At 43.1% G+C, this 57,671-nt stretch carries 49 protein-coding genes (2 of these 49 cut by a window edge); 15 read left to right on the forward strand and 34 right to left on the reverse strand.

The window, feature by feature from the left end; genetic code table 11:
• Positions 1–142, forward strand: partial view of an aminoglycoside 6-adenylyltransferase gene (locus H171_RS15530; protein WP_100305961.1) — the final stretch only. Its footprint begins 722 nt before the window's first position; only the last 142 of its 864 coding nucleotides appear in the window; its start codon lies off the left edge, out of view; the stop codon is at positions 140–142.
• A gap of 12 nt (positions 143–154) precedes the next feature.
• Here the strand turns inward: H171_RS15530 and H171_RS15535 are convergent, their stop codons facing one another.
• On the reverse strand, positions 155–772 hold the full coding sequence (locus tag H171_RS15535; RefSeq protein ID WP_330404253.1) for an NUDIX hydrolase N-terminal domain-containing protein: 618 nt from the start codon (positions 770–772) through the stop codon (positions 155–157).
• Between the two features lie 160 nt (positions 773–932).
• Here H171_RS15535 and H171_RS15540 point away from each other — a divergent pair, with 160 nt between their 5' ends.
• The 3 genes from H171_RS15540 to H171_RS15550 all read left to right on the forward strand — a co-directional run bounded on the left by H171_RS15540 (position 933) and on the right by H171_RS15550 (position 3,624).
• Positions 933–1,451, forward strand: a complete 519-nt coding sequence (locus tag H171_RS15540; protein ID WP_100305963.1) for a 2'-5' RNA ligase family protein — start codon at positions 933–935, stop codon at positions 1,449–1,451.
• Between the two features lie 169 nt (positions 1,452–1,620).
• On the forward strand, positions 1,621–3,291 hold the full coding sequence (locus tag H171_RS15545) for a S8 family peptidase (protein WP_100305964.1): 1,671 nt from the start codon (positions 1,621–1,623) through the stop codon (positions 3,289–3,291).
• A 150-nt stretch (positions 3,292–3,441) separates the two neighbouring features.
• Entirely contained in the window at positions 3,442–3,624 is a 183-nt protein-coding gene (locus tag H171_RS15550) for a hypothetical protein (RefSeq protein WP_100305965.1), read from the forward strand.
• Between the two features lie 94 nt (positions 3,625–3,718).
• Here H171_RS15550 and H171_RS15555 read toward each other — a convergent pair whose 3' ends face one another.
• The 6 genes from H171_RS15555 to H171_RS15580 all read right to left on the reverse strand — a co-directional run bounded on the left by H171_RS15555 (position 3,719) and on the right by H171_RS15580 (position 13,914).
• Entirely contained in the window at positions 3,719–4,012 is a 294-nt protein-coding gene (locus H171_RS15555; protein WP_186802637.1) for a phage holin family protein, read from the reverse strand.
• 202 nt (positions 4,013–4,214) lie between these two features.
• The gene (locus H171_RS15560; protein WP_100305966.1) at positions 4,215–5,888 is read right to left on the reverse strand and encodes a S8 family peptidase; all 1,674 of its coding nucleotides are present in this window, start codon (positions 5,886–5,888) and stop codon (positions 4,215–4,217) included.
• 504 nt (positions 5,889–6,392) lie between these two features.
• Complete coding sequence (locus tag H171_RS15565) at positions 6,393–10,568, reverse strand: hemoblobin-interacting domain-containing protein (protein ID WP_100305967.1); 4,176 nt, start codon at positions 10,566–10,568, stop codon at positions 6,393–6,395.
• Between the two features lie 179 nt (positions 10,569–10,747).
• Positions 10,748–11,602, reverse strand: coding sequence for a carbohydrate ABC transporter permease (locus H171_RS15570; RefSeq protein WP_100305968.1), 855 nt, complete (start codon positions 11,600–11,602; stop codon positions 10,748–10,750).
• A 6-nt stretch (positions 11,603–11,608) separates the two neighbouring features.
• A complete protein-coding gene (locus H171_RS15575; protein ID WP_100305969.1) occupies positions 11,609–12,538 on the reverse strand; it encodes a carbohydrate ABC transporter permease in 930 nt (309 codons plus the stop codon).
• A gap of 26 nt (positions 12,539–12,564) precedes the next feature.
• A complete protein-coding gene (locus tag H171_RS15580) occupies positions 12,565–13,914 on the reverse strand; it encodes an ABC transporter substrate-binding protein (protein ID WP_100305970.1) in 1,350 nt (449 codons plus the stop codon).
• A 185-nt stretch (positions 13,915–14,099) separates the two neighbouring features.
• Between H171_RS15580 and H171_RS15585 the strand changes: the two genes are divergently transcribed.
• From H171_RS15585 to H171_RS15595, 3 genes are read left to right on the forward strand one after another with little or no spacing between them, the layout of a single operon-like run.
• Complete coding sequence (locus H171_RS15585) at positions 14,100–15,860, forward strand: sensor histidine kinase (RefSeq protein ID WP_157803172.1); 1,761 nt, start codon at positions 14,100–14,102, stop codon at positions 15,858–15,860.
• A 1-nt stretch (position 15,861) separates the two neighbouring features.
• The gene (locus tag H171_RS15590; protein ID WP_100305972.1) at positions 15,862–17,400 is read left to right on the forward strand and encodes a response regulator transcription factor; all 1,539 of its coding nucleotides are present in this window, start codon (positions 15,862–15,864) and stop codon (positions 17,398–17,400) included.
• Positions 17,401–17,402: 2 nt separating this feature from the next.
• A complete protein-coding gene (locus H171_RS15595) occupies positions 17,403–18,524 on the forward strand; it encodes a glycoside hydrolase family 88/105 protein (RefSeq protein WP_100305973.1) in 1,122 nt (373 codons plus the stop codon).
• A 111-nt stretch (positions 18,525–18,635) separates the two neighbouring features.
• On the opposite strand, the gene H171_RS15600 is transcribed toward H171_RS15595, so the two are convergent.
• Complete coding sequence (locus H171_RS15600) at positions 18,636–19,493, reverse strand: AraC family transcriptional regulator (RefSeq protein WP_100305974.1); 858 nt, start codon at positions 19,491–19,493, stop codon at positions 18,636–18,638.
• A gap of 163 nt (positions 19,494–19,656) precedes the next feature.
• On the opposite strand from H171_RS15600, the gene H171_RS15605 reads away from it, so the two are divergent.
• Entirely contained in the window at positions 19,657–21,054 is a 1,398-nt protein-coding gene (locus H171_RS15605) for a family 4 glycosyl hydrolase (RefSeq protein WP_100305975.1), read from the forward strand.
• A gap of 153 nt (positions 21,055–21,207) precedes the next feature.
• On the opposite strand, the gene H171_RS15610 is transcribed toward H171_RS15605, so the two are convergent.
• From H171_RS15610 to H171_RS15665, 12 genes are all read right to left on the reverse strand, one after another.
• Positions 21,208–21,699, reverse strand: a complete 492-nt coding sequence (locus H171_RS15610; protein WP_100305976.1) for a metallophosphoesterase family protein — start codon at positions 21,697–21,699, stop codon at positions 21,208–21,210.
• Positions 21,699–22,313: an RdgB/HAM1 family non-canonical purine NTP pyrophosphatase gene (rdgB, locus tag H171_RS15615; protein WP_100305977.1), complete on the reverse strand. Its 615-nt coding sequence runs from the start codon at positions 22,311–22,313 to the stop codon at positions 21,699–21,701. The genes H171_RS15610 and rdgB overlap by 1 nt, the downstream gene beginning before the upstream one ends.
• 25 nt (positions 22,314–22,338) lie before the next feature.
• On the reverse strand, positions 22,339–23,721 hold the full coding sequence (locus tag H171_RS15620; protein WP_100305978.1) for a lectin like domain-containing protein: 1,383 nt from the start codon (positions 23,719–23,721) through the stop codon (positions 22,339–22,341).
• A gap of 42 nt (positions 23,722–23,763) precedes the next feature.
• On the reverse strand, positions 23,764–24,912 hold the full coding sequence (locus tag H171_RS15625) for a THUMP domain-containing class I SAM-dependent RNA methyltransferase (protein WP_330398850.1): 1,149 nt from the start codon (positions 24,910–24,912) through the stop codon (positions 23,764–23,766).
• A 1-nt stretch (position 24,913) separates the two neighbouring features.
• A complete protein-coding gene (gene yfcE, locus H171_RS15630; protein WP_100305979.1) occupies positions 24,914–25,462 on the reverse strand; it encodes a phosphodiesterase in 549 nt (182 codons plus the stop codon).
• A 72-nt stretch (positions 25,463–25,534) separates the two neighbouring features.
• The gene (locus tag H171_RS15635; RefSeq protein ID WP_100305980.1) at positions 25,535–25,843 is read right to left on the reverse strand and encodes a rhodanese-like domain-containing protein; all 309 of its coding nucleotides are present in this window, start codon (positions 25,841–25,843) and stop codon (positions 25,535–25,537) included.
• Between the two features lie 157 nt (positions 25,844–26,000).
• Positions 26,001–26,243, reverse strand: a complete 243-nt coding sequence (locus H171_RS15640) for a hypothetical protein (RefSeq protein WP_207655198.1) — start codon at positions 26,241–26,243, stop codon at positions 26,001–26,003.
• 350 nt (positions 26,244–26,593) lie between these two features.
• Positions 26,594–27,331, reverse strand: a complete 738-nt coding sequence (locus H171_RS15645; RefSeq protein ID WP_100305982.1) for a C40 family peptidase — start codon at positions 27,329–27,331, stop codon at positions 26,594–26,596.
• Positions 27,332–27,463: 132 nt separating this feature from the next.
• Positions 27,464–28,156, reverse strand: coding sequence for a C40 family peptidase (locus tag H171_RS15650; RefSeq protein ID WP_100305983.1), 693 nt, complete (start codon positions 28,154–28,156; stop codon positions 27,464–27,466).
• A gap of 195 nt (positions 28,157–28,351) precedes the next feature.
• Entirely contained in the window at positions 28,352–28,825 is a 474-nt protein-coding gene (locus tag H171_RS15655; RefSeq protein WP_100305984.1) for a DUF1700 domain-containing protein, read from the reverse strand.
• Positions 28,826–28,944: 119 nt separating this feature from the next.
• Positions 28,945–30,882 carry a fructose-1,6-bisphosphatase gene (locus H171_RS15660; RefSeq protein ID WP_100305985.1) on the reverse strand — a complete coding sequence of 646 codons (1,938 nt, stop codon included), beginning with the start codon at positions 30,880–30,882 and terminating at the stop codon, positions 28,945–28,947.
• A 313-nt stretch (positions 30,883–31,195) separates the two neighbouring features.
• Positions 31,196–31,624 carry a pyridoxamine 5'-phosphate oxidase family protein gene (locus tag H171_RS15665; RefSeq protein WP_242976971.1) on the reverse strand — a complete coding sequence of 143 codons (429 nt, stop codon included), beginning with the start codon at positions 31,622–31,624 and terminating at the stop codon, positions 31,196–31,198.
• 275 nt (positions 31,625–31,899) lie between these two features.
• On the opposite strand from H171_RS15665, the gene H171_RS15670 reads away from it, so the two are divergent.
• The 4 genes from H171_RS15670 (at position 31,900) to H171_RS15685 (ending at position 34,924) form a co-directional block, all read left to right on the forward strand.
• On the forward strand, positions 31,900–32,457 hold the full coding sequence (locus tag H171_RS15670) for an SOS response-associated peptidase (protein WP_100305987.1): 558 nt from the start codon (positions 31,900–31,902) through the stop codon (positions 32,455–32,457).
• A gap of 83 nt (positions 32,458–32,540) precedes the next feature.
• A complete protein-coding gene (locus H171_RS15675; protein WP_100305988.1) occupies positions 32,541–33,122 on the forward strand; it encodes a hypothetical protein in 582 nt (193 codons plus the stop codon).
• A 219-nt stretch (positions 33,123–33,341) separates the two neighbouring features.
• A complete protein-coding gene (locus tag H171_RS15680) occupies positions 33,342–34,604 on the forward strand; it encodes a Y-family DNA polymerase (protein ID WP_100305989.1) in 1,263 nt (420 codons plus the stop codon).
• Between the two features lie 8 nt (positions 34,605–34,612).
• Positions 34,613–34,924: a hypothetical protein gene (locus tag H171_RS15685; protein ID WP_100305990.1), complete on the forward strand. Its 312-nt coding sequence runs from the start codon at positions 34,613–34,615 to the stop codon at positions 34,922–34,924.
• A gap of 350 nt (positions 34,925–35,274) precedes the next feature.
• Here H171_RS15685 and H171_RS15695 read toward each other — a convergent pair whose 3' ends face one another.
• The 6 genes from H171_RS15695 to H171_RS15720 form a co-directional block, all read right to left on the reverse strand.
• A complete protein-coding gene (locus H171_RS15695) occupies positions 35,275–37,299 on the reverse strand; it encodes an alginate lyase family protein (RefSeq protein ID WP_100305992.1) in 2,025 nt (674 codons plus the stop codon).
• 13 nt (positions 37,300–37,312) lie between these two features.
• On the reverse strand, positions 37,313–38,491 hold the full coding sequence (locus H171_RS15700; RefSeq protein WP_100305993.1) for a glycoside hydrolase family 88 protein: 1,179 nt from the start codon (positions 38,489–38,491) through the stop codon (positions 37,313–37,315).
• A gap of 38 nt (positions 38,492–38,529) precedes the next feature.
• Positions 38,530–39,408 (reverse strand): carbohydrate ABC transporter permease, encoded by an 879-nt coding sequence (locus tag H171_RS15705; protein WP_100305994.1) that lies wholly within the window; start codon positions 39,406–39,408, stop codon positions 38,530–38,532.
• A gap of 12 nt (positions 39,409–39,420) precedes the next feature.
• Positions 39,421–40,341, reverse strand: coding sequence for an ABC transporter permease (locus tag H171_RS15710; RefSeq protein WP_100307551.1), 921 nt, complete (start codon positions 40,339–40,341; stop codon positions 39,421–39,423).
• 114 nt (positions 40,342–40,455) lie between these two features.
• On the reverse strand, positions 40,456–42,126 hold the full coding sequence (locus H171_RS15715) for a type 2 periplasmic-binding domain-containing protein (RefSeq protein ID WP_100305995.1): 1,671 nt from the start codon (positions 42,124–42,126) through the stop codon (positions 40,456–40,458).
• 165 nt (positions 42,127–42,291) lie between these two features.
• Positions 42,292–44,577, reverse strand: a complete 2,286-nt coding sequence (locus H171_RS15720; RefSeq protein ID WP_157803173.1) for a helix-turn-helix domain-containing protein — start codon at positions 44,575–44,577, stop codon at positions 42,292–42,294.
• Positions 44,578–45,021: 444 nt separating this feature from the next.
• Between H171_RS15720 and H171_RS15725 the strand changes: the two genes are divergently transcribed.
• Positions 45,022–45,318 (forward strand): hypothetical protein, encoded by a 297-nt coding sequence (locus H171_RS15725; RefSeq protein ID WP_025231402.1) that lies wholly within the window; start codon positions 45,022–45,024, stop codon positions 45,316–45,318.
• A gap of 198 nt (positions 45,319–45,516) precedes the next feature.
• Here the strand turns inward: H171_RS15725 and H171_RS15730 are convergent, their stop codons facing one another.
• Entirely contained in the window at positions 45,517–46,704 is a 1,188-nt protein-coding gene (locus H171_RS15730; RefSeq protein WP_100305997.1) for an iron-containing alcohol dehydrogenase, read from the reverse strand.
• A 304-nt stretch (positions 46,705–47,008) separates the two neighbouring features.
• Between H171_RS15730 and H171_RS15735 the strand changes: the two genes are divergently transcribed.
• On the forward strand, positions 47,009–48,175 hold the full coding sequence (locus tag H171_RS15735) for a M23 family metallopeptidase (protein WP_100305998.1): 1,167 nt from the start codon (positions 47,009–47,011) through the stop codon (positions 48,173–48,175).
• Between the two features lie 84 nt (positions 48,176–48,259).
• On the opposite strand, the gene aguA is transcribed toward H171_RS15735, so the two are convergent.
• From aguA to arcC, 4 genes are read right to left on the reverse strand one after another with little or no spacing between them, the layout of a single operon-like run.
• Positions 48,260–49,360, reverse strand: a complete 1,101-nt coding sequence (gene aguA, locus H171_RS15740; RefSeq protein ID WP_100305999.1) for an agmatine deiminase — start codon at positions 49,358–49,360, stop codon at positions 48,260–48,262.
• 19 nt (positions 49,361–49,379) lie between these two features.
• Positions 49,380–50,741 carry an APC family permease gene (locus tag H171_RS15745; RefSeq protein ID WP_100306000.1) on the reverse strand — a complete coding sequence of 454 codons (1,362 nt, stop codon included), beginning with the start codon at positions 50,739–50,741 and terminating at the stop codon, positions 49,380–49,382.
• A 10-nt stretch (positions 50,742–50,751) separates the two neighbouring features.
• Positions 50,752–51,780: a putrescine carbamoyltransferase gene (gene ptcA, locus H171_RS15750; RefSeq protein ID WP_100306001.1), complete on the reverse strand. Its 1,029-nt coding sequence runs from the start codon at positions 51,778–51,780 to the stop codon at positions 50,752–50,754.
• Positions 51,781–51,814: 34 nt separating this feature from the next.
• Positions 51,815–52,759, reverse strand: coding sequence for a carbamate kinase (gene arcC, locus H171_RS15755; RefSeq protein ID WP_100306002.1), 945 nt, complete (start codon positions 52,757–52,759; stop codon positions 51,815–51,817).
• Between the two features lie 275 nt (positions 52,760–53,034).
• On the opposite strand from arcC, the gene H171_RS15760 reads away from it, so the two are divergent.
• Complete coding sequence (locus H171_RS15760; protein WP_100306003.1) at positions 53,035–54,051, forward strand: helix-turn-helix domain-containing protein; 1,017 nt, start codon at positions 53,035–53,037, stop codon at positions 54,049–54,051.
• A 27-nt stretch (positions 54,052–54,078) separates the two neighbouring features.
• Here H171_RS15760 and H171_RS15765 read toward each other — a convergent pair whose 3' ends face one another.
• The 3 genes from H171_RS15765 to serC form a co-directional block, all read right to left on the reverse strand.
• A complete protein-coding gene (locus tag H171_RS15765; RefSeq protein WP_100306004.1) occupies positions 54,079–55,317 on the reverse strand; it encodes a DUF1015 domain-containing protein in 1,239 nt (412 codons plus the stop codon).
• A gap of 199 nt (positions 55,318–55,516) precedes the next feature.
• Positions 55,517–56,680, reverse strand: a complete 1,164-nt coding sequence (locus tag H171_RS15770) for a phosphoglycerate dehydrogenase (protein WP_100307552.1) — start codon at positions 56,678–56,680, stop codon at positions 55,517–55,519.
• 25 nt (positions 56,681–56,705) lie between these two features.
• Positions 56,706–57,671 carry the 3' portion of a 3-phosphoserine/phosphohydroxythreonine transaminase gene (gene serC / locus H171_RS15775; protein WP_100306005.1) on the reverse strand. The gene runs 120 nt beyond the window's last position, so 966 of the gene's 1,086 nt are visible here — the last part of the coding sequence; its start codon lies off the right edge, out of view; it ends in the stop codon at positions 56,706–56,708.

The following is a 57,671-nucleotide window of genomic DNA, read 5'->3' on the forward strand; positions in this document are numbered from 1 at the left end:
TTGGAATGCTGTTTTCTCAGCTTGTGATCTGTTTCGTTTTCTTGCACTTCAGGTTTCCGGCCATTTGGGCTACACCTACTGCGTACAAGACGATGAGAATATGATCAAATATATCACTTCAATAAAATATGCTGATCATTGATCAACCGGAGTTCTATTCCAGGATTGTTTTCCAGGCTTGCTCAGAATAAGCCTGAAAACACATTTTTATCTGTTCTGCATTGCTCTTTTCCGTTGCAAGTGGCGGCAATTCTTCCATTGAGAAATAACGGCTGTCAGTGGTTTCATTATTTGCTTTAAATGAACCGCCAATAACGGAACACTGTATAAAAATTTTACAAATTTTGTAGGCATAGATCGGAAGATTATGTTTTTCTCTATCCTGCACGGCAATGACCTTGTCGACCTCGACATCAAGGCCTGCCTCTTCCCTGACTTCTTTTATTATATTTTCTTTTACTGATAAATCTACATCGACCCAGCCTCCAGGCAATGACCATCTCCCATCGGATTCTTTAACCAGAAGAATCCTGTTGTTCTTAAAAATGGCGGCCCTGGTATCTATCTTGGGGGTTTGGTATCCTGTTTCGCAGCAGAATAAATCTTTGACCTTTTCGACAGGCATTTCTGATTGTCTGCTGATTATTTCAGCCGAAATCTCCCGGATCCTTTCAAATCGTTCCTGGTCAAAGCAATCCTTCGTATAATATAGCCCTGCCTGTGCGATTGCCTGCAATTCAACCGCCCATTCAAGCCATTTTTTATTCTCCATAATGCTATCCTTCCTTACTCCATACTAAGTAGTATATTATCTCACATACCCATTACTATCAAGTTTATCTTTTAAGATTTCTATGGTATTACTGTGATTATGGACCGCAGGCAATTGGAAAAATGCAGCAAACAACGTTAATTTAGAAAGGAGAGTCAATATGGATACTAGGACAATCATGATATTTCCAGAATTTCATAACATGGATGTAATTCATTTCTATAGGAATCAATACGATCCGTTATCTGCTCTTGTTAAACCGCATATTACTTTAGTTTTCCCCTTTCAATGCAATATGGGGAATGATAGATTGAACAAGCATATAAGTGATAAGCTTATGAATATCAAAACTTTTGAAATTACTCTGAATGGAGTTTCAAAGCAGCCTGGTGAATTAGGGAATTATTTATTTTTAAATATTGTAGAAGGAAAGGAACATATTCATGAAATCCATGATCAGCTATATTCCGATCTATTAAAGGAGAATAAAAAAGGATACCCTTATACTCCTCATTTAACCCTTGGAAATTTAGACTCCATAGAAAAACTGGAAAGGGCCTATTTAGATGCTTCTAAATGCAATGAAACATTTAGGGCTGTGATAAACACAATTTCAGTTGAAGTGATAGGTGCATTGGGCGAGTCAATTATAATAAGCGAACACAGACTGCAGGAATAAACGTCGGAATAACAGTCAATCCATCTCTCATATTTCTTCATCTTCTGCCATATCATTTAACATGCATAACGGCCCGGCAGTGCTGCCGGGACATCCCAATTTTAGACAGCTACTCTCATTTAGCATATTGCATGATTGCTGCTGTCAGCATCGGCAAGGAGACTTAACTGTGAAAAAAATATTGGATAACAATTATTTTGATTTAATCATTACAAACCCAATTACTTCAGCCCCCAATGCTGATAACATTACCTATCTGAACAACCGGCATTCCTTACTACATATCCCGGCTGCCAACATCACTCTTTGTGATATGGTAAAATATCCAGTCCACACCTTTCCCGGTATATATACGCTCACATCTACGGTCAGCCTTGAACAGTCCGGCATAGGAACGGTTCAGCGGAATCCTGCCTTAGCCCTGTTTGGAAAGGGTGTAATCATTGTAGTCATTGATACGGGTATTGATTACCAGCATCCTGCCTTCCGCAACAGTGACGGCTCGACACGTATTCTCTCCATATGGGACCAGACCCAGCAGGAAGGAACCCCTCCTGAGACCTTTACCTTTGGTACGGAATACAGCCAGGAGACAATCAATGCCGCATTAAATTCTGCTGATCCCCTGTCTGTTGTACCATCTACAGACACAAACGGACATGGAACATCTATTGCAAGCGTTATTGCCGGCACTCCCAGCTTACTGGAATCCTTTAGCGGTGTAGTCCCTCAATCTGATCTGGTGATCGTAAAGCTTAAGGAAGCAAAAGAAAATCTAAAAGAATTTTATTTTATTCCAAGTAATGCTTTATGCTTCCAGGAATCGGATCTTATGCTTGGCTTCCGTTATTCCCTTACCATTTCGGAAAAGTATAACCGCCCTGTGGTCACCTGCTTTGCTGTAGGAAGCAGCCAGGGAGGTCATGACGGAAGAGGCGCTCTAAGCGGTTACCTAAATGACCTGGTACTGCAGCCCAGTATCGGCATATCCGTTTCTGCCGGTAACGAGGGAAACAGTCAAAGACACTATTTTAATTCTACCCAATCAGAGCCTTATTACAATGATTTTGAATTAAGAATAGGGGAAAATGATAAGATGTTTGCTATGGAAATCTGGTCAAGTTCCCTTGGACGGCTTTCCATTGATATTTCCTCACCAAACAGAGAATCCACCCAGCAGGTATATCCTGCACTCGGCGATTGCAGAGTCTTTAACTTTGTATTCACCCCTACTACCCTTTATATCAACAATTATCTTTTTGAAGAGGAAACCGGAGACCAGATGATCCTGGTGCGTTTTCAGAACACCACTCCCGGAGTCTGGCGCATTCGGGTCAGGAGCGTTGAAAATGAACCTTTGTCCTTCCATGCCTGGCTCCCTTCAAACGGTCTCATATCCAACAAGACCTTTTTTCTTAATTCCTCTCCGGATACCACCATCACTTCACCGGGAAACGGCAGGCGCCAGCTGACTGTGACTGCCTATAATCAGATGAATAACTCAATTCTTGGTGAATCAAGCAGGGGCTATACAAGAACCGGCCTTGTTAAACCTGATATTGCCGCTCCTGGTTACCAAATCACCTGTGCGGTTCCCGGAAATGGATATGGTTCTGTTACAGGAACAGGGGCTGCTGCTGCCCACGTAGCCGGGATCATTGCCATGGTCTTTGAGTGGACCATTGTAAAAGGAAATTATAAAACAATGAATGGGGTCGATGTCAGCCGGCTTATGATGAGGGGTGCAGTGCGGGCAAGCTCATACATCTATCCAAATAACATATGGGGATTTGGCCAGGTGAACGTGAACAATATGTTCATGCAGCTAACCAGTATTTAACCTCACCAAGCAGGATTGCGGTTTGTGAATATCCGATTGACTGGAATGGGAACAATTATTATCTTAAAAACAGTATTTCAGTCATAAGTCCAGAACATTATATAAAAGGAGCTTTACAACTGTTATATAATTTTCTGGGAGGTGATTCATATGAGACACTGGAATAAAAAACTCGAAAAAAGCTTGGAGGAAGAATTCAACCGGTTAGAGGCTGCCAGCAGGGACGTAATCCCCCCTTCTGCTCCTCCCGGAGAATTTGAAAACATCATGGCTGAAATGGAACGCAGGGGGATTGAACCCAGGATCAGAAAAGAATTAAGAAAAAGGAAATAGGCGGGCTGGGTTTTTGAAAACCCGCCATTTTTGTTCTAGCGTCATATGATAAGGGCCCGGGAAAATCCCAGACCCCTGTCACTACGGCTTCTCATTATTCTTTTTTACCTGATTGTTTAATTAGCTGGTTAACGTACGTACTCAGTCCGGCGACCAGGATCCCCTGGGTAATTGCTGTAAATGCTGCTGTGGCGATCTGTTGGATGGTGTGTACATCACTCATGGACATTACGTAAACACCGCACAAAACAATGCCCGCTGCTCCGTTAATCATTGGGATGTATTTATCTTTAATCGTCTGGCTTTGTTTGATCCACTGCCCCAGCAGGTAAAGGACCACTGCTACTACGACAAGTTCTGGTTTTACATAATTTATGATCTCTCCCATAATCATCAATTCCTATCCCCTTTCCCAATTCTCATCCTTAAACCCTTCAGTCTGGTTTAACCGCCTGATTTAATTGATGCTTTCTTTTCCTTAAACGTTCCTACCTAACCCAGATACGCGGCAGTTCCATACATGGTAACATCACTACAAAAAAACCTCCAGGCTGCCGTAGAAAACTCTATCCAGCCTGAAGGTTCTGATCTTAAATTGTTGTCAGCTGCCTGAACATATTTGCTGCATCCAACTGCCCGTACCCCCATATATTGTTGGGATAAATATTCGCAGGGTTCCGTCTTGCCCCGCGTATCAACAAGCGGTTGATCTGATATCCGGTAACTGACGTATAGTTACCCTTATTGTAAGCCCATTCCATGACCATGGCCGCGACCCCAGCCGCATGGGCAGCTGCAGCTCCGGTACCGGTAGCATTTCCATATCGAAAGTCTGGAAGCGCACAGGGAAGCTGGTAGCCGGGGGCACCCAAATCAGGTTTTACAAGCCCCAGTCTGGTATATCCTCTGCTTGATTCATTCAGAATATTTCCTTCCAGCTGGTTATAGGCCGTAACTGTCAGAGGATGTATGGCATCTCCCTGGGAAGTTATGGTTGTATCAGGACTGGAGTTTAAGAAAAAGGTCTCATTTGATATGAGATTACCGGAGGGCAGCCAGGCATGATAGGAAAAACCTTCATTTTCAGTGCTGCCTACCCTGATATTCCAGGTTCCTGCAACTACGTTTTGAAAACGCACCAGAATCAGCTGATCACCGGTTTCCTCTTCAAAAATAATATTGTTCACCCAGACAATGCTTTCCACAGTTTGAAAGATAATTTTTTTGCAATCTGAAAAGGAAGGATAAATAATCTGGGAGGACTCCCCGGTTGGAGCGGTGATCTCTATAAAAAGCCTGGAAGGTATGTAAGGCCATATCTCCATGGCAAATTCTTTATCATTGATTCCTACGTTTAACTGGAAGGTGTCTATATAAGGAGGGGTTTGAGTGCTGTTAAAGAAATGTCTTCCATTATTGCCTTCGTTTCCGGCAGCAATGGTCACACCGATTCTTGGCCGCTGTACCAGATAATCCAGATAAGCGGAGGAGGCACCTCGCCCGTCGTGCCCTCCCTGACTGCTTCCAAGGGCAATGCATATGACTAGAGGCCGGTTCAGCCTTTGAGCGGTGGTAACCAAATACCGGATTCCAAGGATGATGTCTGATTCCTGATAGCACAAGGCATTATCCGGAACAAAGAACAGTTTCTTTAAGTTATCCTTTGCTGTTTTAAGTTTTACTACCAAAAGATCTGCTTCAGGAACAACACCGCTGAAGTTATAATCATCATTAGGCCTTCCGGCAATGATGCTAGCAATGGCAGTTCCATGACGTATGGTATCTACTGTGGGGACAATCGAAAGAGGATTTTCAGAAATTAATGCAAAATTAATCAGCTCTTTGGTATATTCAGCACCAAAAGTAAACCCTCTTGGAGGTGTGCTTCCCACCTGGGTCTGATCCCATATAGACAGGATTCTGGTTGTTCTGTCATTATACTTAAAGGCAGGATGGCGGTAATCAATACCAGTATCCACAATGCCAACAATTACCCCTCTCCCAATCATGCCAAGGCCAGGAGTTCTCTGAACAGATCCTATACCGGATTTCTCGATGCTGACCGATGACTCAAGGGTATATAAAGCCGGAAACAAATGATAGGGATTTAACCCAAGGTCACAGGGCTCCATCTGATCCTTTGGTATATGCAGTAAGGAATTCATATCATTCAGCGTGGTAATATTATCACCCGTATTATAAGATGGAACCATGGCATTACTTATGATAAGATCATAATACCGATTATCCAGTATTTTTTCCATATTGCGGCCTCCTGCCTGTTTCAAATGAAGCATATGATATATTTTATGCAGAAGAGGTTCCAATATGAGCAGAAGAATATGCCACAATCCAGGGAATAAAATGGCAATAGCAGAGTAATGTGTGTATTTATATTATATATTACAATTAATGATGTATTTACAAAATATTAACGGATTATCTATAAAAATTTACTTATTTCCCTTTACTAAACTGATTTTTTGCGCTATAATTTATATAACTCTTCTTTGGAGTGCCGTATTTCCCCAATCCTGCGGTGCTCCATTTTTATTTTATTCTCTCCTTTCACAGGATCTTCACATTTCCATCAAATTCTCAACACATCTCCAACATATATTAATACCTGTAAACAGGCCAAAGAGACCTTTCATATACATATTTTCATACTCAGCCGACAGGATTCCCCCTCCTGTCGGCTTCCTCCATTTTTAAGTATAAAACAAGATTATTCTATGAAACCATTGGACTCCTATTCGGCAGCATTTTTACCGCCCATTTTCCGGCAGCTGGTGCCAGTTATTTTTTTCTATGACCGCACCATTTTGTTCCTGGTCACCATCCGGCTCCGTTTCCTCAGCCAAGGGTTCTTCTGTCAGATTTTTATCCGGATTCTTTTCTTCCGAGCTTTCCTCTGCTGGGCCTTCCTCTGTTGGATTTTCTTCTCCCGTATTTTCTTCTCCCGTATTTTCTTCTCCCGTATTTACTTCTTCCGTATTTTCTTCTTTCGTATTTTCTTCTTTCGTATTTTCTTCTTTCGTATTTTCTTCTTCCGTATTTTCTTCTCCTGTATCTACTTCCTCCTCATTTTCTTCCGTATTTTCTTCTGCAGGCTCATTTCCTTCCTTTATCTCAGGTTTCTCTACCGACTCTGCAACTGGTTCTTCCATGTTTAATTTCCTTGCTTCCATAATCATATCATTTTGATTTTCCGGAACTGTTACAGTTATTTCATAAGGTGCATAATTATTATATTCTGATAATATCCGTATCTCATGTTCCTCTGAGGTGAAATTTTTAGCTAATATAGTTAAATTGTACGGCTTTGTTCTCGTATTCAAGCTATAATCTGTGCCACTGGTCAGCTTTTCGCCGTCCAGATAAACAGTGTTGTAGGAGCTGTAAAAATAGTAAGATGTATTAGTAGAGAATTGCAAATCTCCGTTTTCCAGCCACTCATCTGTTATATCCGGCAGTTTCTGGTACGGTGTGAAGGTAACATTACAGGAACGGTATCCCGGCACTGAGATTGAAACGTTATAGCCATAATAATAAGACAATGTACCGCTTAGCGTAATCGAAAGCTGTTCTTCATCAGCGTTTTTGCTAAATCCTGTAATCGTCTGACTGGAGGAAGAACGCTTTACGGATACGTGGGACTGGATCAGAGAATCCCACCATTCCTGGTTCCCATCCGCTACATGCAGGACAATTGTATTTTCTCCGCTTAAGGAGGTTCCGTTTTCTACTTCCAGCTTTGGCGCCGGTTCATAGGCAATATACTGCCCAAAGCTCATTTCCATCTTTTGATATGCTTCATTATATAAGACCAGAAGGTTTTCTTCCTCTGTAAGCAGTGCAGCCGGAATGTAAATTGTGCTGTATCCGCTGGTCGTATATCCGGCCCCCTTCTTCAGTTCGGCTCCATTCAAGAATACCGTTACTTTATCATAGAAATAGGAATCTTCCGCTGTCAGTTCCAGTCGTTCTTCGTCATAATTAATCACACCTTTCACACTAACTGAATTTAAGATTCTGACCTCTGCCTGAGCGGCCCGGTATCCCTTTGCATATATCGTGACCGTATAAATACCAGGACTGTAGGAGCTGACAGATGGCAAAATAAGTCCATTTTCATTTTTTGTATAAGTGACAGCTGCGGAAGAGTAAGAATCCGATATTGTCACAGAACTGATATTATTCAGCCAATCATTTGCTTCTCCTGACACCATCTCCACAGTTACAGTACCTTTCTGCACAACAGCTTCTGATTTCAGCAACGGAGCTTCTAATGGAGACACCAAATCTGCCGGAGCAGTCCCTTCTAATACCGTTATTCCATAGCCGGAGGCATAAAGCTCAATTCTATATGGCGATCCGGCGGTAAAGTTATGAGGGAAGATTTCAATTCCTTTGCTGTAGGAAGCGGTATAATCAGCAGCTTCTCCCTTCTTCCGTTCTGTTCCGTTTAAAACTACATTTGTTACATAGGAGCTTAAATAAGAGGCATTGCCGGTAAGCATTAAGCTGTAATTTTCCTGGTTCCACTGCTGGGTTATGGCAGGCGGTGCTTTTACGGGAGTGAACGCTATCGTTACTGCTTCATACCCCGGTATGGCAATTTTCATGGTATACGTGTAATAAGAAGACATTGTAGTCTTATTCGCAGTGACCGTAAAACTGTTCCCGTCTTTTTCAAGAGAAAGGCCGGAAACACTGCTATAAGAATATGTCAGAGTAAGATAATCAGCCTCTAAAGCCTGGAACCATTCCATCTCTTCACTGTCTTCCTGAAATGCTCCGATATCAAATACCACAGAAGAACCTTCTATCACTTCCCTTACGGTAACAGACGGCGCTTTCTTAGGTGTAACAAACGCTTCCGGGGATTCCACCTCAAGGCTGGTATCTTCATAACCCTTTGCCTGAATTTCAATCATATTTTTTCCGTTTACCAGATAGCGGTAGGAAATATACAAATTATTGTAATCACTTGTAAAGCTTCCGGATTCCAACCGGATTCCATTGACCGTAATTGCCGTTATCTGATCGGTATAATATGTAAAGCCCGCTCTTAATTTCAACTGGCTGTTAGCGTCATCCCAGGTAGATGTAAAGGATGGAGCCTTATCTACAACAGAAAGAGAACCTTTTACCTCCCCGAACCCAAAGGAATGGATCGTAACCTCATAATCCCCGGCATAATTCATAGGCCCGCTGATCGCATCTACTCCCAGGGTAATGGTTTTCCCGTCTGCAGACAAGGTATTGTTTTCCTGATAGTAGTGGGTTTTGGTTTCACTGTAAGGAATCTCTATTTCAGTAATGGAACGGTACCAAGATTCATTTTCCTCACTGAGCTGTATGACTATGCTCTTTCCTTTTAAAGATGGGGTAATGGTCAGCTCAGGCGGATTGGTATTGTCTGCTTTTCCCGTTAAAAGTTCTACTTTTGTTCCGTAGCCGCCTTTATCTGTTAAATATTTGACATATCTGGGCAGGTCCTCTGCTTTTTTCCAACTTCTGGTCTTTAAGTCTTTTGCATCTGTACTCAAGGTCAGGTCTTCATTTAACGCGGATAATTTCTCAGAAGGTTCCCATTTAGACAGAAAGGCCTCTACAGAAGATGTTCCAATTCCCAGATTATCTGCAATTATGTTATTTGCTGCCAAATCAAACAATACAGCAATTGTAGCCGTCTTTTCCTTTCCCTCCAGACTGGCAGGAGGTGCGGCAGTCGCACTTGAGACCGCATCCGAAGCAAAGCTCTTAAGACCGGCCGCGGTCCGGTTATCTTCCTCTATCAGGATATCGTTTTCTTTCTCTTCCTGGCTATTGCTCTGCGCTTCCTCCTGACCTTGGAGCTGCATGGTATCTACCGTAGTTTCCAAAGGTTTTATGAAGAGGGAATCTCCCTGTCTGATAAATTTCACATACTGGGTCAAGGGAATGGTTGCCTTAGTAAGCACCACATAGGGGATATCCGATGGAAGGGAAAGGTTCGTTTCAACAAGCTCTTTCTCTGCCGCAGTACTCTTTCCCGGTTCTCTCAGTGCAATAACCGATACAGTCCATTTCCCGGAGGTTATGGCCAGTGTACGGGTATTTTCATCCGGCAAAGGTATTTTTACCGTCCTGCCTGAAGTTGTCACAGGAGTAACGGACGATGTGGCATCTTTCCCTGCTATGGAATAACGGAACTCTTCAAGTCCCTCTGCCTCATCGGAAAAGGATATTACGGCATAGGGAAGTCCCTGAACAGATACGATTCCAGTTTGTTCCAGAACAACAGGACTTATGCCTTCCCATGGATTTTCGCCGCCCTCCGTTCCATTATTTCCGGTATTCCCATTTTCGCTGTTTCCTCCTCCGGGTTGATTGTTTCCTCCCCCTGGTTGACTGTTTCCTCCTCCCGTTTGATTGCTTCCGTTCCCCCCTGTATTGTTGGAGGTCTTGCTGCCAGAGCTGCTGCCATTGTAAGAATTCCGGGATGACTTTCCGTTCCAGGCCCCGCCGCTGTCCACATAGTATCCATCGGGCGTGTAACCATTTACCAGAGCTTCTCCTGACTGCTTGTCAAGATAATACCACTTCCCATCGATCTCCTTCCAGCCGGTAGCCATGGAACCGTCCCTATCCATGTAATACCACTTTCCACGAATCTCTTTCCAGCCGGTAGCCATGGAACCGTCTGGCTCCAGATAATACCACTTCTGATCCGTGTCCTGGTACCATCCCGTTCTCATATTTCCGTTCTCATCAAAGTGATACCAATTGCCGTCATCGGTTTTCAGCCATGAATTCCTCTTTTCCCGGCCATCTTCCAGAATATAGCGCCACTTATCTTCATCTTGCCTCCACTCCCCTGCAATCGGCTGGATTGTAAATACCAGGTTCATGACAGTCAGAACCGCCAGAAATTTAACTTTATCTCTACTCCTCATAGATTCCTCCTTGCATATAATTTTAGTTAGTTTTGACTAACCAATGTATTATAAAATATTCCCAATCTTTGGGCAAGCGGATAAACGAGAAAATTCTTCAACTGATGTCCAGTGATAATTTATCACCATTAAAATAAGCAGGAAAACCACTAAGCGGTTTTCCTGCCTGAAAATCTGTTTTAACCCTTGATTCCTGTAGAGGCAATTCCTTCCACCAGATATTTCTGCATGGTCAGGAAAATCAGAAAAATAGGAATCAGGGAAAAGGTTGCCATTGCAAACATCGCGCCCCAGTCTGAGCCAGCCGTTGGGTCGGAAAACATCTTTAATGCATAGCTGACCGGGTATTTCATAGGATCGCTTAAGAAAAGCAGAGCCGTCATAAAATCATCCCATCTCCACATAAAGGAGAAAATAGCGCTAGTCACCAAAGAAGGTTTCACAAGAGGAAGGATGATTCTTATGAATATGGAGTATATGGTGCATCCATCCATTCTGGCAGCTTCATCTAAATCAATGGGGATTCCCTTTATAAACTGTACATTTAAGAAAATGAAAAAGCCCTGGCCAAAAAATTGAGGTACAATGATGGGAAGATAGCTTCCCACCCATCCCATTTTGTTAAAAATGATATACTGGGGAATCATGATGATCTGGAACGGAAGCATCATGGCAAGCAGCATACATGCGAACCAGAAGTTTTTAAACTTAAAATCAATACGGGCAAAGCCATAGCCTACAATGGCGGAAGAAACGACCGCCCCGACCGTGGAAAGACCTGCAATGATAAAAGAGTTCTTAAAAAACGTGCTGAAACCATAGCCCGCAAAGCCCTGCCAACCTATACGGTAGTTTTCAAGTGAAAATTTATCTGGCAGCAGTTTAGCAGCTGTCCGGAATATTTCATTGGAGTTCTTAAAGGAACTCATCACCATCCACACAAGGGGATATATCATAACACATGCCAGCAAAAAGGTGAACACATGATAAACCACTGTGGTGGCTATTCTTCTTTCTCTATATCCTGTTTTCATATCTTATCACCCTTCTGATTCATAATATACCCATTTCTTCTGTGTCTTGAAAAGTATCAGGGTCAAAAGCCCGACTACAAACACCATGAACCATGCCATTGCACAGCCATAGCCCAGCTTATTATACGTAAAGGAATTCTGGTACATGTATACCGTATAAAACAGTGTGCTGTCCTTTGGTTTTCCCTGAGTAATAATATAGCTTTGGGTAAATGCCATAAAACCGTTGATCAGCTGGTTAATCAGGTTAAAGAAAATCGTTGGTGTCAGCATTGGAATCGTGATCTTAAAGAAACGCTGAATGCCATTTGCACCATCTACGGTAGCTGCCTCATAAAGACTTATGGGAATCTGTTTTAACCCGGATAAAAATATGAGCATGGAAGAACCAAACTGCCAGACAGCAAGGATAATCAGGGTCCAGATAGCGGTATCCGCTCTTCCCAGCCATGCAATGTCGGATGGTAGTCCAAAAATACCTAGAATTGCATTTATTACACCGTCACTGGCAAACATCCGCTTCCAGAGAATTGCTACAGCCACGCTGGAGCCAATAATGGAAGGAAGATAATAAACAGCTCTGTAAAAACCGGACATTTTAGTGCTTTTTACAAGCAGCATGGCTACAAGCAGAGCCATGAGAAGCCGGAGGGGAACCGAAAACAGAACATAGTACATGGTCACGCCAAATACCTTCCAAAACTTTGGATCCGCTGTAAACATGGCCTTGTAATTTTCCAGACCTATAAAAACCGGTGATTTTAAAATATTGTATCTGGTAAACGAAAACCCTAAAGAAAAAATCATTGGTACGGCCAGAAATGCAAGAAAGCCTATAATGAAGGGCAGGATAAATACATATCCTGCAACCTTCGGTGTGTTCATTACCTGGGAAAATGTTTTTTTTCTTTTGGGGGTCATTTGATTGTTCTTCATCTAATTCCCTCCAGACTATTCTGTCACTATTTCGCTGCTTCTTCCAAAATCTTTTTCGCTTCAGGTACAAAGCTTGCTGCTGCTTCATCAGCGGATGTATCACCATAGCGGATTGCTTCTACTACGCTCTTGGTCAACGCCTCAACTTCACCCTTGCCTGCTGGATCTGGAGCATCAATCGGTACCGCAATTTCAGAAACCTTTGCAACATAGTCAAATACCTTTTGTGCAACAGCATCTACCTTTGGCTTAATGGCATCAGCTACCTCAGTATTAACCGGGATTCCTCTTTCTGCCATAAGGATATCATTACATTCTACGCTGTTAGTGAACCAGTCAATAAACTTTGCAGCTTCCTCTTTGTTCTTGGAAGTTTCAGCAATGGAGAAGAACTGGCTTGGCTTTAAATACATATTCTGTGTATCTTTGTTCATAACCGGATTCATCGTTACTTCTAACTCTCTTCCGGCTGCATTGGAAAGACTGATAAACTGATTGGAATATGGAAAATCATTCCATGTGGTCTCATCTACAATCGGTTTTGTTTCAATGTTATCCGGATTCTTTTCAACAAGAATATCTGGTGCGATGGAGAATTCTGCCTTTTGGAATTTCTCAACATTGGCGAAATGTATCTTCGTAGAATCTTCCTTACCCGCAATTAACTCATCGAATATATGAGAACCATTGGCTCTTGCTGTCATCTGCAGCATATTGATCCAGCCGTCATAAGCGGTCTTTACTCCTGTTTTCTCGTATATGGTTTTGGAAATGTCATATAATTCATCATAGGTCATCTGCTCAGGAATGGTCACTCCTGCTTTTTCTACAATGGCCTTATCATAAACCATCATAGGAGCGTTGCTTCCAAGGCTGAGAGCATAGCAGTTTCCATCGATAGAACCACTCTCAATGATACTTGAAGGAATCTTTGAAGTATCAATAACACCTGAGGAAATGAATTCTGATAAATTAGCAAGCTGTCCGCTCTTCTGGTACTGGTTTAAGTAGGAATAGTCCATCTGGATGATATCCGGTAAGTTACCGCCAGCTGCCATTGCAGAAAGCTTATCCCAGTAACCGCCCCAGTCAGTAAACTCAACCTTGATATCCACATTTGGATTTTTACTCATGTATAAATCCGCTGCTTTTTTTGTTACGTCATTTCTGGTCTGATTGCCCCACCAGCAAATGTTTAAAGTTACCTTATCTCCTGATGCTGTCTTTGCACCGTCATCTGCCTTTGCAGTTGACGCCTCTGTTGCAGCAGCCGCTGTCGTCCCGGAATCCACTTTCTCTGTCTTGGAACCACAACCGGCTAAAGATGTCGCTGCAATTAATGCAGCAAGTGATGTTGCTAGTAATCTCTTTCTCACTTGTAAAACCTCCCTCTAAGTTATTTGTGATATCCACATTTTATGGCAAATATGCACAATGGTAAAGTTAAAATGTGGCTTTTTATGATTAAAAAAACGGCTTTATGTAATTTTTGGCGGTTTTACAATTCCTTTTTTTATCTTTTTACTATATAATACGATTACTTGGGAAAGGATATATGATTATGAAACGATGTACGTTCTGGTTTAATAACCTGTCTTTATACAAAAAAATACTGACCATTTTTCTGCTGGCCCTGCTGGCGGTTTGTATTACCTTCCTTATCAGCATCAGGATACTCACCTCCCGCTATAATGAAGAGCTGTACCGCACCAATGCCAATTCCTTAAATCATGTGACCACTTATCTGGAATCGGAAATACAGCTGATCCAGAGTATATCATACAGCATGATCGGTGACCCCGTCCTTCAGGATAATCTGGTGTTTTTAGCTGAGAAACCTTATAGCAACCGAAGAGCCCAGGCCCGCCAGGAAATTTATCAACAGCTTTATTCCTATGTCTACCGCAGCAAATATATAAAATCCATTAATATTATCCTGACTGACGGAACGAATATCTGTATGGGAAGTTCTGATGAAATCCTTAAATTCGACCTTAGGGAGCTTGATAAAACAACCAGCGACTTAAAGGGACAAGCCATCTGGGCTCCTGGCATAGAACCGGGAAACGATACGGTATGCTCCAGGCAGATATTAAAGCTGAAATACTTAAGCTTAAAAAAGCTGGCCGGGCTATACATTACGGTCAATATGGAGCGGATGATTGAGGACGGTTTAAAAAGTTCCGGGAGCCTTGTGGAAAACTCTAATTTCATTCTGATGTCAGGGGATAAGAGGATTTACCCTGCAACTGCCTTTCACGATGCGTACTGCGCAGAAATCATTGCAGGCAGCAAACAGCAGGAGAATGCCTATCTCATTTCCACATTGGACAATAAAAAGGAATTTATCATTTCCGGTCATATTCCCTATGTAGGCTGGGATTATATTTATTTCAGGGATTATGATCCGCTTTTTTACAGAATTCAGCTTATGAGCCTTCAGATCATTATCTTTACCGTCTTTATCATATTTATCACCGCAACCTATGTTAACCTGATTTTCCGCCATATCTTCCGTCACCTGGATTATTTGATAGAAAAGATCCAGAAGTTCGGCAGCGGGGAGTCCCTGGCCTGTGATGTGAAATGCTATGACTATGAAACCCGACAGGACGAAATCGGCCAGCTTCACCGGAGTTTTGATGAAATGACCCACAGCGTAAAGGTCCTGCGGGATGAAAATTATGACAAACAGCTTCTGCTTAGGGATTCCACCATTAAGATGCTCCAGCAGCAGATCAATCCTCACTTTTTATATAATACCCTGGATACGATCAACTGGATGGCGCAGAAATACGGGGCCGAAGATATCTCGGTTATGGTTCGTTCCCTAGGAAACCTGTTTCGGGCCTCCATTGCCGGGCAAAAAGACATCATCCCACTCGAAGATGAGCTGGAGGTGCTGGATAATTACATCCGCATTCAGGAAATACGTTTTAAGGACAGGCTTCACTTTGAGCTTAAGACCCCGGAGAACATTACCCATATATTCGTTCCAAAGTTCTGCATTCAGCCCCTGGTTGAAAACGCCTTAAAACACGCCATGGAGGATACGGATGAGATGTGCAGGATACAGGTCATCGTAGAGGAAATGGAGAATGATTATGAGATCCGGGTGTCCAACACCGGTTCCCGGTTTGAATCGGACCTTTTAGAAAAGATCAGGCACAAAGAGATCAAGCCCCAAGGTTCCGGTGTGGGCCTGACCAACATTCATTCCCGGTTAAAGCTGCTCTATGGAGATCATTATGGCCTTAAATTTTATAACGAAAAAGATATGGCAGTGGTAATGCTGTCCATTCCTAAGGAAAAGGAGATTTGATATGTTGAGACTGATGATTGTAGATGATGAACAGATTATAAGAGAAGCCCTTTCCCAAATGATCGACTATAAATCCATCGGCTATGAACTCATCGCCACTGCCAAAAACGGAATGGAGGCATACGATATCATTTGTGACGATTATCCGGATGTGGTGATTACGGATATCCGAATGCCTATCTTAAACGGCCTGGACCTTATTGAACGTTCCATAAAATCAGATTCCCATATTACCTTTATTCTCCTTTCCGGATACAATGATTTTGAATATGCCAAACAAGCTATGAAATATGGGGTTCGTTATTATCTTTTAAAGCCAACAGATAAAAACGAATTAATCGAATCACTGGTTTCCATAAGAAAGGAACGCCTTCAGGAGGGAGAAAGCAGGAAGATGCAGCAGCAGGATTTCTTAAGAAGCCTTCATTTTCCCTTAGAGCAGAGCTTTATTATGGAGGCCCTGGAGCACCAGGATTCCTTTCCGGCCGTATTCCGTAAATACCAGGGTCTTTTATCCCTTCCGAAGAACTGCATTTATGCCTGTATCTGTTCCTTTGTGGAAGAAAACTATATAAAAAGCTTTATCTGTGACGTTAAAAAGCTTTTAGATGCTTCCAAGGTTCCCCTACAGTTCTCCATCATTTATGTAAAAAACACTGCGGTCCTCATATTCCCTGCATTTACTCTGGCAATACAGGAACGGATGGAAAGTGCCATAACCGGCCTCCGGTATCCCGGTCAGTCCGTTACTTTTGAGGCAGAATTCCTTCACAGGAATTCATCTGAAAAGCTTTTTCAGGAAATCATTCAGAAGGTTTCCCGCTTTGAACGGATCCTTCTCTTCAGTGAAGGAGGGGATGTCCATGAAATCAGGAACCATATTGCTTCCCCCTGGATGATCAGCAGGATTGAGAACTCTATCACCTCTGCAGAGGATATGGTGCAAGCTGAGGAGCTCCTTGACTCCGTTTTTATGGACTCCATCCCTTTATCTACCGCCAGAAACCTTGCATTAGGATTATTCCTTCAGATAGGGCCGGAACGGGAAAAGCTTCCTGTAGACGCTGCCTGTGATTTTTTCCGGCGTCTCTACTCCTGTGATACGGTGTCCGGGATCCGGGAGCTTCTTCGTGTGGTATTAGTCCGGAAAGACACCGTATGCGGAACTCATAAGGCCAGCTCCAACATTGCCCTTTTAAAAGCCTACATCAGAGAACACTTATATTCTGAAAATCTCTCCTTAAAGTGGCTGGCTGAGAATTATCTTTTCGTAAGCATAGGATATTTAAGCAAGCAGTTTGTAAAGGAAGAGGGGATGCGTTCTTCCGATTACTTAAACAAAGAACGGATGGAGGAAGCCATCCGGCTGATGACCTATTATCAGAATGATAACATAAAGCACATTGCCCGCCAGGTAGGATTCGGCAGCAATCCCCAGTACTTCAGTCAGGTATTTAAGCGGTATACCGGCTACCCGCCGACCGAATATATAGAAAAGCTGAAAAAAGCATTAATCAAGCATGGAAAAGGAGAAGAATAATCATGACAAACGAACAGCTACTTGAAAAAATCCATTTGGTTGTTGAAAAGCTGATGAATCTTGGAGGATATGACTATGACAAAGACAAGAGCGTCAGCAGCACTGATACAAAAAAGGGGCTTATCCAAAGAGATTTTGGCATAGAGGAATGGGACTGGCCCCAGGGAGTAGGACTGTATGGCTTATATAAACTCCAGGAATTTTACGGAGACAGCCGGTATCTCCCATTCTTTGAGAGATGGTACAGCGGCCATCAGAAAAAGGGGCTTCCTTCTAAAAACATCAATACCACCGCTCCATTTCTACCCCTGTCCTTTTTATTCCAAGGCCTTGATAATCCGGAGGAATATTACGATCTGTGCGTTCAAAGGGCGGACTGGCTCATCAACGAACTTCCAAAAACTCCGGATAACGGATTCCAGCATGTGACAAGCGCCATCGGAGACCGGGATGGCGTTAGTTTAAACAACGGACAGATCTGGGTTGACACGCTGTTCATGTCCGTACTTTTCTTAAACAGGATGGGATACATATCTGAGAACGCCCTTTGGAAAGACGAAGCTCTTCATCAGTTCCTGGTCCATATCAAATATCTCTTTGATAAACAGACCGGCCTCTTCCACCACGGCTTCAGCTTTGAACGCATGGATAATTTCGGGGGCATCTTCTGGTGCAGAGGGAACTCCTGGTTTACTTACGGAATCATGGAATATCTAGATACCTGCGGAGACGGCTTAGACAAAGGGGTGAAAGCTTTCCTGACCGATACCTTTAAATCCCAGGCCTCCGCCCTTTTACGCCTTCAGTCCTCATCCGGTCTGTGGAATACCGTTCTCACCGATGATTCCAGCTACGGCGAAGTCTCCGGCTCTGCCGCCATTGCAGCCGGACTTTTAAGAGGTGTGAAAGCAGGAATACTTAACGGCTCGTATAAGGCAGCAGCTGACCGGGCAATTGAAGCCATTTGTGCTAATATTTCTGAAGATGGAACTGTGTTAAATGTATCGGCAGGAACAGGAATCGGCATGGACTCCGGCCATTATAAGAACATCGCTATCATGCCCATGGCTTATGGACAGGCTCTTGCCCTGACCGCTCTGTGCGAGGCTCTGGAAAAGGAATAACCCTACGGCAATGCTGCATGGAAAGAAAAGAAGGAACTTGGCTGTACTCTTGCCAAGTTCCTTCTTTTTGTGTTTTTATACTTTTTTATAACCTTTGTCATTCTTATATCTCTAGGCTTCCCCCCCATCCTTTCTGTATTTTAACGGCGTCACATCCGTATGCTTTTTAAATACCCGTTCAAAATAGGTAATGCTTTCAAATCCAAGGATTTCTGATATTTCCGTAATAGAATACCCACTGTTTGCCAGTAATTCTTTCGCCTTTCTCACTCTGGCCAGGTTCCTGTATTCATTTACTGAAAACCCGGTAACCTCCCGGAAGATTCTGCTTAAATAGGATTTGCTGATAAAAAAGACCTCAGCCAGCTCCTCTAAGCTCTCACCTGTCTCGCAGTGAAGTGTTAAATATTCCGCTACCTCATGTACCTTTCCATGCTTTGCAGTCTGAACTGTCGGAGGCATCTCTTTAAGTACGGTCTTCTTCCTGCTGCGGTAGACCATCATTAATATCTGGGATAGTTTCAGCCTTACCATTATCTCATACCGCTCTCTCCGGTGAATCAGTTCCTCCGAAATCCCCAGCAACAACCCCTTCATTTCTTCCCATTCCACCTGGGAAAGCCTGGCCACTCCATAATAATCTCCAAACAGCTTCTCAAGGGAAGAGACCCCTGCCTGCTTAAGCCATGGCTCCAGAACTCTTCCGCTTAGCTGGAGAAGGATCCTGTCATGCCTCCTGCTTCCAGCCTGGCTCGTCTTATGGACCTGTTCCCGGTTTACCAAAACTACATCCCCTGTTTTCACATAATAGGTTTCTTTTTCGATGAAATAGTAACGTTCCCCTTCCAGAAGAAAATAGAGTTCGTAGGTATCATGAAAATGTTTCATTGTCATGGAATATTCCTGGTCCCGGACCACCTCATCAATGGTGATTCCCTCCATGCTTTCCGAAAATATGGTTTTTTCCATCCCTGCCTCCAAAATAGTAGCCAAAAGTATGATTTTATTAAAAAAAGACCCAATTATATAAGATTTTTAATACTATAATCCATTATAATGGTACTAATATGAACTTGCAACAACAACCAAGAAACTTTTTACAGAATTATTCTTTTAACAGGAGGAAACCCTTATGAAATATGCAAACAACAAAGTCAGCGATATTAATATCGCCTATATCGGAGGCGGCTCCAGAGGCTGGGCCTGGACCTTTATGACGGATCTGTCCATGGACGATTCCTTGAGCGGAACGATCCGTTTATATGACATCGATGAGACAGCCGCAAAAAACAATGAAATCATCGGCAACAAACTGACAAACAGAGAGGATACCACTGGAAAATGGAATTACGTCACCGCCTCCTCCTTAAAGGAAGCTTTAGCGGGCTGTGACTTTGCAGTTATCTCCATTCTCCCCGGAACCTTTGATGAGATGGATTCGGACGTTCATCTTCCTGAAAGGCTTGGCATCTACCAGTCCGTAGGTGATACCGCCGGTCCTGGAGGAATGGTTCGTGCCCTCCGCACCATCCCGATGTTTGTGACCATTGCTGAAGCAGTAAAAAAATATTCACCAAATGCCTGGATCATCAACTACACGAATCCAATGTCCCTTTGCGTAAAGACTCTCTATCATGTATTCCCTGAGATCAAGGCTTTCGGCTGCTGCCATGAGGTATTCGGAACCCAGAAGGTTTTAAAGGGAATCTGCGAAGAAACCTTCGGCTTTGAAAACGTTGACCGCCGGGACATCAATGTTAATGTTTTGGGAATCAATCATTTCACCTGGTTTGACCAGGCTTCCTACAAGGGAATCGACTTATTCCCTGTTTACCGTGATTATATTGACGCTCACTACGAGGAAGGCTACAACGAACCGGATAAGAACTGGGCAAACAACAGCTTTGAATGCGCTCACAGGGTGAAGTTTGATCTTTTCCGCCGTTATGGCCTGATCGCTGCTGCCGGTGACCGCCACCTTGCAGAATTCATGCCCGGAAACGATTACCTAAAAGACCCGGAAACCGTAAAGAGCTGGAAATTCGGCCTCACTACCGTTGCCTGGAGAAAAGAGGATTTAAAGAACCGTTTAGCTAAGAGCCACCGTCTTGCAGGGGGCGAAGAGGAAATTGAACTGAAAGCATCAGGAGAAGAAGGAATCCTTCTAATCAAAGCCTTATGCGGGCTTGAAAAAACTGTGAGCAATGTCAATATCCCCAATTCCTTCTTGCAAATTCCTAACCTGCCTGCAGAAGCCGTTGTTGAAACCAACGCTCTGTTTAGCCGGGACAGCATTAAACCGGTGGTAGCTGGCGCCATTCCGGAGAATGTCCTTGAACTGATCGAGCCACATGTTGCGAACCATCAGCGGATCCTTAAAGCCGCGCTCACTTATGACCGCTCCCTGGTATACGAAGCCTACTTAAACGATCCCCTGGTAAAAGACCGGGCAGGAGAAGAAGAAATCAAAAAGCTGGCAGACGATATGATCGAAAATACCCTGGCTAATCTGCCGGAGGGCTGGAAATAGTATTATAAAAATAAAGAGCTTCTGCAAAAAGCGAATCAAACATCAGATACTATATCTGATACAGATTCTTATTTTTGCAGCAGCTCCTTCTTCTATTCTGAGCCATTGCCCCAATTGGTCTGGAGTAACCCGGCTTTTTACTTAAATAGGCGTTTATTTCTCCAGAAATTTCAGGGTAAAATGTGCCTCCCCCTGCTCATCGATCTCCATAATCATGTAGGATGGCTTTCTCCCTTCCTGTCTGGGATAAGAAAGGCTGCCCGGGTTTAAGATCGTGATCCCGTTATGTACCTCATAAAAAGGCCTGTGGGTATGACCGTACATGGCAATATCAATTCCTCTATCCGCCGCTTCCTGCTCCAGGCGCTCAACCCCAAGGGATACATTATAGTAATGACCATGGGTCAGCAAAGCCCGGTATTTCCCTATTACCACTTCCCTCTCCCGGTCCAAATCTGAGAAAAAATCATTGTTGCCAAGAATCATCTGAAGCTCACAGCCTGCGGGAATCCAGCCCGCTATTTTATCTTCGCTGCCTTCTGAGTCCCCCAGGTGGATCAGCATGTCCAGCGATTCGGTTTCTGCAATGATCTTATGTAAACTCTCATCTTTGCGGTGCGTATCACTGACAATCAGTATTTTCATTATTCTCTCCCTCCTGTAAAAGTTTCTTTAAGCCGGCCTTTCATGGCCTCCAGAGCCTTTCCGCGGTGGCTGATCTTATTCTTTTGTTCCATGGTAAGCTGGGCGCTGGTTACTCCGAATTCCGGTATATAGAGGATGGGATCATAGCCAAAGCCTTCCTTTCCGGCAGGCTGGTCAGCCAGAAGCCCTTCCATGGATTCTTCCGTATGGAGCACCGTTCCATCAGGCAGCACTGCAGCGATATTGCAGACAAAACGGGCACTTCTTTCTTCCCCCTTTGCATGGGCAGCTCTGTCGAGGATATTCTGATTTTTGATCTCATAGGAAGTGTCCTCTCCCATATATCTGGCAGAAAGGATCCCAGGCTCTCCATTTAAGCAGTCCACTACCAGGCCGGAATCATCGGCAAGCACGATTCCTCCGGTTCTTTTCCACACTGCCCTGGCCTTTATCTCCGCGTTTTCCCCAAAAGTAGCTCCATCTTCCACAATATCAAGGCTTGCACCGGCCTCTTTCATGGAGAGGATCTCCATTCCTAAGTCTTTTAGGATCTCCCTGATCTCCCGCATTTTGCCTTCATTTCCTGTAGCAAATACGATCTTTTTATCGTTCATCTATTCCGTCCTCCATAAAACGTTTTCACCGGTCTTTTGTGTATGCCTTTAAGCACAGGTTACACCTTTTCTCTTCCGCCCGTTCCCATGTTATGCCATCAGCACTGATATAGCCTTCTCCGTCTGCGACATTGACAAAGGTACGTCCATCCCCCGCGTCATACTCAATGGCAGCAGGATGAACAGCATCCGGAGTAGTAATCTTTACGATAACCGCAAAACGTTCCCCTGGGGAAAGCTCTAAGTCTTCCCCATGATTTCCCATAAGGGGCACCGTATAGTATCCTCCATAGTCAAAGCTTCCCCTGGAAAGAAGAACTTTACGGTCAAAATCCTGACCTTCCAAAATATCGGATTCTGTCCCCGCATGACGAACTATATAAACCTCATAGGAAGTGTGGGGACCTGTAGCATAGAAGCCTGCCGCTAAAAGGCTCTGGGAGGTTCCGGACTCGTAAACATTAGAAAACCACATGGTATCTTCTCCATATCCCAGCTGGCCGACCCAGCCCCGGAGATCCGACTGATAAATGTGGTCATAATTGTCCGTATCTTCCACAGCCGTATAAACAATGTTATTTCTTCCAATATTGGAATCATAATAGGATACATAAAAATATCCCTGGTCTCCAAATCCATCTCCCCAGCTGTTCATACAGATAAATGCTCCATCTCCCTGAACTTCCCCATGAAAGTTCTCCTTCGGATATGCATCGTCCCAGCCAATGATCACAGAATCATGGTTCGGAGGCTCTGTACCAGTGTGGCAATAGGCGTAGGCCTCCTGGTTATAAGACTCAGACCGGAAGTCCCCTTCCGCAAGGGAAGTATAAAGGGAACTTTGAACCCCGCCATACATAAGAACTGCTTGTTTAATTTTATCAAAATCTTTATCTGGCAGGATCTGAATCTCCTGAACATGCTTAACCGCGTTTAAGCCATCGGGGGAGATGTCGTCGCCGTATGGGTCGTCTGATTCCAATACCGGTCCTCTCCATGACAACAGATAGGCCATGGACATGGTATATTCCCCGCCCTCTTCCTGGGGAATGCAAAACCCATTGTTCAAAGACATATGATCTTCCGAAAATTCATAGCTTCCACCGGGAAGCAAGGCTGCCTCCAGGGCCTGCAGCGAGGCAAAAGCCCAACAGGTTCCAATGGAACCCTGGTTTTTCACAGAAGGAACCCGGCCTTCCTTTCTCCCATCATAAAAGGCCGGGAGCTGTTCGTTTATCATTTCCGATTTCGATGACACTTCCCGGCTGTTCGCCTGTGCACTTCCCGGCTCTTTGAAGTAATCCTGGCCTGCTTTATTCGCCGGAATAGTTGCCAGATTTGGAATCCGGTATCCTGCAGAAAAACAAATGATCATCAGAAATAGGAAAAACCATCCTTTACTCTTCAACCGAATCTCCTTTTCTTTAAGAAAGTTCGATTCGCCTTCCGCTCATCGAAGCCTTGGGGGCTTTGGCCCCATAAACTGATAGAAATAGGTTTTCATCATACCATTATAAATTTTCCGGTTTTTATCCGCCTTTCTGCCGATGTATTTCTCAGCCTCCTCATAGGCAGTGATCATATACAGGGACCAGGCATCAAGAGCCTTATACCGTTCTCCAATCTGCCGGTACAGCTCCGGTAAATTCTTCTTTTCCTCAATTCGTTCTCCATAAGGGGGATTCGTAATAATAAAACCGTACTTTTTGGGATGACTTAAGGCAGTCAGGGGTCTTTGCTGAAAGTGGATCATGTGATCTACTCCGGCTGACTCTGCGTTAGCTCTGGCAGCCTTTACTATCTCACCGTCTATGTCATAGCCCTGTATGTCGACTTTGACATTTGAATCCAAAAGATCGTTTGCCTCATCCATTGTCTCATACCAGCACTTCCTTGGAATCAGGTTTTTCCAGTCTTCGGCAAGGAAGGAACGGTTCATGCCCGGGGCCATGTTGGCCGCCATCATGGCCGCTTCGATCACAAAGGTCCCGCTTCCGCAGAAAGGATCGACAAGAATCCGGTCCTTGTTCCATGGAGTCAGCATGATAAGGGCCGCAGCGAGGGTTTCCGTGATCGGAGCCTTGCTGGTTAATGTGCGGTATCCTCTCTTATGGAGAGAATCTCCCGTGGTATCGATGCCAACGGTCACTTCATCCTTATGGAGGAATACCCGCAGAGGATAGCTGCTTCCGGTCTCTGGAAACCACTCTACACCATAAGCCCCTTTTAACCGTTCCACCATGGCTTTCTTCATAATGGACTGGATGTCTGAGGGGCTGAATAATTTACTTTTAATTGAGGAAGCTTTGGCGACCCAAAACTTCCCATCCTGAGGAATAAAATCTTCCCAGCAAACTGCCTTAGTACCCTGAAAAAGCTCTTCAAAGGATTCTGCATGAAAGCTTCCTACTTTTAGTAGAACTCTTTCTGCTGTACGAAGAAATACATTCGCACGACAGATGGCCTCATCATCTCCAATAAAGGTAACCCTTCCGTCTTCTACTGATGCAATGTCATAGCCAAGATCCGTGATCTCTCTTTTTAATACCGCTTCCATGCCGAAATGACAGGGGGCGATCAGCTCAAATGTTTTTTTCACTTTATTCTCCTAAGTTCATCTCTTTAATTACATTTCCGTCGAAATCCATGACACGAAACACCTTATCCTCCAGCATACCGTAAGTAGGAGGATTACCGCCCTTTGGAATGGAAACAGAGCCTGGATTTAATATGGTAATATCTCCAAAACGCTCTGCTGTCAGGATATGAGTGTGCCCATGAAGCAAGATGTCTCCCTTTTGTAACGGAGGGAGGTTTTCCTGATTGTAAATATGCCCATGGGTGGCGTATATTGTCTGGCCGGAGACGGCAAGCAGGGCATAATCCCCAAGAATAGGAAATTCCAATACCATCTGATCCACTTCTGTGTCACAATTTCCCCTTACACTATAGATCTGGTCTTTGCAGTCATTTAGCATGGATATCACCTCTTTAGGGGCATATTCCCTTGGAAGGTCATTTCTGGGGCCATGATAAAGAATGTCTCCTAATAGGATCAGCCTGCCAGCTCCGGAAGTTTTATATACATCTAACAGCTTCCTGCAATAATAGGCAGAACCATGTATGTCGGAAGCAATCATATATTTCATAGGTTGTTTTCTCCTTTTGTATTTAATAGGTATATTTTAAGGCTAGCGGGGTATTTCTGTCAATGAATTTACCTATCCGCGAACCATATATTTTCCTTTGTAATAAGTGATTCCATTGGCTATATTGACTACATTATATCCAGACTGCTCCAAATTTCTGCAGACGATCATGCTTTGTCCGCCCCTGGAACAGTAAATAATCAAAAGTTTATCCTTTGGCAAGCTGCTCACCCAACGATCCATATTTTCATATGGCAGATTTACCGCTCCCCGAATGTGGGACTGCCTGTAGGATGATTGACTGCGAAGATCTATAATCATAATATCACTATAGTAATCGATATAGTGATCGATTTCCCAAATCGGTATGGTCCTGAACATACTATCACCTGTCCTTTCTAGTAATAATATATTCCATATTTTCAGGATTGCGAAAATCTTATAGGAACAGGAAGATTTCAACAAAAAAACGCAGGAAAGGACCTCTTTGTCACTTTCCCGCGCCTTTTCTCTAGAACAATTAGATCAACTTCCGTTATTAGTTGAATCTGTTACGGTTGTTGTCTTTGCTGGAATCACGGCTGCTATCTCTGCTGGAATCGCGGCTGCTGTCCCTGCTGGAATCACGGCTGCTGTCTCTGCTGGAGTTACGGCTGTTATTCTGATTATTGTTCTGATTGTTGTTCTGGCTGTTGTTCTGGTTGTTGTTCTGGTTGTTGTTCTGGTTGTTGTTCTGTGAGTTCCTGGAGTTCTCCATATCATTGTAGTTATTCTTAGACATAATAAATACCTCCTGTCAGCGTTTTTCGTTACATCGTTAGTATGGCGGGTTTGCAAAATATTATACAATTGTTTTTTTATTTTAAAATTAAAGAAGAAATGGTATATTATTCGAAAATGCGGCCATATTTTGTAAAAATACTTTGCATTTTTATCACAGCTATATTATAATCAAAATGAGGGGTTTTCCCCTCATCCTTATTAATTATTTATACTCCCCTCAGAAGCAGCCGAAATAGCTCCCCTATTCCGGCTGTTTCTCTTTTTCCTGATTGTAAGCATCAAAAGACCCCCAGCATAAAATGCCGAGGGTCTTATATCCCTTCCAAAATCCGGTTATCCGCTATTTCATTAATCGCCAAGAACGTTGACGATTTTTACAGGTGTCCGATAATTCCACGGAGAAGTCTTAATACCTGTCCTATAAGTTGATGAATGCACTACTTGTCCATTACCGATATACATGGCAACGTGGTTTATGGATGATCCACTTCCATAAAAAATCAAATCGCCCGGGCGCATCTGATCTGCGCCGACTGCTCTTCCCTGGGAAGCCTGTCCACCTGAGGAGCGATTTAAAGTAAGGCCTGCTGCATGCTGCATCACATATCTGGTAAATCCGGAGCAGTCTACTCCGGTGCGTGGATCGCTGCCGCCATAGGCATAACGTCCGCCTACAAACTGAAGAGCGTAATTAACAATGCCTTGTCTGAAATTAACAACTGCCTCTGCCTGAGTCTGAGGCTTAACTTCCAATGCAGCCAGTGTTTCCTCATCGGTTGAAGATACGGTTGCATTGCCTTCTACTGGCATATAGCCATATGTATCATTGATCTTAACCTTCATATATCCGTCGCCCATATCCTGTACAACTTCAAAGGAAGATCCTTTGGAAGCAGTCATAAGCGCTTCCTTACCAGCTTCATCTTTGCTGATCGTTACATTATCTGCATCAACGGTCACCATATAGTTCCCATAACTGAGTCCTGGACCGGAAATATCATCTGCTCTTACATCTGAAGGAACTGCTATTACCATTGCTCCGCAAAAAGCCATAAGTCCTAACGTTTTCCATGCTTTGTTTATCATCGGGAAATTTGCTCCTATTTTTACTTTTTGATTTTCAAATGTTACATAAGTATTAAATTCATTACGGTTATTATACAATTATTTTATCTTTTCGTCAAGTATTATTTAAAAGTGCACGAATTTAAAAATATTTTAGTTTAAAACCCGGACAAATTTCACAGGTTTGCGATACATGACGTTTGTTACGATAATTCCGGTCTTTTCTGTGGAAGCGTGGACTACCCGGCCGTCTCCCATGTATAAGGCAACATGGTTAATGGATCCATTTTTTCCATAAAATACCAGATCCCCTGCACGGGCATCCTCGTAACTGACGCTGCGGCCTTCTCCTGCCTGAGACTTAGAGCTATGGCTTAAGCTTACACCAGCCGCATTCCTTAACACAAAGCTGGTAAATCCGGAACAATCCACTCCTGTTTTGGGATTGACTCCTCCGTATACATAGCGTCCGCCCACAAACTGAAGCGCATAATCTACAATTTTCTGGCGCTGCATAACAGACTTGTCCACCTTTTCCTGAGTCTTCTCGATCAGGGTCGCAGCACCGCTTTGTATGTAACCTTCTCCTTCCGGAGTCTTTATTTTAATCCAGCCATCCCTTGGGGATTCAACCACTTCAAAAGTCTGGCCTTCCCCTGCCTGGGAAAGAGCCGTTCCCGACGTATCAGCAGCTTCTCTGACAGACACAGGCATATCCATCTTCGCATAAAGTGTTGTGCTGGTTTCTACAGCAATTTCCGCTGCTTTCGCCTCTACCTGGGGAGTCCAGCTTAAGCTTGCTAAAATCCCTAAAAGACCCATCGCCTTCCACATTTTATTCTTCATATCAAATCTCCTGTTTTTACGTTTTTCTGTCGTTCCCGCAAAACTTTATTAAAATGTTACATAATTGTTACATTTCGAATTATATACTTATTCCTCGAATTTGTCAAGCAAAAACGGCAGTTATGGCGTTTAAATCGCCATAACTGCCGTCACAGTTTTGTAACATTTCCATGAACTTGTTAAATTTATTTGACTTTATCGTTTCGTTCCTCTTACAAACCAGACAATGAGAAATACCAAAAGCAAGGGGCCCATAATAGGCATCAGAAGGCTGAAAATCCCTGTAACAATGCTGGCAATCAGAAAGAAAAATAAGATTAGGACCGTAACTCCCAAAAGCTTCCAGTACCATTTACTCAAGTCAATGTAATGCATATGGCGCCCGGAATTACCCGGATCCTCATACACATTCCTGTCAGCGCCAGAGTAGGAATCATAAAAAGTTTTTCCGGATCCGCTGCTCTTTGCATTCTCGCTGGCCTCTAAAATAGTCTTGGCAATCAGTCTTGGATCGCCGATGGAGGCTATCACCGCCTCTTCCGTTGAACCATTTCTCACTTCCGTGCCGATATATTCTTCATAGTACCTGATATTTTCTTCAATCACGCTTCCAGGGACTTCACCTGATAAAGCCTCCCTTAAGCGCTGTAAAAACTCCTGTCTGCTCATCTGAGCCTCCTTCAATTAAGTAAATAGCTTTGATTATTGTATCATCCGACAGGGATTTCGTAAAGAAACCTTCTCTGAAAAAATTCTTAAAATTTCATAATAGGGCTTATCCAAACAGACTACTCTACCTTCTCCTTAATTACGCCATCCCGGTATGCCGCCACCAGTTCCTTTAAATCTGCAATCCGTTCGGCCAGCTCCGCACCTTTATCCGTATCCGCCACCATGACCCGGTTCTTCATGTTCTCAACAACCGAAACCTTTGGCGTGCTTTCTTTATTCGGATCAAAGGGCTTGTGCTCCGCAAGAGCCAGATGGTTGGAATTATAAATCAGCGTATAGCCTGCGATTCCTGTCTTAGTCTGGTAGGCCTTTGACAGCCCTCCATCTATGAGGAACAGCTTGCCTCCCGCCTTCACCGGCGATTCCCCTTCCTTTATTTTCACCGGAACGTGACCATTGATGATGTGGGAACCTTTTTTAGGAAGGCCGAATTCTTCCAATATCTTATCACAGGTTTCTTCCTTCATGCTAAGCCTGTAATAAGGGTTCATAGGCTCCTTGTGAGTAGAAGGATCTTCGATAAAGTAATGTTCAAAGGTCGTCATCTTCCCCTTGCCGTAAACCGGAGATTTGGCTCCGCACCATAGATACCACATGAAATCCCTGGCATCTTCACTTTCCGCAGAACCCTCCGGCATAAAATATGCATTTTGAGCCTTCCGGTCCACGTAATCCATTAACTCCTTTCCTGAGTAAGCATGGTGATCCACCATGATCTCTTCAAAGGAACCGTCCTCCCTCATGGGAATACAGCCATGGTAGAGGAGGTTTGAATTGTAACATTTGTACATGCTTCCATGAGAATACAGAAAACGAATATGCTTATGAAGAAGCTCGTTATGCATGAAACAAAGCTGAAGGGTACGAAGAAGCTCTCCTTCCTCCTTGCTTAGTTTTAATGGTTCCTTAGGGTCCACCGTTGGGAAGAATTTATCAAGCATTGGATATTCTCTGCCCTCCACGGTCACAACGCCCCGGGCAAAGTCAATGGCCTCGATCAGGATCCGATCGCTCATCTCATATTCCGGATGACGTTTTATGATTTGGCCTTCTACCTTAAACTGAATGATTGCAATGGCCTTGTGCATCTTTGCCGCCAGCCCCGGATCCACCGCGTCATAGATGTTTTCATCAAGAATCTGGGGTACAAACCGATCGCAGGGATCCTCTCTGTAAATCCTGGCCGCAAACATGGATAATGGACGCAGGTTGATGCCATATCCGTCCTCAAGAACATCAAAGCTGTTATAGCTGATGGCGATACGCAGTACGTTGCAGATACAGGCCAGATTCCCTGTGGCGGCTCCCATCCAGGAAATATCATGATTGCCCCACTGGATATCAACGTCATGAAATCGCAGCAGTTCATCCATAATAATATCCGCCCTGGGGCCGCGGTCGAAAATATCTCCGATAATATGCAGGCTGTCAATGGTCAAATTCTGGATCAGCTCGCATAAGGCTATGATGAACTTATCTCCCACCCGGATGTCAATGATGGAGCGTATGATCTCATTATAGTATACACGTTTATTATCATCATTATAATCCACATGAAGCAGCTCATCTATGATGTAAGCAAACTCCGGGGGCATTTTCTTCCTTACTTTGGATCTGGTATACTTTGATGAAACCACTTTACAAATCTGTACCAGCCGATAAATGGTCACTCTCTGCCAGTCTCCGTCTGCCACTCCCTTAAGCTCAAGCTGCTTCATAATCCGCTCCGGATAGTAAATTAAGTTGGCTAACGCCACTTCTTCTTTCTCTGGAATGATGTGGCTGAAAGTTTCCGTGATCTTTTCACGGATAACGCCTGAGGCACTTTTTAATAAATGGACAAATGCCTCATACTCACCATGTAAGTCACTGAAAAAATATTCCGTCCCCTTTGGTAAGCCCTGTATGGCCGTAAGGTTGATGATCTCGCTGGAAGCAGCCTTAATCGTTGGATACTCCCTCGCCATCAGTTTCAGATACGCCAAACTTCTCATAATACCTCCCCTTCTCCCTGAAGCGATACTGCTGCATTTCTATAGAGCTATAGTAACATAAAAGATTTCAATTTTAAACCCTTTTTAGCAAGGCAAGAAGGCTGCCGGCTTAAACACCATTGCCGGCAGCCTCAAAATTATCTGTTTTTTAATGTTCCCCGGCACCTTTCAGGCCAGCAAATCCGCAACCGCTCTATAGCTCTGTTTCTTACGGCCGTTTAATAAAAGGACTGCCGTTTGACTGGCAGCCCTTTTGCTGTGATGGTTTAACAGGCCATTGTTTCTCTGAGTTGGGCAGCCAGTCAAAATCCTCTTATAATGTCCCTTTTGCTTCCTTCCAATCAACAAATAGATTGTAACGTTCTGTCTTAAAACGCAGAACGCAGTAATTGGGATCTTCCGGTCCATCAAAATTTTCTTCAAGCCCCTTGTACCACATCTCTTTTTTTATATCCGGGTCGGTTAATATTTCTATTGTACCCACCAGGGTGATATTGTGATCTATTCCGTTAAAGCAAACACTGGCCAGGCTGCATTGCTTAATGCGTTGGGATTTATTGCTTCCAAGTCCAGTGCAGAATGTGATCCAGTTGATACCTTCTGCCTTTGATGCGGATATCGTAGAGGCGGTCGGATAACCCTCTTTGTCAATTAACGCCAATACGCAATATCCCTCGTTTCCTCCACCGGTCTTTCCTGCAATAACTTCTCCGGCTCTAGCAATAACTTCTTCATTCATCATATTTGCCTCCTGTTTTTTTATTTGAAACAAATATATCACATCAATTAAGACAACAGTATGTCATGTTCCTATTTTTATAATATTATATTGTTAAAAAACTACCAACTATCAATCGTCAACCTGATATTCGCAATCCGCTCCCCCTGCTTCATGAGGTTAAATTTTTATTATGCTTATAAAGCACACCTTGATGCTGCATACTGTAAGTGATATAATCTTTTCAATCCTTATAATCCTGATTTATCAAAGTTCAATTGGAAAGGTGGTTAAATAACATGTGCGGCAGATATTACATTGAAATAGATGACGTGGAATTACGTTCTATTGTTGCCGAAGTAGAGAGAAAAACTGCAGTAAAAACCGGAGAAATATTCCCGACTAACCTTGCACCTGTTTTATCTCCAGATGGAATCATGAAGGCAATGCGCTGGGGATTTCCTAAATATGACGGCAAAGGTGAGATAATTAATGCCCGAAGCGAGACGGCAGCAGAGAAAAATATGTTTCGACGCCCGATGATGGAGGGACGCTGCCTGGTCCCTGCAAGCTGGTATTTTGAATGGGAGCGCCGGGGAAAGCAAAAGGTGAAGTATGCCCTGATGGCTGCTGAAAAGAGTCCGGTATGGATGGCGGGACTGTCAAAAACAGACTTGCAAACAGGAGACTCCTCTTTCGTTATCCTGACTCGTCCGGCCTGGTCCGGCATTTCATTTATTCATGATAGAATGCCGGTAATTCTCCCCAGAAAAAGTCACGACGAATGGCTTTACGGACATAACCCAATCAGTACAATGAATCAGGCAATTAGTGAAGTGCATTATAGGACTGTATAAAAGACTGGCTCAACCATAGCAATTTTAATAACCTATGCATATAATATAACGATTATATAAAATCTCTAAGAGGCCAAATGCACATGAATGATTTAGGTACAATCACGCAAATGGGACGAATCCTGCAAGTTAATAATGCAATGGTTACAGAGGTTTTTACCCGCAGCAGAACCACTGGTTATTTAGACATTATCTACTCCCAGTCTGTACAAAATGAAACGGTGTCAGAACCCTTAAGGCTTAATACAGGCTTTTACACAGATATTCTGAATCCATTGGGTCAGCACATATGCTTATGTGACATCGAAGAAGGCATGGTGGTAGATGCCTTATTTTCACCGATTATGGAATGGCGCATTCCGCCACAAGCTAACGCTTATTTCATTGTTGCAAGAGATTACGGTCAGCCATCATTTCATTCTACCACAGCTCAAATCACAGAAGTGGACATCGATAATTTTCTTTTCTATACTTACGATCCTGATAATCCCGATAATCAAATAGAATTTCATATTGCCACTAAGGCTACCGTTCGCGATAAAAATGGCTACCCTGTTCCTTTCCGTGCACTTTACCCTGGTTTATTAGTAAACGTGATCCATTCCGAAATTCAAACTGAGGATATGCCATATCAAGCGATTGCTTTCCATATTCAAATATTATAGCTAATGGAAACTTGCGGAGCAAGTTTCCATTAAAGGGCTGTTTTTTAGCCCGTCCATCCGATTATTGAAAGCATCTTTTGCTATCAACAATATAAATTTTAATTCATGATATCAGCAGGCCTCAGCCAGCCTGCTGTTTTTTTGTCTTCCTTTTTCTTCCCTTTTATTTCCACTATCAATCGAACATATATTCGATTATAATATAGCCGAGGTGATTCCATGAATAATGTCATATTTCATATCGACGTAAACTCCGCCTTTCTAAGCTGGGAAGCAGCATATCGAATCCATCATTTGGGGGGAACTTTGGATTTGCGGGATATACCCTCAGCGGTTGGCGGAGATATTACAAAAAGGCATGGTATTATACTTGCCAAAAGCGTACCGGCAAAGAAGTATCATATAAAAACCGGGGAGTCCGTGACTGAGGCACTAAGAAAGTGCCCTGACCTGGTTTTAGTTCCCCCAAACTACAATCTCTACCAAAAATCTTCGTCTGCATTTATTCATATCCTGAAACAATATTCTCCTATTGTGGAGCAGTATTCCATTGATGAGGCGTTTATGGATATGACTGGTACTGAATCATTGTTTGGAGATCCTTATCAGGCAGCAAATGATATAAAAGAACATATACACAAAGAACTTGGCTTTACCGTAAACATTGGAGTTTCAAACAATAAAGTCCTGGCCAAGATGGCATCTGACTTTAAAAAGCCTGACAAAGTGCATACGCTGTGGTTAAGTGAAATAAAAGAAAAAATGTGGCCATTATCTGTAAAAGAATTATTTTTTGTGGGCAGGGCAACCTTTCAGAAATTACGGAATCTGGGAATCAAGACCATAGGAGAATTGGCGCAGACGGATTTATCAGTCATTAAAAGTCATTTCGGCAAGTATGGGGAGGTCATATGGTCTTTTGCAAACGGAATTGATGTTTCAGCAGTGGAACCTGCTCCCCCCCCAAATAAAGGTTATGGGAATAGTACAACCACTTCATTTGATTTAGTGGATTCAAATACAGCCAGGTTAGTACTGTTATCATTGGCAGAGACAGTATCTGCCAGATTAAGAGAGGACAATGTGAAAATCAGTGTGATTTCCGTGGGAATAAAAGACTATAACTTTGTATATTATGGTCATCAAAGAACTCTTGATACGCCAACAAATATCACTTATGAAATCTATGAAACCGCTTGCCAAATATTTGATGAGATGTGGAATAAGATTCCTATCCGTCATTTAGGAATCCATACAAGCCATGTAACCACAGAGAACAGCCGTCAATTAAATATATTCGATAAAGTAGATTATGAAAAAATGGAGCGGATGGATAAAGCAGTGGATGAAATCAGAAAGCGTTTTGGTATTGACTCAATTAAAAGAGCAAGCTTTTTAAATGAAAAAGCAGTTGATCATATGAGCGGCGGAATCAGCCGGGAAAAACGGACCGCAGACTACAGCAAACAACATATATTGTAGGTGAAGATATGGGAGTATTTGGAATTGGGACTAATGTAAAAGATATTAACAGCAAAGAACCGCAAGGTAAAATGTATCATGTCGCCTGCAAGGTATGGTTTACCGCCAGCTGCAATCCCAGGCCTTTAAGTCTTAAGTTTGAAGGCGATGATGGTATCATACAAACAGTATCTGAAATAACCATAAAATGTTCAGAAGATAAAAATTATAACGGAATTCCATCAAAAGAATTTCAATGTGATGCAATCATTGGGGGCCTGAAAAGAGAATTTAAACTGATCTTTTATATGGAATCCTGTAAATGGGTTATGATAATATAAATAGGTGGGGCCGGGATCCCGGGTACCCACCTGTATTATTTACACTGATAGTCCCGGATCCTGCAGTACCCTGCTATCCTTTAGTGATTATTACCACCACCAGTTACATCTGTTACATCCAAAAAAGCAATTACAAAAATTGCATCTGCAATTTCTCCGGCAGCCCCTGTTAAAGCAACACATATATTTCCCTCCCTTCTAAGTAACGTTATACTATACTTTATGGTACCAATAGACAAGATGTGAAAATCGGGTTCCATGCCAAACATATTTAACGGCTTATAAAGTAAGAGGGCGCATTGCTCATGGCTAAAATTCAGCCATAGAGCAACACTCCCACAATCAATCAATTATACATGGAGCACTTCTCCGGCATAAAGTCTTTCTCCTTCTTTCCTGTCACTGACATTGAAAACGCAGACATTTCCTGTAGCAAAACATTCCTCTGCTATTACAGCATCAGAAGTATGGAGGACTTCATCATTGCAGAGAATTACAACATAGCTTCGATTTCCCACCGTGATTTTCACGGCCTGAGCTTCACTCTCTGTTAGTGGTTTACGAAGTGTATGGCTGTATGTCTCCACCACCTTCACTTTGGCCGGTTCTGCTGCAGAAGAATTCCCGCCATTTATGACCGTAATCATACCGGCAAATCCCTTCTTTTTCAAAACTGAAGTAACCACATCATTCTCTTCCCACTGATTGTAATGTCTTGAGGTCACTCCTCTGCTGCTTTCAAGTAAGGCATCCTTTGTCAAAAAGTTTAAAAATACTCTGGTCTCTTTTCCTTGAAAAGTCACTGAATTTACTTCTGTAAAAACCTTTCCTTCCGGTGCAAAATGAAAATATTGCCTGTATTCATGTTCTCCTTCTGCATAAAATTGATCGTGAATCAGATAAATATCTGGTTTGATCCAGATGATACGCCGGTTCACAAAGATACCCTTTTTCCTATATCCCAGATGACCGCCCTGAACAAATTCTGCAATCTCTCCGGCTCTGTATGTTCTGTTTACAGGAAGAGAAAGCTTATTCGTATACCAGGAATCTTCAAATGTAGTAAAAGATTCCCCATCTATTGTTGTGGTATTATGGCCTGGATTGTCCTTCAGAGCAAAACGAAGAGGGACATTCATATAGGTTGATCTGCCGCCATCAACCAGTACATCTTCTCCATTCACAACTAAATCCACATGCATTTTATCCCCATGACAATGACCGGTACTCATTGCTCCGCAGGTAAAATGAAGAAGATTGGAATTTCGATTCCAGTTTTCCCTTAAATAATAATCTCCACTGTTCTCCAGGCAGGCGGATATAAAATCTGGTTCTCTTACAGGTAGTAAAGCATAGTCAGCGCAGGCATTGCTTCCAAAGTCCCAGGCTCCTTCATAATCCATAAGCTCATAACCGCCCCATTTTAAGACAGGATCCTGGAACAACCATGCTCCCATGGTGATTTTATCCCGTAAATCTGTATCATCAGAATCTCCATGAGTAAATTGATGGCTGTCCGGCTTTTTCCACATAACATTAGCCAGTGCCATGCGATGAACCGCATCCTCCAAATCCGGCTTAAGTGGTATCCCATTTGCTCTTGCAAGAAAAATCACACAGCACAGACAATGATATACTTCATTGTGATACATAGGGGACTGCTCCCACTGGCTGCCGTCTTTGTAAACCTGCACCTTTACGGACTTATAGATCCTCTCCATAGCAATGGACGCCCACTCCTTTGTTTCATCACACTGAGGAAGTCCCATTGCAATCTCAAAAAGTCCGCTGTTCTCCAGAATGCACCAATTGCTCTGCAGTCTTTCGTCTCCGCCCTTTTCGACCAGCCTTCTGGCATGGAGCCTCAGTGATTCTGCAAATCGGTCTAAAAAGTCCTCTGTTATTAAACTGCTGTTTTTAAAATAGCGGATCGCTTTCGTCCAGGTCTCTCCCCGAAGCCCAGTTTCCAGCAGGCGCCATGGTCCCATCGCTGTCTTTTCATCAAGCGGAACCCTGTCTATCCAATCATTCACCAGACCCAGAAAGCATGTAACATACGCTTCATCTCCCGTCATCTGCCAGGCCTGCCCCAGGCAAATGAAAAACCTATGTCTGTTAAACTGCCAGACAAATTCCGGATCACCGGAAGGCATATAGCTCCAGTCAATTTCCCCGGAAAAAACCATAGGTTCATAGGTACGCTCCATATCCCAGTTTAAATCAAACAGAAATGTGTTTTCACATACCTCGTTTGCAATCCGGAAAATATGCTCCGCATCATCATTCCAATGTTTTTTACAATAACAGGCTGAATTCTCCGGGTCAGGGACAAAATAAGAAGCATCCGGTCTGTCAAAATACTGTTCTATTGTCATTTACACTTCTCCATTAATACCAGTATGGCTCCCAGTCTTTAGAAAGCCGGGTCAATGCCTCCATATAAAAGTAGTCGCCCCAAAGAACACACTCATCAACTCCGTGGTTTGGACATGTGTTATATGGAGAACTCTTTGCATAGGTTCCATGTAACAGAAGACCATTTGATACAGCCGGATCAGTCACCGCGCACTCCGTAACCAGTGCATGCAGAAGCCTTTTCGCCATACCTGTATAATATTCTGCTTTTTCATTTGGAAGATATTTGCTCATCTCAAGCATACCGCAGGCTGCAATTGCTGCTGCAGAAGAATCCCTTGGTTCATCGCTTCCGTCATTAAAATCAAAATCCCAGTAAGGGACCATATCCTTAGGCAAATGCTCCAGAAAAAAATCCGTTACTTTGCAGAAAATATCAGCATATTCCTCATTCCTAAGAAATTTATAAGCAAGTGCAGATCCGTAGATTCCCCATGCCTGCCCTCTTGCCCAGGCAGAACCATCCCGATACCCCTGATGGGTAACACCCTTCTTTGGTTCTCCGGTCTCAATATCAAAGAAAAAAGTATGATAGGTGGAATGATCTTCTCTAATAATATTTTTCATGGCTGTCTTAATATGCGCTTCTGCTTTTTTTATGTAGTTTTCCTCTTTGGTCACCTCACCTGCCCAGAAAAGCAGAGGCATATTAAGAAGGCAATCGATGATCATACGGTAATTATTCTCTTCCCCAAGCTTTCCCCAAGCCTGAAAAAACTGGCCTTTTTCATGAAATCTCATCATCAGATGATCTGCTGCCATAACAGCAGCTTCTTTACCAGTCGTATTTCCCGTAAGTTTATACGCAGCTACACAGGAGGGGCAGTATAAAAACCCCATGTCATGGTGATTCACCCCATCCTTTTCTTTGATCCTTCTATAAAAATCCTTTACTTCGATTTCAGCTGTATCTCTTAATGACTCATCTCCTGTTTTCTCATAAGCCAGCCACACCTCACCAGTCCAGAACCCAGGCGTCCATTCGTAGTTGGTTCCCTGCTGGTAGAAATTATTCACACTTGCTTCCTGTGGAAATTGTACTGTAAACTGATCCGTCGCTTTTTTGATCAGTCCGGCCGCCTTATCATAGGCAGCTTTTAGCATTCCATCATCAATTTCCCTGTGCTGTAATAGCTCTTCTCTTGTTTGCATATACCGTTCCTCCTCATATCGCCAAGTAAAAGATACACTTATTCCTTCACTGCTCCAATCATAACTCCCTTTGTAAAATATTTCTGTAAAAATGGGTATACGAATAAAATCGGAACAGTGGCCACCATGATTGTGGCATACTTAATGCTCTGTGCAATGGCCTCCGCATCAGCTCCCGCGCCTCCGTTCATCGCCTGTAAATCATTGGATATAAGGATTTCCCTTAAGATAACCTGAAGAGGATATAATTCCCGGTCTCTTAAGATGGCAGAAGCCCAGAACCATGCATTCCATATGGAAACTCCATAATACAGAACCATAACTGCCATAATAGCTTTAGACAGGGGCAAAATAATTTTAAACAAAATGGTAATATGACCAGCTCCGTCAATTCTGGCTGCTTCGGTTAAGCTGTCAGGAATGGATTCAAAGGATGTTCTTAAGATAATCATATTATAAGTACTGATCATAAATGGAATGATGAGTCCCCATCTGCTGTTAATCAGATGCAAATCCTTTAGATTTAAATAAAACGGAATCATTCCTCCTGAGAAAAACATAGTAAACAACACAAACAGCATCAATGGCTTTTTAAACATAACACCCTTTCTGGAAAAGAAATAAGCTGCAAGTGCAGTCATTACCAGATCCAGAGCAACACCCACCACCAGAATAAACAGAGTATTTGCATAACCTTTTAAAATCATAGGGTTTTCAAACACCTTCAAATATGCCTGAAGATTAAATCCCAGGGGCTTTAATAAGAAGCCTGAATGTGCAATCAGCTGGCTGCTGTCGCTGAATGAAGCCATAGCCACAAACCACATGGGATATAAACAGATTAATGCAACAATAGTTAAAATAATATAATTGACTACATGAAATATTCTCTCTCCGCGGGAAATTTTAACTTTCATCTTTCTCCTCCTTTACCACAGGCTGTTTTCTGTTGTTTTTTTAGAGACTTTATTCGTAATATACAACAGAACACAGTTGATCACAGAATTAAACAGACCAATAGCGGTTGAATAACTCCAATCCTGCTCAATCAGACCTGCACGGTATACATAAGAAGAAATAATATCTGCAGTTTGATAGGTAGACGGATTATATAGTAGAATCGTTTTCTCATATCCCATACACATCAGGGATCCCATTCTTAAAATCAGCATGATGATAATCGTAGGCGCAATTCCAGGTAATGTTACATGAAGAAGCTGTTTCCATTTCCCTGCACCGTCAATAGAGGCTGCTTCATATAACTGACTGTCAACACCAGATAATGCAGAAAGATAGATAATTGATCCCCAGCCAATCTCCTGCCATATACTGGTGGCGGTATATATTGTACGGAAATACGCAGGGTTCTGAAGAAGGGGATTCCGTGTTCCACCAAACAGTGCAACAATATCATTAAAAAGGCCGGTTGTCAGACAGAAATCCTTAATCATACCACAGGCAACTACCAGTGAAATAAAATGAGGCAGATAGGTAATTGTCTGAGAGAATTTTTTAAATTTAGCATTTTTTACTTCATTCAGCAAAAGGGCCAGAATAATAGGAGCCGGGAACCCAAATATAATACTATAGATACTTAGCAACAGAGTATTTTTCAAAAGTCTTCCGAAATAAGGACTTGTAAAAAACCTGGTGAAATTTTCAAACCCCACCCATTCACTGCCAAACACTCCTTTGGCAGGTGTAAAATCTTTAAATGCAATAATTGCACCATACATCGGTTTATACATAAAAACAGCATAATAAATAAGGACAGGAAGCACCAGCAGATATAACGTCCAGTTTCTCTGTAAATCTTTCCTGATTCTATTGCTCAACGAATTTCCCATCATTCCTTCCATCCCTTCCTTTCATCTGAATACTTGATCCGAAGACTTTGATCTGAAAACAGCCGGGACTGACTATGCAATCGCCCCGGCCGTATTTTAATTGGAAATCAACCAGAATTATCTAGCTTCATAACGCTCTAAAGCTGCGTTCTCAATCTCAAGTGCACGGTCCAGTTTCATATCCTTTAATGTCTGGATATAATTATCCCATTTATCAAAGCTTTCTGTACCAAAGATAAATTTAAGGGTCATTTCATCTATATAAGTATTAAGTTCATTTGTAATAGTGGCCAGCTCCTTAGACTCCTCCTGCGTTGGAGTGATATTTGGAACCGTATGTTTGCTTGCATCTGCAACCTCCCATACCTGTGGACAATCCTTAACGGTAGGAAGCTGTAAATACTGCTCTAGATAATTAAGATCCTGTACAAATGGTCCGTTATAATTAGCACGTACGTATTTTGATAAAGACTGTGCCAGCGGCCAGCCATCCGGGTTATTCATAACCAGATCGGTATAAACAGCTTTCCCATCCTTCATCTCATAAGAAACACCTTCAACACCATAATTAAATAAGTTATGCCCTGCCTCAGAATAACCATAATCCAATAATCTGGCTGCCAATTCTACATTTTTACAGCTGGAGGTAATGGCTGCTCCCACATCAGGGAATTTATTTTCCATATAGCCATATTCAGGTGTAGCACCCTTTTCTAACGTTGGAGTTGGAGCCGGAACCAGCAAATAGTCAGGATTGCTCTTCTGTGCGCTTGTCATAAACAGCTGCATACGGCTTGCTGCCCAGCCTACAGAAACACCTGCTTTATCACTGGTCATTTTAGCCGTTACCTGATCACCATTAAGAGTAGCAATATCCTTATCAATCAGTCCCTCCTGATACCACTGGTTCATAGTCATCAGATAATCCTTATATCCGTCCTGAGCAGGTGCAAAAGCAATCTTGCCCTCATCATCTATGATAAACCATGTAGAGTTTGCAGCGCCTACATGATAGGCGAATGCAAATGGGTTGGACTGTTTGAAGTTGGTCCAGTCAAAGCTAACAGGAGCCTCTGCACCCTTCTTTTCCTTAAATGCAGTCAGTACTGTATGCCACTCGTCGATGGTTGTAGGAACCTCAAGTCCCAGTTCTTCCAGCCAATCCTTACGGATGAACCCGCCTACTGTATAGCGCAGCTTATCTTCACCGCGGATGAATGGGAATGCAAAATAGTGGCCGTCATCTGTCTTAATCATCTTATCTACATCAGGGTTTTCTGCCAGGTATTTTTTAAGGTTTGGGCAATACAGATCAAAAACATCATTTAAAGGAATGATAACTCCATCCTTAATTGCTTTTTCCGGACCGCCTGGATACATCTTCACCCATTGCCACTCCATAATATCAGGGAGATTTCCATCAGCAATAATTAAATTAAACTGTTCCTTTGCCTGGTCCGCACCTGCTGCGGGATGCTGGAACTTAATTGTAACACCGGTCTGTTCCTGTAACGCTTTTCCTAATTCAGTTTCACCTAAATTAGTAAAGTTAGCTGATGCGTTCGGATTTAGCTGAAGCCAATAGGTAAGCTCCCCTCCCTTAGTCAGTGGATAAGATACCTCTCCCCCTGCTTCCGCATTCGAACTGTTTTCCCCGGTATTTGCTGTTTCCTTTGTTTCCCCTGCCCCTGGGGCTGCCCCTGTTTTACTTCCACACCCTGCCAGCAGTGAGATGGCAGTCGCCGCTGCTACTAATACGGCGATCGGCTTTTTAAAATTTCTCTTCATAATACTTCCTCCTTCTTTTTATGCACATTGCACTTATTTCCTTATATTTTACATGCTACTATGTGCATTTTATATATTCAAATATTAAAAAAGGTTGACAAAATCACATGATTTCATCAACCTTTCTTGACTAAAACTAAAATTCATTTACAATTTATCGAATCTCTACCGTCCATTTTTTAATTGTCCAGGCGTTGCTCCTGTAAATTTCTTAAAGGTTCTGATAAAAGTGGAGCTGTCCCGGAAACCTACTCTCTCCGCTACTTCAACCACATTAATCCCCTCTGCCAAAAGCTTCTCTGCTTCATCGATCCGTGTTTGATTGATGACTTTTAGAAGGCTTTCCCCTGTGTACTTTTTATAAATAGAGGATAGATAGGCAGGGGTCATATGAAAATGAAGTCCTGTCTGAGAAATATTTAAGTCAGGATCGCTGAAATTCTCCTGGATATATTTCTGCAGCTTTTCACACAATTGTTGATTTTGTCCGCTCTCTCTGGAGTTGTCCGAGGACTTACACAATTTTTCAACAGCTCCTCCAAACGTTTCCTTGATTTTCTCAAGAGGCATTTTTACAGAAATTCGCTTTAATCCTAAATCTTCACCTGGAATCTCCTCTACTTCCTGTACTCCTTTTATAATTGTTCCCATTAAATCATACAGAAGGCATTTCAACATATCCAGAGATGCTTTATTCTCCAGAAAATTGATATCTAAAATTTTATTAATATAAGAAGAAGCCAATGCGCTGTTGCGGCTTTTGATTGCTGCAATGATTCGTAGTTCCTGATCTGTTGAATAATCGTACCTTTTATGGGTGCTGTTTTTAATTTCCCGGTAACTGATATAATCAGGATCCAGAACAGCCACAAATTCCTCCGCTTCTCTTGCTTCCATATAAGATAAATGAATTCCCTCAAGCCCCTTATGAGCTTCTCCTGCCAATACAACCGTCATAAATCCAAAATTCTCATAAATATATTTCTGCATTGCATCAATGATTTCCTCTAACTTCTCATCATATCCTGCTGAAACTTCAGGGATATTGACAATCATCGCGACGGTATCTCCCAGCTCCACCCTCTCCAGACTGAAGCTGCCTTCAATTCCTTCGCCAAACACATTTCCAATAATAAACTTTCTTAAACTGTTTATCTGTATGTATTCTTCCTGGTTTTCCTCCCGCCCGGAAGCGTCCTTTCCTGTAATAAGCAGTACAAGGTTGCTTTCTTCCCGGAACTTCTTAACGATTGCTTCCCGGTCCGGCGTATCTTTGCTTTGTTCAAAGGAGTTTATCATCAGATCCGTTAGATAATACTGTTTTACCACTTCCTGGCTCCTGCTCACCATCTGTTTAAAATCCGAACGTTCGGCCAGCAGCGAAATGGTTTTTTCCTCAAGGTACAAATATTCATTGTCAACAAATATCTCCTGGGTATCATCGTGTTTCCTGAACACCTCCATCAATACCTTTAAGGGGTTATAGTTAATTTTCATCATCCTGGAGGCTGCTCCGAAACCGGTAAACAGGCAGATAAATATGCCAATAACGAAAATATTCCGCATCTTTCCTGCGGAACCGCTTATCATTTTCTCAGGCATAAGCAGAACATATTTCCAATTAAACACATCGGAAAATACAGTGCGTATAATATAATCTTCCCCGTTCCACCTTAATTTCTGATCCCCATCCTGATTTAAATGGTCATATTGGATTCCAAAGCTTGAATAATCCTCAGACCGGTTCATAATCTGATTATCCTCGTTTATAATCAGCCAATCCAAGCCCGACTCCCAGGAAGCCATTTCTATACTGCTGTTTAACGCATCCATGTCCAGCCAGATTCCGATCATTGCAGTGGATTCTCCGAATTCTCCTTTTAAGTTGTTCATGGTCAGAAGGAGGGTAGGTCTCCCCTGCGTCCATTTGGAATTCATTGGAATCGAATCACGAAAGTGATATTCAGACAGATGTTTTTTCAAAATCTCAGCTGATTTTGTATCATCCGCTCCAAAACAATAAAGATCGCTATACATGGGAAAATCCATGTTGCCAAAGGAAGAGACCACTTTGTCACAGTTCTTAAAATATACCATAATATCTTTGCAGTAATCGCCGCTTTTATTGATCGTTACCTTAAGATCCATAATTTCATTCTGAATCGTATAAAGCTGATAGGAATTGTTGGACCGAAATTCCCCCTTCACCACAGACAGCTGCTGTACGTTCTTGTTAAGGGCCAATTGTGTTAAAATATTCTCATAGTATTCCAGCTCTCTGTCACAGGTATTTTTCACAGTTTGAATCAAACTCCGGTTAGAGGCATCCGCCTGTTCCTTTGCAATATAATAAGCATAAAAATAAAACAAAATCCCCATGGAAATTGGGATTAGAAAAATGAGGCCATAAGATAAATACAGCTTTTTATAAGCTTTACCCTTGTTTATCATACTTTTTACTTCCTTTAATCGTATCATCTAACGGTATATTTTATCATAAATATACAACGAAATATAGTTGTTCTGGTGGTATTTTATAATTCGGCCAATTCCTTCCTTAAATTCCACCTTTTATATGTTACAATTCTATTACATAAGTGTTACAATGAAGTTGTTCAAAAACAAATAATAATAAGGAGGTTACGTATCATGTTTGATTTCAGCTCATGTAACTTTAGCGATTTATTAGATTTAATTTCTCAGCTCTGCAAATAATATTACGAAAAGGTTCAGCCGCCCTCACGGTTGAACCTTTTTTCTGCTATTATTTCCTGCACAAGCAGAAATTTCATTATAGCAAAGGTATGGTAAAAAATACAGCGCTGGATTTTCTCGTACCTTAAGGTCAAGTTCCGCATATGATATAACAATAGAAAAAGCAAAGGAGTTTCTTATATGTGCAGCCCATGCATTTTCACCCCATACCGCGATGTAAACTGCAAAGACCTGGCGATCTTCTATGAGGCCACAAGGGAATTACGGGGCGCAACCTATAAGCCCTACCTGGTATCCATTCAAGAGGCCAGGGGAATCAACTTCCGCTTTATCTGCAATTCCTTCATTATGACCCGTCCTCCCCAGAATGCCATAACCATGGTATGCATTTTCAAACCCTTTTGCAAAGAAGGGGAAAAAGAAGAGTTAAGGGCGGTTGTAACTAGTATATGCAAAATGGGATGCTATAAAGGTTAGTGAAAATAAGGTGATTTTATGAAAGCGAAAACCAAGATCGGAGATTGGATATATCCTGCCCCGGTTTTCTTTCATTGGGAGCGGCCTGCCAGATCATGATTTGAGCTGATCAAAGCAGGCCGCTTTTATGCTGATATAGATTTAGTGTTTGTCCTCACCCTGATAACAGCCGCCCGTAGCAGCGGTTTATCAAAAGCTTTAATAAGCCAGCCGGTATACATCAATCATCTCCGGCTTCCCCAGTGACCGGATTCCGGGCAGAGTTCTGCTTCCGTAAAAGGAGCATTTATCCGCAAGAATTTCTAAATCCGTTTCCTTTATTCCCGCATTCAGCTCTCTTAAGCTGACAGGCATTCCGAGGCTCTTATAAAATCCTTCCAGTCTGTTAATCCCATTAAGAGCCGTTTTTAAAGGCTCTTCAAAGTTCATTTCCTCATTCAATACCCGGACAGCCAGCTGAGCAAACCTCATAGGATCAACTTCGCATACGTACCTGGACCAGGAACAAAACAGGGCAGACAGACCGGCACCGTGGGCAATGGCCGGATAAAGCCCTGACAGCTCATGCTCCAATTGGTGAACCTGCATCATATATTCCCTTCCCAGACCGGTAAGCTCATTATGGGAGAGGCTTCCTGCCCACATAAGGGTTGCACGTGCCTCATAATCTTCTGGATTTTTATCTGCCACAGCTCCCGCTTCCATAACAGAGGTTAAAAGTCCTTCCGCAATCCGGTCCGTTAAAGGCGTATCCTTTGTCGTCCCTCCCAGATACCGTTCCAGCGTGTGCATCATGATATCTACAGTTCCGCATCCGGTCTGGAATTTGCTGACAGTAAAGGTCAGCTCCGGATTGCAGATGGCAAACAGAGGACGATGGGTCGGACTGTTAAACCCTCGCTTTAAGCCCCCTTCTTCATTTGTGATAACGCAGGATAAGCTTGTCTCACTCCCTGAAGCGGACAGGGTCAGAATGTTTCCATGGGGGAGTGCTTTTGCCGGAACCGCTTCCTTTAAAAAGAATTTCCAGGGATCAATTTCCGGATTAAGTGCTCCGTCGGCAATGCACTTAGCCGAATCAATAACACTTCCGCCACCCACTGCCAGAATGAACTCCACATGTTCCCTTCTGCATAACTCCATGCCTTCTTTTGCCAGGGATAAAACCGGATTAGGCTGCACTCCGCCAAAAAGAACATATTCGATTCCATGCTCTTTTAAGGATTCTTCCACCAGCCCAAGCAAACCGCTTTTCTTTACGCTGCCTCCACCATAATGAATCATGATTTTATGAAATCCATATTCAGAAATAATGGCTCCTGCCTTTTTGTGGGTATCGCGGCCAAATATCACCCTTGTAGGTACACAATACTCAAAATTATTCATTCTATCCTCACTTTCCGCTGCGGTTTAACCCTCATGTTCCGCATCATGTTTATTCTTAATAGAAATTATACCACGAACATTTCTTTTTTCCAATATGGACTCTCCCCACCCGTTTCCCTTCATATTTTTTATTATCTCAGCATATCTTATAAAGGAAAGCCTTAGTAATCTGCTTTCCTTTTTCATATGTAAGTAGTTCGATTCACCTGGCGGCTCATCGAACGGCTGATCTGCTTTTTTCAGTCCGGGCCTGGCTTGCCTTTATTTAAGTAAATCATGCCATGGAATGACAAGGAGAACGCTTATGAACCTATTTAAAAAAGATATCAGACTTTCCCATGTATCCAGACACCATATCATCATTTACATAGAAGTCATTATTCTGACATTTCTTCTGGTCTCCTTGTTTTTCATATCCCCAGGCGGGAAGCTCTCATTTCCGGTAGTCAATCAGGACAGTAACGCCAGTCCCTCGGAAGCTAAAAAATTTATAAAATGGGTGGATTTTGATGTGACCGCAAGGGCCATGCAGGAGGCCTTCCGTTATGATGTCAACACCTGCCAGTCTGAGCCTCATTTAAACTGGGTGGATTTACTTGCTTATCTAGGTGCCAAGTATGGGGGGGACTTTTCCAGGTATTCCACGAAAGATTTAGATGGGCTGGCGGAGCAGCTTCTTTCCGGTAAAACCATGGAAGAACTGACTGCAAAAATGACCCACTATTCCTATTACAGAGAAGCCTATGGAGCTGTGCTTGATGGCCTTGTCGGCCAGTACGATATTCAGATTTCCTCTCAAAATGCACCCCTATACGCCACCCCTGCCCTCCTTCCCGACGGCACCCAGGATCCGGATAAGGTCTGGGTAAAGAAGTATGGGCTAAAAAGCTTTTCCCCCATTGCAAAGGGCTTCCCCTATAATGATTTTGACGATTTTGGAGTTGCACGCTCTTATGGCTACAAACGGCAGCATCTGGGGCATGACATGATGGGCCAGGTAGGGACTCCCATCATCGCAGTGGAAAGCGGCTATGTAGAAGCCATCGGATGGAACCAGTATGGCGGATGGCGTCTGGGAATCCGCAGCTTTGATGGAAAGCGGTATTATTATTACGCCCATTTAAGAAAGAATTATCCTTATCATAAATCCTTATGCCAGGGCAGCATCGTTACGGCGGGAGATGTGATCGGTTATCTGGGGCGCACCGGATACAGCCGGAATGAAAATACCAATAATATCAATCAGCCTCATCTTCACTTTGGACTTCAGCTTATTTTTGACGAATCTCAGAAGGAAGGAAACAATGAGATCTGGGTCAACTGCTATGAGCTGACCAAATTCCTTACTATGAACCGGTCCGAGACTTTTAAGAACCAGGAGACAAAAGAATACAACCGGGTTTATGATATGACGGATCCTGGGATCCCTGATAATTTCATTCCGCCTGAACCTCCGAAAGAAGAAAATTGACCTATAAATATGACAGGGGCTGTTGCGGCAAGTGCAACAGCCCCTGTATCTGCATACATTCGAGGAGTCAGATGTGATAACGCTTTATTTTACTTTTGGCTGCTGCTGAGTAATGCAGTGGATATTTCCGCCACCAAATGCAACCTCTTCGGTACGTACCCCGACCACTTTGCGGTCCGGATACATTTCCTGGATCTGCTGTAAGGCCAATGCATCGTTTTCATCGCCATACTGGGGAACAATCACTCCCCCGTTCACGACCAGGAAATTCATATAGGAAGCGATGGAAATCTCGCCATCCTCTCTTGGAAGGGTACCCTCTACCATATCAATTGCGTCTGCACCACGAAGCAGAACAGGGTTCTTGGTCAGGCAAAGCTTATGTACCTTTAATTTACGGCCCTTTGCGTCTACGGCTTCGTTTAATGTTTTATAAGCTTCCTGCGCTTCTCTATAGAAAGGATTCTCTTCATCTTCCGTCCAGATGCAGGCAACTTCCCCTGGTCTTACATACTGGACAACATCGTCAACATGTCCATTGGTTTCGTTTGGATCGATGCCATCCTTAATCCAGATAACCTTCTGGCAGTTTAAGTATTGATCCAGCATATCTTCAATTTCTTCTTTTGTCATATGAGGATTTCTTCCCTCACTTAGCAGGCACATTTCTGTGGTAACGATGGTTCCCTCTCCATCTACATGGAAGGAACCGCCTTCCAGAACGAAACCTTCGGTACGATAGGAATCGATTCCTTCAATTTCACATACCTTTTGTGCCACAAGATCATCCTGATCCCATGGGAAGTAAAGTCCGTCTACCAGGCCGCCCCATGCATTAAAGGTCCAGTCACAGCCCCTGATGCCGCCTTTATCATTGATGACAAAGGTCGGTCCGCAGTCACGGATCCAGGAATCATTGCTAGTCATCTCAACCACCTTAATTTCAGATGGAAGATGGGCACGGCAGTTCTGAAATTGTGCCGGAGATACACAAACGGTAACCGGCTCAAACGGAAGGATCGCTTTCGCTACCTCAGTAAATACAATCTGTGCCGGCTTTGCGCCGTTTCTCCAGTTATCCGGCCTTTCCGGCCATAACATCCAGATCTGTTCCTGCTCTTCAAACTCTGCAGGCATACGGTATCCATCCTGCTTTGGTGTTGTGTTCTCAATTCTCTTTGCCATAATCTATCCCTTCTCTTTCTTATTTATCTCTTTTTCTGTTTACAATCAGCTCACCAAGTATGAGGAACAGCACTGCCCCGATGGTGATCGGCAGGACTCCCTCCAGAGTTTCCGCATCAAAGCTTAAAGGAACTGCGGTGAAGATCAGTGCAACGATGATCAGCGTCATTGGAACGAATGCTAAAACTCTTAAGAAACCATTGCTTCCCGGAACCCTAAAGGGCCGTTCTGTGTCCGGGTCTATCTTCCTGAGCTTTAAGAAGGCCGGAAATACAGGAATATAGGAAAGCAAAAACATAACCAGATTCAGTGCAAAGAAGCACCAGAACAGATCCTGATTGGGTATAAGGGGCGCGATGATTAAAACCGTGCTGGCTACCAGTCCATTCATAATGGCGGCACCAATGGGCATATCATTCTTTTTGCTTCTTATCTTAAATACCGCCGGCATATCCCCGTTCTCTGCCGAATAAGCCGCTACATTGTTTACTCCCAGTGACCAGGAAACCATATTTCCAAAAAGTGTGAGCAGGAAGCCAATGGCAACCACTGTTACAATGAATCCTCTGGTGCTTCCGGTCAAAAGCTGGACACTTGCAACCAAGCCGGTACTGGTACTGATCTGATCGGCCGGAATCGCAACACCGATTCCAAATGCCATAAAGATATAGATCGCTGCAATGACAAATCCGCCTGCAATAATCGCCTGAGGAATCTGCTTCCTCGGATTCTCCATGTCACCCGCAAAGGTACAAACAACTTCAAAACCCAGGCAGTTAAATAAAATAACTGATATGTAGGATAAGCTGTTTAGATTAAAGCTAGGAATCAGAGATGCTAAGGTGTATTCATTGGCAACTCCATGGGTCATTGCACCGTAGATGCCTAGACAGCCCAGGATTACTGCTATGAGGATTTTAATTACAGCCGCACCGTTTAAGATCCAGGCGCTGTCACAAACGGAAAAAAAGCTGATAAAAACAATGATCCATACAAACGTAAGCTCTATGATCAAGGACGGAAAAAATCCCAGTTGTCCTCCGGTCAAAAGATTAATGACCTCGGGGAACATAAGCGCCAAAGAAGCCATCCAAAGCGGAAAGTTGATCCAGTAATACCAGGACACCCTTCCTCCCCATTTTTTACCAAAGGCTTTTGACACCCAGTCATATAATCCACCGTCACCCTCATAGGTTGTCCCCAGTTCTGAGGAGATCAAGCCATATGGTAGCAAAAATGCTATTAAGAGGAAAATCCACCAGAAATACTGGGAATTACCAATCGCTGCCACCGGACTTGCTGCTTCTGCCACAAATACAACGCATATAACCGTCATTATGGCATCTATTAACCGAAACTTCTTCTTTGGCGCGTCTGACATAATTCTCCTCCTATCTGATATTTCTATCATCCATGAATTTCTCTAATTGTTCCTTTGCTGCAGCGATCTGAAGCTCGCTTGGTGCCTGATCTCTCTGATACTGTGTAAAGTAAACAAGCAGGCCTCTCATTGCTGTCAGGCGGTTCCCTGCCTCTAAGAATGCAATGGAGCTGTCGCTGTCAAGTACTTCATCGGTCACGTCTTCTCCTCTTGTCGCGGGCAGACAGTGCATGAATTTACATCCGATATTTCCAAGAGACATTAAATCCCTGTTTACCTGATAATCCTTAAATGTAGCAACACGCTCTTCCTTGGGAGTCTCGTTTTCATACAGTCCATACCAAACGTCTGTATAAATGAAATCTGCTCCCTTTACGCTGTCACGGTTGTCGGTTACTTCCCATGTACCGCCGGAGGTCCTGCAGTTTTCTTCCATGATATTTTTGTGCTCTTCTAAAAGCTGATTGTTCCTTGGTCCGTAATGAACGAAATGCATACCAAGCTTTGTGGTGATAAATCCGAGAGAAGCACATACCTGTGTTCCGTCACCTACGAAAACAACCTTGCAGTCTTCCAGTTTTTTGCCCCTTGGAAGATGCTCTACGATTGTACAAAGGTCACCGATTTCCTGGGTTGGATGATTGTAATCACTCATACCGTTTAATACCGGGATTGTGCATGCTTTGGCCAACTCCACCACTGTGTTGTGTTCAACCACTCTGGCCATTACCACGTCGATCAGCTGGGAAAGCACTCTTCCTGTATCGCCGATGGTCTCATGGCCTCCAAGCTGGATCATGCCGGGTCCTAAGTACTGGGCATGTCCGCCGAGCTGTTCCATGGCAGTTTCAAAGGATACGCGGGTTCTTGTTGAAGACTGCTGGAAAATCATTCCCAGTGTTTTCCCTTTTAACAGAGGAGGATTATAACCTGCCTTGATGCTTCTTTTAATTGCCAGGGACAGTTCGATGATGTCTAACAACTGCACCTTAGTAAAATCGTTAGTGTCAATAAAATGTGTAATTCCGTTTGCTTTCATGGCAAAGTCTCCTTATATAAATTTTTATTGTTAATTAGTTAAATGTAAATATGGTGCCTGTCTTTCCGTCCAATGCTTCAACCGCATTGTCAAGAGAAGTGATGATCGCCCGTTTTGACGGATTGGATCTTACAAACTTCATGGCTGCCTGAACCTTAGGAAGCATGCTTCCCGGAGCAAATTGCCCTTCCTCACAATACTGGTTTGCTTCCATCAGGCTAAGATGGTCCAGATTCCTCTGATCCGGTTTCTTGTAATTGACTGCCACCTTTTCTACTTCCGTTAAGATCACCAGAATGTCTGCTTCCACCTGTTCTGCCAGGAGTTCTGCTGCAAAATCCTTATCAATCACTGCTGCTGTTCCATGGAGAGCACCGGTCGGATCTTCAATGACCGGAATTCCGCCTCCTCCGCAGGTAATGACAATTGCCTTTGGCCATAACTCTTTTACCGCCTCAATCTCCACAATCTTCTTAGGAATCGGAGATGCAACCACTCTGCGGTATCCCCGGCCGGCATCTTCTTTCATGACGTATCCCTTTTCCTCTTCCAGAGCGCTGGCCTCTTCTTTTGTATAGAAAGGTCCGATAGGTTTGGTCGGATTGTGAAAAGCCGGATCATGTTCGTCAACAATCATCTGGGTAGCGATGGTGACAACAGGAAAGTTCTGATTCCTCTTATTGAGCGCATATTTCAGACCCTGCTGCAAATGATATCCGATATAACCCTGGGACATTGCCCCGCACACGTCAAATGGCATGGGCGGTGTTACTTCTTTTGCAGTTTCAGAGGCCAGCAAAATTCTCCCTACCTGAGGTCCGTTCCCATGTACAATAGCCATCTCATAGCCACGCTCATTTAGTTCTGCTATATACTCGCAAGTCTTATGTACGACTTCAAGCTGTGCCTTGGCAGTTGCTTCTCCTTTTCCTGACTGCAGTGCATTTCCGCCTAAAGCAAGGACTATTTTCTCTGCCATCAGTAAAACCTCCTTTTGTGATTTTTGATTTGCTGTGATTTGCTTTTGCCGCGTCGTCACAAGATGAAAATAGCAGTTCTAACACCGGTTGAGAATGCAACCATAAGATAGATATTTATAACACTTTTAACTTTAATCCACATAAACTTCCCTAAACTTTTGTGCAACATGCACTAATAAATGGGCTTTTCGAGAAAATTAGGAGTTGAAAAAACTTTTTTATTTGCTATACTGATGATGGACAACTTGAGGATGAGCAAACGTCAGGAGGAATTATGGGAAAAGGTATCGTATTCATTTACAATCTGGTTTTGATCATGGTCTACTCCGGAGTCTTTTGGATGTCTTTTTCGCTCTTTTTTAATGGAAAAGAAAAGATCCTGTTATGGATAGGGATTATATTCGGAGCAGTTTTAACGGATGATATTGTGATTTTTGCATCAGAAATGTTTGAGAATTTTGCAGAATCTTATAATAGAGTTTTTATGATCGTTCCAACCCATAAGACCATGATCTACCTGATCCTGTCACTGGGATATTTAACTATCTTCAAACGGCTGTTAAACAGAACGATAACCTTCCGTGATTATGGAATTTTAGCAGTATACGTGACCTTCATGCTGTTTGTGCCGGTCATGGACAACAATGCCTGGAAAATATGGCTCTATTTCCTCCCAAGCCAGCTTTACAATGCTTATATAGGAGCAGAATGTTTAAGGATAATAAAAAAGAATCCTGAGGAATATCAGGATCCTTTCTTTAAATGGTGTAAAAGACTTTTTTATATTACTGTTCTCATGAATATCCTCATCATTGCAGAAGATACCATTGTAATCTTTAATTTTGATACTTATTCAAAATATTATATTAATATGAATAACAGGAGTTTAACCTCTGATATTCTATATCTTATTTATGCCTTATTTTCTACCGGATATCTTATGTACTACTTAAAGATATTATTGAAGAATAATACCATTGTTTCGGAAGTAACCAGCCATACCCGGGGGAACCTGCCCTCTGATATAGAAGAAAGCGTTCTGTACCGTTTCAGCGAAGCAAACCATCTTACTGCAAGGGAGAGGGAAATACTGAGAGTGCTTCTTATGGATAAAACCAATCAGGAAATAAGCGAGGATTTATACATCTCCCTGGGAACAGCGAAAACCCATGTTCATAATATCTTTCAAAAAATCGGAGTTGTAAAACGCCCTCAGCTTCTTGAGGTTTATGCCGCCTACCGGGATGAACAGCTAAATAAAGAACCAGAAAAAGAAACGCCGTCCCCATAAGCTTTATCCAGCCGGGGACGGCGTGTTTTATTTTAGAAGGTGGATAAATAATCCGCTGCGAAGCTTTGGCTCGAACCATGTGGATTTGGGAGGCATCAAAAGTCCTGCATCCGCCACGGCAAACAGTTCCTGAATGGATGTGGGGTACATGGAAAATGCCACTGCCATATCCTGGCTGCACCGTTTCTCCAGTTCTTTAAGTCCCCGGATCCCTCCAATAAAATCAATTCTTTTATCCGTTCTGGGATCTCCGATTCCCAAAACAGGACCGAGCAGGTTATCCTGGAGGATGGACACATCAAGTCCTCTTACCGGATCTGTGGATTTTAAGGAATTGAAAGCTTTCAAGCAGTACCATTTCCGGTTTAAGTACATACCAAAGGTGCCTTTGTCCAAAGGTGCAAAGGCCTCGGTCCCCATACAGAATACTTCAAAGGACTGCTCTGTCTTTTGAAGAAACTCCTCCTCTGAAAGGCCATTTAAATCCTTTACCACCCGGTTATATGGCATGATCATCAGCTGGTCATGGGGAAACAGCACGGAAAGAAAATAGTTAAAAGGTTCTCCTCCTGTATACCCCGGATTTTCCGCACGCCTCTTAAGTCCTACCTTTACAGCGGAAGCAGCCCTGTGATGTCCATCTGCGATATAAGTAGCGGGGATCGTTTGGAAAGCCTTTTCGATCAGTGTGATGCTGTCCTTGTCATGGATCTGCCATACCCTGTGGCTGATTCCGTCTTCTGCCGCAAAATCATACAAAGGCTCAGTATCTGTTTTTAAATTCACAATTTCGTTGACCGTTTCATTGGAACGGTAAGCCAGAAAAATGGGGCCGGTCTGTGCATCGGTAGTATCCACATGGCGGATCCGGTCTACTTCCTTTTCTTCTCTGGTATTTTCGTGTTTTTTTATGACTCCATTCACATAATCATCAATGGAAGAACAGGCCACGATTCCAGTCTGACGCCTTCCGTCCATCGTCAGCTCATAGATATAATAGGCTTCCAGACAATCTTTCTTAAAAGTCCCGTCCTCTATCCAGCTTTTCAGCATTTCTCCGGCTTTTTCATAAACACGGACATCATAGGTATCCACGTCATCAGAAAACTGGGTCTCCGGCCTGTCAATGTTTAAAAATGACCTTGGGTTGGCTGCCGTTACCTGGCAGGCCTCCTTACGGCTGTATACGTCATAGGGAAGGGCTGCCACCTGCCCGGCATACCGTTCATCAGGTCTAATGCATTGAAATGGTTTTACAATTGCCATAGTGTCTCCTTTATTTGCTTACAGTTCTTTCATGCAGAAACATGTATGTAATGTGTGCGTGTGGGCTTGCTCACTAAGCACAAATCACATACATGTTTCTATAGGGCGGACGTCCGGCATGAATCATTTAGCGGCCTATATCTTTCCCCTTCGGAAATAACTTCTATATGCTAAATGAAGATGGCATGGTTAAACTCTATTATTTAACTACCCTCACCCGAAGTACGCCCTTTATTTCACTTAGCTTACGTATGCTCTCCCCATCCGGAACGCTTTCCAAATCAAGCAGGGTATACGCGTACTTTTCACGGCTTTTGTTGGTCATATCGGAGATGTTCATATCTCCTGCTGCCAGTGTTCCTGTAATCTGTCCGATCATATTAGGGATATTTAAGTGAAGCACTGCGATGCGGCTTGCTGCCTTGCATACTCCCATATCACAGACAGGAAAGTTTACGGAATTGCGGATATTCCCGTTATCGATGTAATCCATGATCTCCTCTACTGCCATTTTGGCGCAGTTATCCTCGGATTCCTCGGTAGAAGCGCCTAAGTGAGGGATAACGATGGCTCCTTCCATATGAACAGACTTTGGATTGGGGAAATCCGTCACATATCTTTTCACCTTGCCGGTTTTTAAGGCCTCAGCCATATCATCCTCATTCACCAGGACGTCTCTTGAAAAGTTCAGAACCACAGCGCCATCCTTCATTCGATCAAGAGCAGCCTTATTCACCATTCCTTTTGTGGAATCAATTAACGGCAGGTGAAGGGTTATGTAATCGCATTCCTGGTAAATGGTATCTACGGATGTGATGTGCTTGATATTCCTTGAAAGCTTCCATGCCGCATTTATAGAAATGTAGGGATCATACCCATAAACCTCCATTCCTAAGGAAGTGCAGGCATTGGCTACTTCTGCACCAATGGCTCCAAGTCCGATAACGCCCAGCTTCTTTCCCTTAATTTCGTATCCTGCAAAGGCCTTTTTAGCTACTTCCGCAGATTTTGCAATATTCTCGTCGTCCTTATTATCTTTACACCAGCGGATGCCTCCTTCAATATCTCTGGAAGCCATCATAAGGCCTGCAATAACCAGCTCCTTAACTCCGTTGGCATTGGCTCCTGGTGTATTAAACACCACGATCCCCTTTGCGGCACACTCATCCAGGGGGATGTTATTGACTCCTGCCCCGGCTCTTGCGATGGCTAAAAGACCCTCAGGGAATTCAAGCTCATGCATGGAAGCGCTTCGGACAAGAACACCATCCGCTTCTTTTATGTCATCTGTTAAGGTATAATCTTCTGTCAGCAATGCGGTTCCGCAGCTGGAAACCGCATTGAGGCAATGAATTTTTCTCATCATGTCTCCTCTCTTAACTGTATGGTCATTTCCCATGCTTTGCTTCAAATTCCTTCATAAAGGCAACCAGCTTCTCCACACCTTCTATAGGCATGGCGTTATAAATACTGGCCCGCATACCGCCTACGCTCCGGTGGCCTTTTAAGTTTTCAAAACCTGCTGCCTTTGATTCCTTTACAAACAGTGCATCCAATTCCTCGCTTCCGGTCACAAAGGGCACATTCATCAGAGAACGGTCTTCCTTTACTACAGTACCGGTAAACATCTGGCTCTGGTCCAGATAATCATATAGAATGGCTGCCTTCTTTTCATTGAGCTCTTTCATGGCTTCCAGACCGCCCCGGTTTTTTAACCACTTAAACACCTTTCCGCAGATATAGATTCCATAGGCCGGTGGTGTGTTATAAAGAGATTTCTCATCGGCATGAGTCTTATATCGGAGCATGGTAGGTGTTCCAGGAAGCACAGCCTCTGTGATCAAGTCTTCCCGGATGATGGCGATGACCACGCCTGCAGGCCCTACGTTCTTCTGGGCGCCTGCAAAAATCAGACCGTATTTTGAAACGTCAATAGGTTCCGATAAGAAACAGGAGGAGAGATCGGCAACAAGTGTTTTTCCTTTTGTATTTGGCAATGTTTTATACTTAGTCCCGTAAATTGTGTTATTTTCACAGATATAAACGTAATCCGCATCATCAGAAATCGGCAGATCCGAAACATCCGGGATATAATTGAAGGTCTTGTCGGCGCTTGACGCAACTGCATTGGCCGTACCGTAAAGCTTTGCTTCCTGGTATGCCTTCTTCGCCCACTGTCCCGTAATGATATAATCCCCTACGCGATTCTTGAATAAGTTCATGGGAACCATAGCAAACTGCTGGGAGGCTCCGCCCTGTAAAAATAATACCTTATAATTGTCCGGAATCTTCAATAAATCCCGCAAATCGGCTTCTGCATCACCAATAATGGATTCGAACATCTTGGACCTGTG

The sequence above is a fragment of the [Clostridium] celerecrescens 18A genome (genome assembly GCF_002797975.1).
In the GTDB taxonomy this organism is placed as follows: Bacteria; Bacillota; Clostridia; order Lachnospirales; family Lachnospiraceae; genus Lacrimispora; species Lacrimispora celerecrescens.

Bases quoted from the DNA above. Each gene is read 5' to 3' on its own strand.
- H171_RS15535 (WP_330404253.1), bottom strand. From the start codon at position 772: ATGGAGAATAAAAAATGGCTTGAATGGGCGGTTGAATTGCAGGCAATC.
- H171_RS15540 (WP_100305963.1), top strand. From the start codon at position 933: ATGGATACTAGGACAATCATGATATTTCCAGAATTTCATAACATGGAT.
- H171_RS15550 (WP_100305965.1), top strand. From the start codon at position 3,442: ATGAGACACTGGAATAAAAAACTCGAAAAAAGCTTGGAGGAAGAATTC.
- H171_RS15555 (WP_186802637.1), bottom strand. From the start codon at position 4,012: ATGGGAGAGATCATAAATTATGTAAAACCAGAACTTGTCGTAGTAGCA.
- H171_RS15560 (WP_100305966.1), bottom strand. From the start codon at position 5,888: ATGGAAAAAATACTGGATAATCGGTATTATGATCTTATCATAAGTAAT.
- H171_RS15565 (WP_100305967.1), bottom strand. From the start codon at position 10,568: ATGAGGAGTAGAGATAAAGTTAAATTTCTGGCGGTTCTGACTGTCATG.
- H171_RS15570 (WP_100305968.1), bottom strand. From the start codon at position 11,602: ATGAAAACAGGATATAGAGAAAGAAGAATAGCCACCACAGTGGTTTAT.
- H171_RS15575 (WP_100305969.1), bottom strand. From the start codon at position 12,538: ATGAAGAACAATCAAATGACCCCCAAAAGAAAAAAAACATTTTCCCAG.
- H171_RS15585 (WP_157803172.1), top strand. From the start codon at position 14,100: ATGAAACGATGTACGTTCTGGTTTAATAACCTGTCTTTATACAAAAAA.
- H171_RS15590 (WP_100305972.1), top strand. From the start codon at position 15,862: ATGTTGAGACTGATGATTGTAGATGATGAACAGATTATAAGAGAAGCC.
- H171_RS15595 (WP_100305973.1), top strand. From the start codon at position 17,403: ATGACAAACGAACAGCTACTTGAAAAAATCCATTTGGTTGTTGAAAAG.
- H171_RS15600 (WP_100305974.1), bottom strand. From the start codon at position 19,493: ATGGAAAAAACCATATTTTCGGAAAGCATGGAGGGAATCACCATTGAT.
- H171_RS15605 (WP_100305975.1), top strand. From the start codon at position 19,657: ATGAAATATGCAAACAACAAAGTCAGCGATATTAATATCGCCTATATC.
- H171_RS15610 (WP_100305976.1), bottom strand. From the start codon at position 21,699: ATGAAAATACTGATTGTCAGTGATACGCACCGCAAAGATGAGAGTTTA.
- rdgB (WP_100305977.1), bottom strand. From the start codon at position 22,313: ATGAACGATAAAAAGATCGTATTTGCTACAGGAAATGAAGGCAAAATG.
- yfcE (WP_100305979.1), bottom strand. From the start codon at position 25,462: ATGAAATATATGATTGCTTCCGACATACATGGTTCTGCCTATTATTGC.
- H171_RS15635 (WP_100305980.1), bottom strand. From the start codon at position 25,843: ATGTTCAGGACCATACCGATTTGGGAAATCGATCACTATATCGATTAC.
- H171_RS15640 (WP_207655198.1), bottom strand. From the start codon at position 26,243: ATGTCTAAGAATAACTACAATGATATGGAGAACTCCAGGAACTCACAG.
- H171_RS15645 (WP_100305982.1), bottom strand. From the start codon at position 27,331: ATGATAAACAAAGCATGGAAAACGTTAGGACTTATGGCTTTTTGCGGA.
- H171_RS15650 (WP_100305983.1), bottom strand. From the start codon at position 28,156: ATGAAGAATAAAATGTGGAAGGCGATGGGTCTTTTAGGGATTTTAGCA.
- H171_RS15655 (WP_100305984.1), bottom strand. From the start codon at position 28,825: ATGAGCAGACAGGAGTTTTTACAGCGCTTAAGGGAGGCTTTATCAGGT.
- H171_RS15660 (WP_100305985.1), bottom strand. From the start codon at position 30,882: ATGAGAAGTTTGGCGTATCTGAAACTGATGGCGAGGGAGTATCCAACG.
- H171_RS15665 (WP_242976971.1), bottom strand. From the start codon at position 31,624: ATGATGAATGAAGAAGTTATTGCTAGAGCCGGAGAAGTTATTGCAGGA.
- H171_RS15670 (WP_100305987.1), top strand. From the start codon at position 31,900: ATGTGCGGCAGATATTACATTGAAATAGATGACGTGGAATTACGTTCT.
- H171_RS15675 (WP_100305988.1), top strand. From the start codon at position 32,541: ATGAATGATTTAGGTACAATCACGCAAATGGGACGAATCCTGCAAGTT.
- H171_RS15680 (WP_100305989.1), top strand. From the start codon at position 33,342: ATGAATAATGTCATATTTCATATCGACGTAAACTCCGCCTTTCTAAGC.
- H171_RS15685 (WP_100305990.1), top strand. From the start codon at position 34,613: ATGGGAGTATTTGGAATTGGGACTAATGTAAAAGATATTAACAGCAAA.
- H171_RS15695 (WP_100305992.1), bottom strand. From the start codon at position 37,299: ATGACAATAGAACAGTATTTTGACAGACCGGATGCTTCTTATTTTGTC.
- H171_RS15700 (WP_100305993.1), bottom strand. From the start codon at position 38,491: ATGCAAACAAGAGAAGAGCTATTACAGCACAGGGAAATTGATGATGGA.
- H171_RS15705 (WP_100305994.1), bottom strand. From the start codon at position 39,408: ATGAAAGTTAAAATTTCCCGCGGAGAGAGAATATTTCATGTAGTCAAT.
- H171_RS15710 (WP_100307551.1), bottom strand. From the start codon at position 40,341: ATGATGGGAAATTCGTTGAGCAATAGAATCAGGAAAGATTTACAGAGA.
- H171_RS15715 (WP_100305995.1), bottom strand. From the start codon at position 42,126: ATGAAGAGAAATTTTAAAAAGCCGATCGCCGTATTAGTAGCAGCGGCG.
- H171_RS15720 (WP_157803173.1), bottom strand. From the start codon at position 44,577: ATGATAAACAAGGGTAAAGCTTATAAAAAGCTGTATTTATCTTATGGC.
- H171_RS15725 (WP_025231402.1), top strand. From the start codon at position 45,022: ATGTGCAGCCCATGCATTTTCACCCCATACCGCGATGTAAACTGCAAA.
- H171_RS15730 (WP_100305997.1), bottom strand. From the start codon at position 46,704: ATGAATAATTTTGAGTATTGTGTACCTACAAGGGTGATATTTGGCCGC.
- H171_RS15735 (WP_100305998.1), top strand. From the start codon at position 47,009: ATGAACCTATTTAAAAAAGATATCAGACTTTCCCATGTATCCAGACAC.
- aguA (WP_100305999.1), bottom strand. From the start codon at position 49,360: ATGGCAAAGAGAATTGAGAACACAACACCAAAGCAGGATGGATACCGT.
- H171_RS15745 (WP_100306000.1), bottom strand. From the start codon at position 50,741: ATGTCAGACGCGCCAAAGAAGAAGTTTCGGTTAATAGATGCCATAATG.
- ptcA (WP_100306001.1), bottom strand. From the start codon at position 51,780: ATGAAAGCAAACGGAATTACACATTTTATTGACACTAACGATTTTACT.
- arcC (WP_100306002.1), bottom strand. From the start codon at position 52,759: ATGGCAGAGAAAATAGTCCTTGCTTTAGGCGGAAATGCACTGCAGTCA.
- H171_RS15760 (WP_100306003.1), top strand. From the start codon at position 53,035: ATGGGAAAAGGTATCGTATTCATTTACAATCTGGTTTTGATCATGGTC.
- H171_RS15765 (WP_100306004.1), bottom strand. From the start codon at position 55,317: ATGGCAATTGTAAAACCATTTCAATGCATTAGACCTGATGAACGGTAT.
- H171_RS15770 (WP_100307552.1), bottom strand. From the start codon at position 56,680: ATGAGAAAAATTCATTGCCTCAATGCGGTTTCCAGCTGCGGAACCGCA.